This is a genomic window from Paenibacillus luteus, assembly GCF_006542765.1.
Taxonomy (GTDB): Bacteria; Bacillota; Bacilli; order Paenibacillales; family Paenibacillaceae; genus Pristimantibacillus; species Pristimantibacillus luteus.
Genome location: NZ_SKCD01000033.1, coordinates 346,029 through 403,699 on the forward strand (window position 1 = coordinate 346,029; position 57,671 = coordinate 403,699).

45 protein-coding genes (2 of these 45 cut by a window edge) are annotated in these 57,671 nt (G+C 47.0%); 32 read left to right on the top strand and 13 right to left on the bottom strand.

The window, feature by feature from the left end:
• The 3 genes in view from E0496_RS23740 to E0496_RS23750 are tightly spaced (at most 18 nt apart) and all read right to left on the bottom strand, a layout consistent with a single transcriptional unit that may run on beyond the window.
• Positions 1-241: the start of a CotH kinase family protein gene (locus tag E0496_RS23740; RefSeq protein WP_141504235.1), read on the bottom strand. It extends 1,715 nt beyond the left edge of the window; 241 of the gene's 1,956 nt are visible here — the first part of the coding sequence; it begins with the start codon at positions 239-241; the stop codon falls past the left edge of the window.
• Positions 242-259: 18 nt separating this feature from the next.
• Entirely contained in the window at positions 260-976 is a 717-nt protein-coding gene (locus E0496_RS23745; protein ID WP_141504236.1) for a DUF4956 domain-containing protein, read from the bottom strand.
• A gap of 2 nt (positions 977-978) precedes the next feature.
• Positions 979-1,692 (bottom strand): polyphosphate polymerase domain-containing protein, encoded by a 714-nt coding sequence (locus tag E0496_RS23750; RefSeq protein ID WP_141504237.1) that lies wholly within the window; start codon positions 1,690-1,692, stop codon positions 979-981.
• A 165-nt stretch (positions 1,693-1,857) separates the two neighbouring features.
• Here E0496_RS23750 and E0496_RS23755 point away from each other — a divergent pair, with 165 nt between their 5' ends.
• The 10 genes from E0496_RS23755 to E0496_RS23800 all read left to right on the top strand — a co-directional run bounded on the left by E0496_RS23755 (position 1,858) and on the right by E0496_RS23800 (position 13,455).
• On the top strand, positions 1,858-3,090 hold the full coding sequence (locus E0496_RS23755) for a purple acid phosphatase family protein (RefSeq protein ID WP_141504371.1): 1,233 nt from the start codon (positions 1,858-1,860) through the stop codon (positions 3,088-3,090).
• A 163-nt stretch (positions 3,091-3,253) separates the two neighbouring features.
• Complete coding sequence (locus E0496_RS23760) at positions 3,254-3,682, top strand: MarR family winged helix-turn-helix transcriptional regulator (RefSeq protein ID WP_161601535.1); 429 nt, start codon at positions 3,254-3,256, stop codon at positions 3,680-3,682.
• Between the two features lie 74 nt (positions 3,683-3,756).
• Positions 3,757-4,842, top strand: coding sequence for a YhgE/Pip domain-containing protein (locus E0496_RS23765; RefSeq protein ID WP_141504239.1), 1,086 nt, complete (start codon positions 3,757-3,759; stop codon positions 4,840-4,842).
• Positions 4,843-4,981: 139 nt separating this feature from the next.
• A complete protein-coding gene (locus tag E0496_RS23770) occupies positions 4,982-6,751 on the top strand; it encodes a cache domain-containing sensor histidine kinase (protein ID WP_161601536.1) in 1,770 nt (589 codons plus the stop codon).
• On the top strand, positions 6,720-7,577 hold the full coding sequence (locus E0496_RS23775; protein WP_161601537.1) for a response regulator transcription factor: 858 nt from the start codon (positions 6,720-6,722) through the stop codon (positions 7,575-7,577). The genes E0496_RS23770 and E0496_RS23775 overlap by 32 nt, the downstream gene beginning before the upstream one ends.
• A 125-nt stretch (positions 7,578-7,702) precedes the next feature.
• Positions 7,703-8,881: an acyl-CoA dehydrogenase family protein gene (locus E0496_RS23780; protein ID WP_141504242.1), complete on the top strand. Its 1,179-nt coding sequence runs from the start codon at positions 7,703-7,705 to the stop codon at positions 8,879-8,881.
• Between the two features lie 25 nt (positions 8,882-8,906).
• Positions 8,907-10,226 carry an ABC transporter substrate-binding protein gene (locus E0496_RS23785; RefSeq protein WP_141504243.1) on the top strand — a complete coding sequence of 440 codons (1,320 nt, stop codon included), beginning with the start codon at positions 8,907-8,909 and terminating at the stop codon, positions 10,224-10,226.
• 18 nt (positions 10,227-10,244) lie between these two features.
• Positions 10,245-11,591: an ABC transporter substrate-binding protein gene (locus E0496_RS23790; RefSeq protein ID WP_141504244.1), complete on the top strand. Its 1,347-nt coding sequence runs from the start codon at positions 10,245-10,247 to the stop codon at positions 11,589-11,591.
• A 98-nt stretch (positions 11,592-11,689) separates the two neighbouring features.
• Complete coding sequence (locus tag E0496_RS23795) at positions 11,690-12,610, top strand: carbohydrate ABC transporter permease (protein ID WP_141504245.1); 921 nt, start codon at positions 11,690-11,692, stop codon at positions 12,608-12,610.
• Positions 12,607-13,455, top strand: a complete 849-nt coding sequence (locus E0496_RS23800; protein WP_141504246.1) for a carbohydrate ABC transporter permease — start codon at positions 12,607-12,609, stop codon at positions 13,453-13,455. Before E0496_RS23795 ends, E0496_RS23800 begins: the two co-directional genes overlap by 4 nt.
• Positions 13,456-13,526: 71 nt before the next feature.
• Here the strand turns inward: E0496_RS23800 and E0496_RS23805 are convergent, their stop codons facing one another.
• Both E0496_RS23805 and E0496_RS23810 read right to left on the bottom strand, forming a co-directional pair.
• The gene (locus E0496_RS23805) at positions 13,527-15,080 is read right to left on the bottom strand and encodes a sensor histidine kinase (protein ID WP_141504247.1); all 1,554 of its coding nucleotides are present in this window, start codon (positions 15,078-15,080) and stop codon (positions 13,527-13,529) included.
• Complete coding sequence (locus E0496_RS23810) at positions 15,077-15,763, bottom strand: response regulator transcription factor (protein ID WP_175598112.1); 687 nt, start codon at positions 15,761-15,763, stop codon at positions 15,077-15,079. Before E0496_RS23810 ends, E0496_RS23805 begins: the two co-directional genes overlap by 4 nt.
• Before the next feature lie 216 nt (positions 15,764-15,979).
• On the opposite strand from E0496_RS23810, the gene E0496_RS23815 reads away from it, so the two are divergent.
• Positions 15,980-16,993, top strand: a complete 1,014-nt coding sequence (locus E0496_RS23815) for a peptidoglycan-binding domain-containing protein (RefSeq protein ID WP_141504249.1) — start codon at positions 15,980-15,982, stop codon at positions 16,991-16,993.
• A gap of 230 nt (positions 16,994-17,223) precedes the next feature.
• Here the strand turns inward: E0496_RS23815 and E0496_RS23820 are convergent, their stop codons facing one another.
• From E0496_RS23820 to E0496_RS23840, 5 genes are all read right to left on the bottom strand, one after another.
• Entirely contained in the window at positions 17,224-18,069 is an 846-nt protein-coding gene (locus E0496_RS23820) for a carbohydrate ABC transporter permease (RefSeq protein WP_141504250.1), read from the bottom strand.
• Position 18,070: 1 nt separating this feature from the next.
• Complete coding sequence (locus E0496_RS23825) at positions 18,071-18,976, bottom strand: carbohydrate ABC transporter permease (protein ID WP_141504251.1); 906 nt, start codon at positions 18,974-18,976, stop codon at positions 18,071-18,073.
• A 103-nt stretch (positions 18,977-19,079) separates the two neighbouring features.
• Positions 19,080-20,426, bottom strand: coding sequence for an ABC transporter substrate-binding protein (locus E0496_RS23830; RefSeq protein ID WP_141504252.1), 1,347 nt, complete (start codon positions 20,424-20,426; stop codon positions 19,080-19,082).
• Positions 20,427-20,547: 121 nt separating this feature from the next.
• Complete coding sequence (locus tag E0496_RS23835) at positions 20,548-22,092, bottom strand: response regulator (RefSeq protein ID WP_141504253.1); 1,545 nt, start codon at positions 22,090-22,092, stop codon at positions 20,548-20,550.
• Complete coding sequence (locus E0496_RS23840) at positions 22,067-23,848, bottom strand: cache domain-containing sensor histidine kinase (protein ID WP_141504254.1); 1,782 nt, start codon at positions 23,846-23,848, stop codon at positions 22,067-22,069. The genes E0496_RS23835 and E0496_RS23840 overlap by 26 nt, the downstream gene beginning before the upstream one ends.
• A gap of 261 nt (positions 23,849-24,109) precedes the next feature.
• Between E0496_RS23840 and E0496_RS23845 the strand changes: the two genes are divergently transcribed.
• From E0496_RS23845 to E0496_RS23910, 14 genes are all read left to right on the top strand, one after another.
• Positions 24,110-25,681, top strand: coding sequence for a glycoside hydrolase family 43 protein (locus E0496_RS23845; RefSeq protein WP_141504255.1), 1,572 nt, complete (start codon positions 24,110-24,112; stop codon positions 25,679-25,681).
• A gap of 88 nt (positions 25,682-25,769) precedes the next feature.
• Positions 25,770-26,924 (top strand): glycoside hydrolase family 88 protein, encoded by a 1,155-nt coding sequence (locus E0496_RS23850; RefSeq protein ID WP_141504256.1) that lies wholly within the window; start codon positions 25,770-25,772, stop codon positions 26,922-26,924.
• A gap of 363 nt (positions 26,925-27,287) precedes the next feature.
• Positions 27,288-28,634 (top strand): ABC transporter substrate-binding protein, encoded by a 1,347-nt coding sequence (locus tag E0496_RS23855; protein ID WP_141504257.1) that lies wholly within the window; start codon positions 27,288-27,290, stop codon positions 28,632-28,634.
• Positions 28,635-28,726: 92 nt separating this feature from the next.
• Complete coding sequence (locus E0496_RS23860; protein ID WP_141504258.1) at positions 28,727-29,620, top strand: carbohydrate ABC transporter permease; 894 nt, start codon at positions 28,727-28,729, stop codon at positions 29,618-29,620.
• Between the two features lies 1 nt (position 29,621).
• Complete coding sequence (locus E0496_RS23865; RefSeq protein ID WP_141504259.1) at positions 29,622-30,452, top strand: carbohydrate ABC transporter permease; 831 nt, start codon at positions 29,622-29,624, stop codon at positions 30,450-30,452.
• 162 nt (positions 30,453-30,614) lie between these two features.
• Positions 30,615-32,396 (top strand): cache domain-containing sensor histidine kinase, encoded by a 1,782-nt coding sequence (locus E0496_RS23870; protein ID WP_141504260.1) that lies wholly within the window; start codon positions 30,615-30,617, stop codon positions 32,394-32,396.
• A complete protein-coding gene (locus E0496_RS23875) occupies positions 32,371-33,963 on the top strand; it encodes a response regulator (RefSeq protein ID WP_141504261.1) in 1,593 nt (530 codons plus the stop codon). Before E0496_RS23870 ends, E0496_RS23875 begins: the two co-directional genes overlap by 26 nt.
• A gap of 187 nt (positions 33,964-34,150) precedes the next feature.
• Positions 34,151-36,325 (top strand): hypothetical protein, encoded by a 2,175-nt coding sequence (locus E0496_RS23880; RefSeq protein WP_141504262.1) that lies wholly within the window; start codon positions 34,151-34,153, stop codon positions 36,323-36,325.
• Between the two features lie 27 nt (positions 36,326-36,352).
• The gene (locus E0496_RS23885) at positions 36,353-37,651 is read left to right on the top strand and encodes an ABC transporter substrate-binding protein (protein ID WP_141504263.1); all 1,299 of its coding nucleotides are present in this window, start codon (positions 36,353-36,355) and stop codon (positions 37,649-37,651) included.
• 54 nt (positions 37,652-37,705) lie between these two features.
• Positions 37,706-38,575, top strand: a complete 870-nt coding sequence (locus E0496_RS23890) for a carbohydrate ABC transporter permease (RefSeq protein ID WP_141504264.1) — start codon at positions 37,706-37,708, stop codon at positions 38,573-38,575.
• Positions 38,572-39,375 carry a carbohydrate ABC transporter permease gene (locus tag E0496_RS23895; RefSeq protein WP_141504265.1) on the top strand — a complete coding sequence of 268 codons (804 nt, stop codon included), beginning with the start codon at positions 38,572-38,574 and terminating at the stop codon, positions 39,373-39,375. Before E0496_RS23890 ends, E0496_RS23895 begins: the two co-directional genes overlap by 4 nt.
• 36 nt (positions 39,376-39,411) lie before the next feature.
• Positions 39,412-40,998: a response regulator transcription factor gene (locus E0496_RS23900; RefSeq protein ID WP_141504266.1), complete on the top strand. Its 1,587-nt coding sequence runs from the start codon at positions 39,412-39,414 to the stop codon at positions 40,996-40,998.
• Positions 40,998-42,704, top strand: a complete 1,707-nt coding sequence (locus tag E0496_RS23905) for a sensor histidine kinase (RefSeq protein ID WP_141504267.1) — start codon at positions 40,998-41,000, stop codon at positions 42,702-42,704. The genes E0496_RS23900 and E0496_RS23905 overlap by 1 nt, the downstream gene beginning before the upstream one ends.
• A 277-nt stretch (positions 42,705-42,981) precedes the next feature.
• Positions 42,982-44,607, top strand: coding sequence for an S-layer homology domain-containing protein (locus E0496_RS23910; protein WP_161601538.1), 1,626 nt, complete (start codon positions 42,982-42,984; stop codon positions 44,605-44,607).
• 187 nt (positions 44,608-44,794) lie between these two features.
• On the opposite strand, the gene E0496_RS23915 is transcribed toward E0496_RS23910, so the two are convergent.
• Entirely contained in the window at positions 44,795-45,625 is an 831-nt protein-coding gene (locus E0496_RS23915) for an AraC family transcriptional regulator (RefSeq protein ID WP_141504269.1), read from the bottom strand.
• Positions 45,626-45,723: 98 nt separating this feature from the next.
• Here E0496_RS23915 and E0496_RS23920 point away from each other — a divergent pair, with 98 nt between their 5' ends.
• Positions 45,724-48,027, top strand: coding sequence for a glycoside hydrolase family 95 protein (locus tag E0496_RS23920; protein ID WP_141504270.1), 2,304 nt, complete (start codon positions 45,724-45,726; stop codon positions 48,025-48,027).
• Between the two features lie 102 nt (positions 48,028-48,129).
• On the opposite strand, the gene E0496_RS23925 is transcribed toward E0496_RS23920, so the two are convergent.
• Positions 48,130-48,744, bottom strand: coding sequence for a class I SAM-dependent methyltransferase (locus E0496_RS23925; protein ID WP_141504271.1), 615 nt, complete (start codon positions 48,742-48,744; stop codon positions 48,130-48,132).
• Positions 48,745-48,859: 115 nt separating this feature from the next.
• On the opposite strand from E0496_RS23925, the gene E0496_RS36255 reads away from it, so the two are divergent.
• The 5 genes from E0496_RS36255 to E0496_RS23945 all read left to right on the top strand — a co-directional run bounded on the left by E0496_RS36255 (position 48,860) and on the right by E0496_RS23945 (position 54,223).
• Positions 48,860-49,012, top strand: a complete 153-nt coding sequence (locus E0496_RS36255; protein ID WP_206669843.1) for a hypothetical protein — start codon at positions 48,860-48,862, stop codon at positions 49,010-49,012.
• A 199-nt stretch (positions 49,013-49,211) separates the two neighbouring features.
• Positions 49,212-49,685 carry a DinB family protein gene (locus E0496_RS23930; protein ID WP_141504272.1) on the top strand — a complete coding sequence of 158 codons (474 nt, stop codon included), beginning with the start codon at positions 49,212-49,214 and terminating at the stop codon, positions 49,683-49,685.
• Positions 49,686-49,793: 108 nt separating this feature from the next.
• Positions 49,794-51,074, top strand: coding sequence for a DUF445 domain-containing protein (locus E0496_RS23935; protein WP_141504273.1), 1,281 nt, complete (start codon positions 49,794-49,796; stop codon positions 51,072-51,074).
• The gene (locus E0496_RS23940; protein WP_141504274.1) at positions 51,075-52,409 is read left to right on the top strand and encodes a DUF445 domain-containing protein; all 1,335 of its coding nucleotides are present in this window, start codon (positions 51,075-51,077) and stop codon (positions 52,407-52,409) included. It abuts the gene before it with no gap.
• A 182-nt stretch (positions 52,410-52,591) separates the two neighbouring features.
• Positions 52,592-54,223 (top strand): response regulator, encoded by a 1,632-nt coding sequence (locus E0496_RS23945; protein ID WP_141504372.1) that lies wholly within the window; start codon positions 52,592-52,594, stop codon positions 54,221-54,223.
• Between the two features lie 137 nt (positions 54,224-54,360).
• Here the strand turns inward: E0496_RS23945 and E0496_RS23950 are convergent, their stop codons facing one another.
• Positions 54,361-57,087: an alpha-mannosidase gene (locus E0496_RS23950; protein ID WP_141504275.1), complete on the bottom strand. Its 2,727-nt coding sequence runs from the start codon at positions 57,085-57,087 to the stop codon at positions 54,361-54,363.
• Positions 57,088-57,343: 256 nt separating this feature from the next.
• Here E0496_RS23950 and E0496_RS23955 point away from each other — a divergent pair, with 256 nt between their 5' ends.
• A protein-coding gene (locus tag E0496_RS23955; RefSeq protein WP_141504276.1) for a sensor histidine kinase crosses the window boundary here: on the top strand, positions 57,344-57,671 show its 5' end (the start). The gene runs 1,478 nt beyond the window's last position; only the first 328 of its 1,806 coding nucleotides appear in the window; its start codon is at positions 57,344-57,346; the stop codon falls past the right edge of the window.

Consider the following 57,671-nt stretch of genomic DNA (forward strand, 5'->3'; position numbering starts at 1 on the left):
CATTGTCCAGCATATTCTGGAAATCATCCTTGGCAATCGTAATTTTGACGTCGATGACTTTATCCTTTGGGAACACTGTTTCATCAAGCTTCTGCTCATCTGCTGATTTCTCGCCTGCGCTCGCCGTTGTACCCGTGCTGGCGAGACCGAAGGATGTACCGCCAATGGTACACCCCGTCAGTCCGAATATCAGGAGGATGGAGCAAAAGCAAAGCAATACAACTTGAGCTTTCGCTTTCATTAGAGCACCTCCTGATTATTAAGACACATAATCCCCGCTGTAGCTGATCAGCACGGCATTGCGAACGCCAGCAAGCTCGGTTAATTGATTGACGAACCGGCCTGTCTCGTCGCGAAGACGGATTTCAAGCGTCATTTCAATGTTGCCTTGTGTCACTGTTTTTTGTTTCACATTGTAGCGTTTCACGAGTGTTCCAATTTGCTTGTGAACGAGCTGTTCGGTTGCATCGCTGTCACAGTTGACTACGAGCAGGTAAGGGGTTTCAACCGAACCGCCTTTGACGAAGAAGAAGAGGATAAGGCCGACAACGATCGAGCCGATAACTGCCAAAGTGTAAAATCCTGCGCCTGTTACGATGCCTGCAACCGCCGCCCAGAACAGGAAGATCAGATCGGTTGGGTCTTTAATCGGCGTTCTAAACCGGACGATAGACAATGCGCCAACCATACCGAGCGAGAGCACAAGGTTGGAGTTGATCGCGATAATAACCATTGCTGTAATCATCGTCATGCCAATCAGCGATACGTTGAAGCTCTTAGAGTAAAGCACGCCGCTGAAAATTCGTTTATAAAGCAAGTAGATGAAGAAGCCTAGCAGGAATGCGACGCCTAACGTGACCAATATTTTGGAGATGCTGATGCTCGAAGTGAAGTTATCCAGCACCGAGTTTTTTAATAGATCGGCGAAGCTTGACGTTGTTTCGGTAGTTGCGGCAGCTGTTGTAGTGGTTTCCATTTTTAATAATCCTCCCAAGTGTTAAATTTCAAATGTTTGCGGCAAATGACGTATTTCGAAGCGGATTGGCGATTTAAGCCTTCCAGCTGCAATGCGATTTTGATATAAGCGGGAATGTAGGCATCGTATTTGACCTCCAGAATGATCAGGTCGTTATCGAGCGCACGAATCGGCTCCAAGCTTTTGTCAAAAATATCGACGGCGTGCAGTCCCGTTCGGAGTTCCTTGTCAAAGGTGATCCGCACATTGCCGTTTTCGCAAACATAGGGTTCACGGACATAATCGACAATGACTTTCGGACGCAGCAGATTATTTTTTATTTCGTCATAAATCTCATCAAGAAGCGGTTTTTTTTGCTCTTTCAGCACTTCATAATCGCCGGCCATCAGCCTGTCGTACATTGCTCTGGTAAGCGGTTCCTTCAGCTTAGCGATGTAATCCCGAAACTTAATTTTTTTCTCAAAATGAATGATATTGTCCTGGCCGTTATAGATCCGAATCCGGTACTTGCTGCGGTCACGAATGCCGCCCAGTTTCTCATGCAGCGCCTTGTTGTTGATATCATCAAAGTACAAGCTTCGAATATGGTACTCGCCGGTAGGTCCCACATGCTTGTCCTGCTCCATCAGATCTTTTAGCCTCTGTCGTATAATGAAGTATTGATGATAATTAACGAAAAATTTCAATTCATTTCGGTAGGTTAGATTTGTATTCATTTCACACCTCTTTTCTAGTTCAACGCCCCTTGTTGCTTACAGATGTTATTCTACTGGCCTTTACTTATTCTTAACTTAAGGCTGGCTGAAAGATTGCTGAATGCGCCAACTGCGCGTTATTTGTTAAGATAGCATGAAGAGGAAGGGAGAGTGGCAAGCTTGAAAATGCGAAAAGACATGCTCGCACTGCTGGTGTGCTGTGCTTTATTAATTGTAGGAGCAGTGGGAATGGAGTGGCTGAAAGCGGAAAAGGAGAAGAAGCCGATAGCCATCGTAACGACTTTTAAAGATGATCCCAAGACAAGCCGCGCTTTCACTTGGCATAACCAAAATAGGCAGGCAGCGGCTATCTTACAGGTTATAGAAGGCGATGAAGCAGTAGACTGGGATTCGGCTAAGGTCATGACCTTTACAGGTACGACAGAGGCGTTTGACTTGGAAGCAGATGTTGTGCAAGCTGCGCATAAAGCAGAAGCCACCGGGCTTGAGCCGGGAACGACCTACACCTACCGCGTAGGCAGCGGAGAGGAAAAAGAGTGGAGCGACAAGGCAACGTTTAAGACGGAGGCAGCCCATACGGAGGCGTTTACGTTCATTAATGTGACGGATTCGCAGGGCGTCACCGAGCAGGATTTTGAGCTGTGGGGAAATACAATGAATCAGGCGTTTGCAACGTTTCCTGACTCGGCATTCATTGTTCATAACGGTGATTTGACAGAGGAGCCGACGGATGAACAGGCATGGACGAATTTGTTCGCCAATGCGAGCAAGTGGGTGACGCGGGTTCCGTTTATGCCCGTAACGGGCAATCATGACGAGGTAGACGGGGAGGCAAGCAACTTCGTTTCGCATTTCAATTTACCCGTGAACGGGGAAGCGGATTCGATTGCCGGAACCAATTATTCGTTTGATTATGGTACCGTTCATTTTGTGTTTTTGAATACGGAATCGAACATTAAGAAGCAGACGAAGTGGCTTAGAAGCGACCTTGAAAATACGAAGCAGCCGTGGACGGTCGTCGCTGTTCACCAAGGCCCTTACGGTGGCAACACGAATAAGAAAGTGAAGGATTGGACGGAGCTGTTCGATGAGTTCAAGGTGGACCTGGTGCTACAAGGGCATAACCATGAATATTCACGCTCGTATCCGCTGCGGGACGGCAAGATTGTTGGCGACGGAGAGGCAGCCGTTAACAATCGGGAAGGAACGGTTTATGTGGTGACGAATGCGTCAGGCCAAAAGTTTAATGAGAAGAAGGAAGATCAATTTTATCATAAGGTCCATTTTCAAAATGAGAAGCAAATGTTTGCCGGCATAACCGTTGGCGGAACAACGCTGACTTATCAGGCTTATGATGTGGATGGATTAATGCTGGATGAGTTTGTGCTGCAGCATTGATTGGAGTTGAAGCATGAGTTAGTTTAACCATTATGCCGGAAGGGGATTATTTTCATGGAGCATTATGCTAGAACAAGCCTTGCTTTTCTTCGGGGCAATGGCCTATAATGACGAAGGGAGATAATAGCATGTGCATGTATTTTTAATGAAGGGGGAGTTCACATTGGGTTTTGACATTGATCAGCGTTCGATTGGCTTTCTACTTACAAGAACCAGCATTGCCAATAAGAAAGTGTTAAGCCGGGCACTCCTACCATATGATATTACTCCAGAACAATATGGCGTTCTTAGCCGTTTATTCCGAAAAGACGGGATATCACAGAAACAGCTGTCGGAGCTGATTGTTCGCGATCAGACAAGCATTGGCAAAGTGCTGGACAAGCTGGAGCGGAAGGCGCTTATTGTTCGTCAAGATGATCCAACGGATCGTAGAGCTTTTTTGCTTTATTTGACGACTAAGGGAAGAGAGCTGGCTGAGCTGCTTGTTTCCCATGTAGAGGCCATTCATGCAAAGGCATCGGAAGGGATTGCGGAGGAAGACATTGATGTATTTGTGAAAGTCATCAATCAATTATATCGTAATTTGAAGTAATCTTTTTTTGATAAATAGATGCATATGCATATATGTCATATGATACTATATAATTGATTTTGGAGGTTGAAGAAGTGAAAGTATTTAAACGTTTTTTAAAGGCGCCTACTACGCCGGTGGGTTTGGTTTTTGGTTTGGTTGTGCCCCTCTTGTTTGTGATCGTTTGGATGACTGGGTACAATGGGGCGACCGACCGGATAGACCAATTGCATGTTGCTCTAGTTGCGGAAGCGAGTACACAAGGTGCGGACATTGCGGATCGCATCGCGTCCAATGCTCCTTTTTATGCGGAAAGGTTCTCATCGCTGGAGGAGGCACAGGCGAAAATGAACGAAGGTGCGCTTCATATGGTCATTAGCGTTCCTACAGAACTGGCAAAGGATGTGCGAGATGCTGGCAGCGGAAAGCTGGTCTATTATGTAAACCAAGCGAATTCCGATGTAGCCAAAAGCATGATGGAATCCGTTGCCGATCAGATTACCCGTGAAGTGAGTGGAAATTTGACCGGCGTAACCGAGCTTCCGGTGCAGGCCGAGATCATTAAGACGAATCCGGTCAGCAACTTCTCAACGTCAATGCTGCCGATGATTCTTGGATTTATCACCTATATTGCAGTAATGACGATGAACATTCAGTTAAATTTATCTTCTCTGAAGCTGCAAAGAGAATACGGCAAGTGGGAAATTTTCTTCGCAAGGCAAAAGCTTTATGCAATCATCGTTGTTCTGTTCCCGCTGCTAATTACCGGAGCGGCGATGCTGTTTGTAGAAGTCCATAGCTCGTTTCTTGCGATGTGGGCGTTTCATACGGTTGTTTATCTGACTTGCATTTGCGTGACACAAATGGGATTCGCCCTCTTCGGGCAAGCAGGGCCCTTATTCAACGTAGCGCTGGTTCCGCTGCAGCTGCTGACAGCTGGAAATATTATACCAGCGATTATGCTTACGGGGTTCTATCGCGAGCTCGGACATTTTCTGCCAGCGCCTAATGCTATCCAAGGATACACAAAATTGATTTATGGCAGCGGCGGCTCCATTTCCATCTATGTGATTAACATGCTGGTCATTTCGGCAGTATGCTGGGGAATAACGGTGCTGGTTCTGGCATTGAAAGGGCGGGCTGCCAAGGTGGAGCTGTCGCAAACAACACCTCTTATCTAATCAGTTCCATACAAAAGAAAGGTAAAGCAAGAAATCGGCAGCTGCTGATTTCTTGCTTTTTTTTGGTGTTTTTTAAATAGTGCTATTAAACCATTAATCACGTATGTATACTTGGGATTATGGAAGTGACGGTGATGAAATGAAAAAGCTAAAAATCAAACACAAGCTTTTTGTTTTTATTTTTCTCGGTGCGACGGTAACGAGCTTGCTTGGGTTATTGTTTGTCCATAAATCACAGATGCTGTATGAACAGCTTATTTATAAGGAAACCACAGATAAATTTTTCTTATTTTCACAGCGAATCGAAGAGAAGCTGAAGGCAATCGATAAACTGTCTTTGACGATTATGACGAACCCTGATGTACAGCAGCATCTTAAAACGATACAAGAAAATAACGGCAGCTTTGAATCGTTTGAGGCGGCGAGCAAGCTGAAGCAAATGTTGTTGAAGTATCAGCAGACGGATAGCTCAGCTGCTTCGATTCTAATTGTTGATGCTAACGGAGGCAAAAATAGCGTTGGCGTATTTCCTTCCCAGGTCGATGACAAGCAATTGCAAGAGCTAGTGCAACTGGCTGCCCGCAATGAAGGAGCGAGCTCATGGGTCGGAGGCAGTTCACAAGCGAATATGTTTATTGCCAATCGGGAGATTAGAGAGATAAACCAGCTCAGCTTGCAGCCGATTGGTACGCTTATCATTACCATTCCAGCAAGTGAGGTCGTTTATGCTTCGCCTGCCGAAAAGTTGAAATATGGATCGTCTCTGTTGATCCAGACGGGGGACGGGATTATTTATCAGGAGCTGAGCCCATCCGATTTACCTGCACTTCCGAATGATCGTAGTGAGGAATATAGTGTGGTCAGCTTGAAAGGGATAAAGTACCTAGCGGCATACTTCAAGCTTGAGTATACAGGGTGGACGTTCATTCATCTGATTCCGTATGGATCGATTTTCAAAAATGTCACGGTAATGAAGAGTATCTTAATCCTGCTGTACGTGCTGGTTTTATTTCAATTGCTATGGCTCGGCTGGATCTTCTCCCGCACCATTACAAAATCCATTGAACAGCTTTCTCTTAAAATGCTAAGCGTGGAAAAGGGGGATTTCGGGATTTCAGCAAGCGGAGCAGAGCTTCAGCAGGATGAAATCGGGCTGCTCAACCGCAATTTTGATAGGATGACGGATCGGCTGAACACGTTAATCAATGAAAATTATATTAAGCAAATCAAGCTCAATGAAGCGAAGTACGATATGTTGAAAGCAAAGCTGAACCCTCATTTTTTGTACAATACGCTGGATTCAATCAACTGGATGGCTCGGATGAATGGCCAAATGGCGATCTCGGGCATGGTTAAGGCGCTCGGCAATATGCTTCGCATTACCGTTAATACGAAAGAAATGGTTACATTGGGAGAAGAGCTTGGCCATTTGCAAAACTACATAGCGATACAGCAGTTCCGTTTTGAGGAGCGTTTGGTTTACGAAGTGAACCTGCCCCCTGATCTCCAGCATCTGTTAATGCCGAGCATGCTGCTCCAGCCGATTGTAGAAAACTGCGTGAAATATGGGACAGATGCTGAGACGGGTCATTGTATTATATCGATCCGAGCGGAAGTGAAAGATCGGAGACTTGAAATATCCGTACGTGATCAAGGCCCAGGCATTCCATTCGATAATCATTGGCAACCAGGAACAAAGGAGCAGCTTGCCGAGAGTACGGGGATCGGGCTGCGCAGCATAGACGAAAGGCTGAAGCTGCTTTATGGCGATAGCTTTGGTATTGTGCTGGAGGCAGCAGAAGACAGAGGAATGATGGTGAGACTTGCGGTTCCCGTCTTAAATCAGAAATATGCCAATCAAGGAGGAGAGACAGAAGATGAGCGAATTCAGCGTATATTTGGCCGATGATGAGCGAATGATCCGTGAGGGCATTAAGCAATTGGTGCCGTGGCATATGCTTAACCTGCGCTTTCTAGGAGCAGGCTCTGACGGAAAGGAAGCTTACCGCGATATTACGGAGCTTAAACCCGACATTGTGATTACGGATATCAAAATGCCTGGAATGGGCGGCATTGAGCTGATAAGAAGAACGAAGGAGGAGCTCGGCGAGATTCATTTCATCGTGCTATCCGGTTATGGAGAATTTGAGCTGGCTACACAAGCGATGAAGCATGGCGTAAAGCATTATTTGCTTAAACCTTGTGACGAGACCGAAATTATTACAGTGCTTAAGCAAGTCGTACACGATTTGCAAGAAGACAAGAGCAAGCGCCTACGTATCGAGGAAACGGACAAAATCCGTATTTTGAACATGCGTTCAATTGAGGAAATTCATCACTATCTTCAATACGAAGCCTTAGAGGATTCTACGCAGCATGGAGCTGCATTCGGGAATGCGGGCAGGATTCTTATCGACCGTATGATGCAGACGGTACAGGAAAACCTTGCAAATGAGGAGCTTTCTTTGTTATGGCTTGCTCAAAACCATTTTTTTATGAATGCCGAATATTTAGGAAAAATATTCCGCAAGCAGACGAATCTTAAATTTTCACAATTTGTCACGTCCTTACGAATGGAGTACGCCAAACGCTTGATTACTGGCTATCCGGATATGAAAATATATGAAGTGGCTGAGCAGGTGGGATTTGGCAAGGATCAACAATATTTTGGCAATGTATTTCGGAAAACGACGGGCCTAACACCGCTGGAATATCGAAAAACGAAACAAAGCTAACCCATATCGGTTTTTTACAAAAACGTATCGGCTATTTTTATTTTGCTTTTTAACAAATAAGAGTAAACTCAATTTAATTCCTACTATTCACATGTGAAAATAATATTTGGAGGTGCGGCAGTCGCATGTTATCGACAGGCCTGACAGATCGGTTCGTACGTAACGAACGGGAAGCGAGTATTATCGCGATAACAGACCAACTGGCGAGTATATTTGCCGAAAGATCGGCGAAACACGACCTCGAGGGCTCCTTTCCTCATGATAATTTTGCAGATATGCGGGAGCGCGGTTTCTTAAAGCTTACTGTTCCTAGGCAGTATGGCGGCGAAGAAGCTTCCTTATATGAGCTGATGCTCGCATTGGATCATTTAGCACGGGGGGACGGCTCGACGGCGCTTGCTACGGGCTGGCATCTCGGGCAAGTGATGCAGCTTCGCGTCAGTCGTTCCTGGCCGGAGTCCTTATTTTCCAGCTTCTGCAATGAAGTCGTAAGCAAAGGCGCTACGATCAACCATTTCGCTAGCGAGCGTGCGACGGGCAGTCCGAGTAGGGGAGGCAGGCCGGAAACGGCAGCCACAAGAACACCAGAGGGCTTCATGATTAGCGGGCGCAAGACGTACAGTACGCTCAGTCCGGATGTGTCGTACTTCACCTTGTCCGCATGGATGGAAGAAGAAAACAGGGTTGGCGAGTTTTTGATCCCAATGGGCCCAGGAATCCACATCGAGGAAACCTGGGATACGCTCGGCATGCGAGCAACAGGCAGTCATGATCTTGTGCTGAATGAGGTATTTGTGCCAGAGGGAGTATCATTGCAAGGGACTGAAATCAAGCCTAGGCCTGGAACCGCTTTTGATGGGGGGACACTGCTGCATATTCCAGCCTGCTATATCGGCATAGCACATGCTGCCCGAGATTTTGCGATTAGTTTTGCGAAGAATCACCGTCCAAACAGCTTGCCGGGGCCGATCTCCGAGCTGCCAGCGATTCAGCGCCAGATCGGCGAATTAGAGGCAGAGCTGATTACAGCCCGTACCCTTTTATATAGCGTCGCAGAGCGATGGGACCGGGAACCAGAGGGACGATCCGAGCTTAAGCCGGAGCTCGGACTGGTTAAATATGTGGTGACCAATGCAGCCGTGCGCATCGTTGATCTCGCGATGCGTATCGTCGGCGGGGCCAGCCTATCCCGCAAGCTGCCGCTTGAGCGAATGTACCGCGATGTAAGAGCCGGATTGCATAACCCTCCAATGGATGATATCGCGCTTAACGGACTAGCGCAACGAGCATTGCTGGAGCGGTAAGTCTATTGAAAAAGGATGGGAACCGATGCGGAGTATGAAGATGATTGGCTTTTCGGCGGGAATGCTGCTCATTTTCGTATTATCTTCTTATGCTTATTCACTTGATTTGAAAGGCCACAACAAGCCGCTTAATGGCCTAATTAACGAGCAGATCGTTACGTTAAGAATGACCTATTGGGCAGGATCGCAGCTTACGATCGACAAAAACAATGCTGTCATCGAGCGCTTCGAGAAGGCATATCCGTGGATAAAAGTTCAAGCCAGCTATTATTCGGGTGACGCCTATGACGAGCAATTAATGGTCATGGCAGCTGCGAATAACCTGCCTGATGTCGTTCGTATTGATTATGCCAACATGGCCAGGTACGCGAAGAAAAGCTTGTTGCTGCCTCTTGATGACTATATTTCTCGTCAAGTCATCGATCTCGAAGGCGTACATCCGGTGCATAATGCAGGAGCCATGCTAAATGGCAAGCAGTATGGCCTTAACATCGGCAACAATGCGCTAGTTTTATTTTATGACAAGGAACTGTTGAAGCAAGCAGGAGTAGAGCCTCCGAGTCGCAATTATACATGGGAGCAATACGAGAGTGATCTTCGCGCCATTCGAGATCGTACCGGCCATTATGGGGATACGCATCTGACGCAGCATCATTTTCGGGTGTGGCTGCGAGCCAATGCTGCAGCCTTTTACAATGAAGACCAGAATGGTCTAGGTTACTGGGATGACCAGCTGTTTATCGATTTTTTTAATAAACAGTTAAGTTGGCAGAAGGAAGGCTTACTTACGCCGCTTAGTACAGAGCTGGAAACTCGGAATTTGGAGGATGGTCCGTTTCCGAAGGGCCAGACAGCATTCGGAGGTTTTACCTATTGGAGCAACCAGATTGATATTGTAGAGAAGCAATTGGGCAAACAGGTTGGGCTTGCTGCATATCCCGGAGCGGGTATTCATGGCATGTATATCAAACCCTCCTTTTTCCACTCGATAGCCAAATCGTCAAAGCACCCGGATGAGGCTGCGTTATTCATTAATTATTATACGAATGATTTGGATGCAGCAATCGCTCTAAACGCTTATTTTGGCGTCCCTTACAACCCTAAGGTGATTGCTGGTTTGAAGGAGACTTTTACTGTCACACAGCAAAATGTGCTGAATTATTTATCGGATGTCGAGCGGTACGGAAGCCTAATTGACCCGCCTGATCCTATTGTAGGGCCAGAGGTTAATGAATTATTTAAATCCATTAGCAATGAAATTTTGTTCGAACGGATTACGTCTGAGGCTGGCGCAGCAAAGTTCCGTGCGGAGACCAATGCCATCTTAAGCCGTAATCCGTTATGAGAAGGAGAGAGAATTACGATGCGTTCAATTAAAAAACGGTATTCAGCTATTTTATTGCTCTTAGCTATTGGCTTAACCGCTTGCGGAGGCGGCAATACGAATAATGCCTCTACTAACGAAGCGAGCAACACCCCTAAAACGAGTGCGTCTGAAACAAAGGAAGCTTCATCCACTGAGCCAGTTACGATCCGCGTAAGCTACTGGGCCGGAACCCAACTGACGATTGACGCTCATGACAATGTCGTGAAGTTATTTGAAGCTGCGTATCCCAACATTAAAGTGCAATCTGAATATGCGACGGGAGCCGATTATACAGATAAAATTCTTGTGCAAGCGGCATCGAAGGATTTGGCAGATGTCGTACGCGTGGATTATTCGCAAATCAAAAACTATGTGAGCAAGGGATTGCTTAAGCCGTTGGATGAGTATGTAGTGGATAAAACCATCGATTTGGAGGGAATTAACCCACTGCATACCGATGTGGGCAAAGTGGACGACAAGCTCTACGGCGTTAATATCGGCAACAATGCGCTCGTCCTATTTTATGATCCGGATAAGCTGAAGGAAGCAGGCGTAGAGCCGCCTTCCACATCAGATTATACGTGGGAGCAATATGAGAAGGACTTGCAGACGGTTAAAGATAAGCTGGGCATTTATGGCGATACGCATTTTGGCCAATCCCAATATGAAATCTGGCTTCGTCAGCATGACGCTAAGCTGTATAATGATGCGCAGGATGGCCTTGGCTATGAGGATGACGGCTTGTTTACGGAGTTTTTTGAAACGCAGCTGAGGCTTCAAAAGAAAGAACTGCTTACGCCCGTAGCTGTTGAGTCGGAGATTAAGGCACTTGAGGACGGACCGTTCCCGAAAGGCAACTCTGCCTATGGCGGCTGGGGTTACTGGAGCGGGAGCCACAGTGCCGTCGTTGAGAAGCAGTTAAATAAGGTAGTTGGCTTCTCGTTGTTCCCAGGTCCAAGCAAAGGTGCTTACATTAAGCCATCCTTCTTCCATGGCATTTCAAGCAACTCGAAGCATCCTAAGGAAGCAGCTCAGTTTATCGAGTTTTACACAAACAATATTGAGGCAGCCAAATCGCTAGATGGTTATTTCGGATTTCCTTATAATCCAAAAGTGCTTGCAGGCGTAGAATCAGAATTTACAGATACGCAGAAGAGAGTACGCGCGTATTTGGATTTGGTTGAATCGCAAGGCAGTCCGATTGATCCGCCTGCTCCTGCAGCCGGAAGCGAAGTGAGCACCTCATTCAAAAACATCGCGTCGGAAATTTTCTATGAGAAACTGACGCCAGCTGAAGGCGCAAAGCGTTTCCGCCAGGAAGCAAATAAAGCATTGAAAAAGTAACCATGTATTCGCTATATGCGGGTGTCAGCGGCCTTCTCATCCATGGGAGAGAAGGCCGCGTTTATGAAGTATGCAAATGGATGAAAGGGAGTTAACCTGTGAAACGCACCTCTAAACAATGGCTGCGTAATCCCGACTTGTATGCCGGATACGCATTTATTTTTCCATGGCTGCTTGGCCTATTTGTTTTTTCGTTATTTCCTATTTTTTTTTCGTTGTATTTATCGTTTACGGATTATGACATTTTATCCGCACCACAATGGATCGGATTTGAAAATTTCAAGGAAATGTTTACGGATGACCCGCGTTTCGTGAAATCAGTGAAGGTGACGCTGCTTTACGTTGCGGTGTCTGTTCCGCTCCGCCTTTGCTTTGCACTGGCTGTTGCCGCTTTGCTTAATATGAAAATAAAAGGGGCTCGCGCACTTCGTTCTCTTTATTATTTGCCAACGCTGATGGGCGGGAGTGTAGCCGTTATTGTGATGTGGGGGCAGCTCTTTGGCATAAATGGAGCGTTCAATTCGTTCATGCGCTCGATTTTTGGAATTGAAATATCGATTTCTTGGATTACCGACCCTTCAACGGCGCTGGGCTCTCTGATTGCATTGTCCGTATGGCAATTCGGATCGGCGATGCTGATCTTTCTTGCGGGTCTAAAGCAAATCCCAGCGAGTTTGCTGGAAGCCGCATTGGTAGACGGCGCTTCAGCTGCCTATAGATTCCGCCGGATTACACTGCCTTTGCTTAGTCCGGTAATCTTTTTCAACCTAGTGATGGGAATCATCGGCGGTTTTAAAGTTTTCTCGGAGGGCATGATTTTAACCGGCGGCGGACCGCATGACCAGACACTATTCTATGTTATTTATTTATATGAGAACTCATTCCGTTTTCTGCATATGGGCTACGGCTCTGCTATGGCGTGGGTGCTGTTGCTTGCAGTCAGCATACTGACGGCGCTCGTCTTCCGCTCGTCTTCGCTCTGGGTGCATTACGAATCGAAAGGAGAGAGAGGAGCATGAGTGCGATATCAAAAAAGCGATGGGGCAACCTTTCGCTTAGCGCGGCTGTGTGGGGATTTGCTATCGTTATGATTTATCCGCTGCTTTGGCTGCTATCGAGCTCACTAAAGCATACGACAGAGGTGTACTCGCAAGCGCATAAGCTTATCCCTGCTCATTTTTACTGGGAAAACTATGTGTCCGGTTTTAAAGGTTTTGCAGGTCATTCTTTTTTCTTGTTTTTTCAGAATTCACTATATGTGACTATATTTTCTGTGGTTGGCACCGTTATTGCTTCCACCATGGCGGCGTATGCATTTGCAAGAATACGCTTCCCAGGTTCTACTTTCTGGTTCGCCTGCATGATGCTGACGTTAATGCTGCCAAGCGAGGTACTTATTATTCCTCAGTATATGCTGTTTAACAAATTGAATTGGATTAACACGTTTTGGCCTTTAATTGTCCCATCTTTTGCAGGCGGAGCATTCTTTATATTTTTGCTTGTACAGTTTATGCGAGGCATTCCTGTAGAACTCGATGAATCGGCACGAATCGATGGGTGCGGCCGTATCTTGTTTTTTGCTAAAATCATGCTGCCATTAATCGTTCCTGCGATCGTAACAACGGCTGTTTTCAAATTTATTTGGACCTGGGATGATTATTTTGCTCCGCTTCTATATCTCAATTCAGCGGAAATGGCCACCGTATCGTTAGCCATTAAAAGCATGGCTGATCCGACGATGGAAACGGATTGGGGGGCGCTGTTCGCGATGTCCGTATTGTCGCTCGTACCGGTTATGGCTGTGTTTATCGCTTTTCAGAGATATATTGTTGAAGGGATAAGCACGACAGGACTGAAGGGATAGACTAAAATGCCCAGTACGAAGTGCTACTGGGCTTAGATAGACGCATATGGTTATGGTGCGTGATATTTGTTTTAATGCGATGGATTGCGCTCATTGTTCCTAGCTGGATGAATAGGCAGCAAAATGCGAAAGCTCGTTCCAGAACCAGGCTCGCTGCTAACGTCAATGGTTCCTTCATGTGCATCTATGATAGATTTAGTAATTGCAAGACCTAGCCCTGCGCCTCCGCTTTTACGTGTTCTGGAGGACTCGCTCCGATAAAATCTTTCGAACAGATGCGGCAAGTGGGCCGCTTCAATGCCATTTCCATTATCGGTCACGATCAGCTCTGCAAGGTTGTGCTCCTTCGCTATTGTAATCGCGATGATACCAGTCTCAGAGTCGGTATGCTGCACGGCGTTAAGAAATAAATTAAGCAGCACCTGCTTCAGTTTGTCGGCATGGAAGAAGCCGGTAACCGGAGACGCAATGGTTATCTCAACTTTACGATGCCCGGCAAGCAGCTGCAGCTGAGGCTCCATTTCGTGCAGCAGTTCGTCCAGACGGGTATCAGCCAGCTGCAGCTGTGGGTCTTGATCCAGCTTAGCTAGTGACAATAAATCCTCGACGAGCTTATTGATTCGCCTCGATTCCAGCTGCATGCTGTTTAGTGCACGATTGAGCTGCTCGGGATTGGCAGCAGCGCCGCGCAGCAAAACTTCCAGAAAACCATGAATGGAAGTGAGCGGCGTACGGAGCTCATGGGAGGCATCGGCTACGAACCGGCGCATTTTCTCAGTTGTTTTGCGCTCACTCTCGAAAGACACATCGAGTCGCTCAAGCATGCCGTTAAAAGCATCTGACAAGCGATCGATTTCTTCTTGGCCTTGACTTGCCGGGATGCGTTTAGTCAGATTTCCTGCATCCGTCTGCTGTGCGGCCAGCACGACGCGGGACAAGGGCCTCAACGTTCGGCGGAGCAGCGGCAAATACAGGGCGAGACCGGCAGCTAGCGCCAGTACGGATAACCCGGCAAAAATGGCTAGCTGTGTCAGAAGAAGCTGCTTTAGTGAATTTGTTTCGGTACTCGCTTGAATGATGCCTTGTGAACTGCCTAGCGGGCCAGCTAGCCTAAAAACAACAAGCTGCTCGATTCCTTGCGTGTTATTGATGATTTTGTAATCGGTTTTCTTATGTCTACGAAGCTGCGCTTGAAGCTGTTCATATTCCTCCGTGGTGAGGATCGGGGCATTGGTCCCGTTATCCTTCGATACCTCGGATATGGTTCCACTCGAATCAATATAAAGGACAGATAATCCCGGCTGATAAAAGATGGGAGAATCCCGGCGGCCTTTTTGCGGCCAGTCGGAAGGTGCGGAATCGTCGGAATCCATAGAACTATTATGATTTGCCGGCGGCTCCGGGACTTCTCCATTCGGAAACCAGTCCATCGGCATGGACATGATTTGAGCATTTAACGATTCGGCTTTATTTTGAAAGACAAAATCCTTCATGATGATGTATTGCAGTACGCCGATGAGCAAGAATAATGCGGCTAAGATTAGTAAAGAGCGATTCAATAGCTGGTATCGAAGCGATCGAGGGGCAAAAAGTCGGGCTGGTGAACCTAATTTCCATCTGCTCATGGAAAATCCATCCGATAACCCGAGCCTCGAAGTGTTCGAATTAAACGATGCTCCTTGTCATTCAATTTATCTCTAAGAGAGCGAATGTACACCTCCACGATGTTTTCTTCTCCTCCAAAATTGTATCCCCAAACCTTGTCCAAAATAAGTGATTTACTGAGCACGACACCATTGTTCATAATAATGAACCTTAGCAGCTCGTATTCGGTTGGCGACAATTCAAGCACTTGGTCTAAATAGAGAAGCTCCTTGCGCCGGTCATCCAGCCGGAACGGTCCATAGCTTGCCTCGCCAAGCAAATGGGGGAACTGGTTGCGTAGCCTTGCTCCAATGCGCGCAAGAAGCTCACTGAAGCTGAAGGGCTTGACCAAATAGTCGTCGGCACCAAGCGTTAGGCCTTTGACGCGATCTTCAATCTCATCCTTGGCTGTCAGCATGATGACGGCGATGTTGTTTCCCGTTGCTCTTAGTGCTGCACATACCTCAAAACCGTTCAATCCCGGCATCATGACATCTAAAATGACAACTTGAGGCTCGAAGGAAGCTGCCTCAACGAGTGCTGCTTCTCCGTCATAAGCGACTCGGATATCAAAGCCTTCATTGATAAGCCCTAGTTCAAGAAACTGTACAATATTCGGTTCATCATCAACAAGTAATATTTTAATCCCTTTAAAGGATGTCAATTTCATTCCTCCTTCACGTCTGTCATTCTATTATCGGCCTTTTGAACAAAAGATGCACCTTGTTACATTACAATTCAGCAAACATTCAGCAGGGACTTGCATGGCTCATAGGAAATAGGCTGTCCGTTTTTTGTTGTTTTTTTGGAATGAATTTTGAAAGTTGGGGATAGTAAAGGGGGAGCTTAAAACTTAAACCAAAAGGATGGTGTATTTTGCATGCAACAGGACAAAGAAGTTTTAGCATCAAATGGAAAAAGCAATAAGATAGGAAAATTTGCTGCAAGGTACATAGGCGTAGCGTTACTTGCTATTGCGCTCATGTTCAGCTTGCCTAACACAGGGCATGCGATTGGAAAAAATGCTAAGGGGCCCGATGTTTATGTTATTCAAGGAATGCTTAAATCGTTAGGCAGCTATTCTGGCCCAATTGACGGTTATTACGGTGCTTCAACCGTTCGTGGAGTGAAATATTATCAGAAAAAACATGGTCTAAAAGCAACGGGTGCCGTGGATGCTAAAACGCTACAATCCATTTCATACTCGTATTCTGATCTGAAGGCATCTGCGAAGTCACGCAGTCAAGCCAAAGCGAAGGGCAATGCGAAGAGCTTGGGCAAAGGCGCTGGTAATGGCGCAGGCGGCGGCGCAGGCGGCGGTGCAGGCGGCGGAGCTGGAGGCGGCGCAGGCGGCGGAGCTGGTGGTGGCGCAGGCGGCGGAGCTGGTGGCGGAGCAGGTGGCGGTGCAGGCGGCGGAGCTGGTGGCGGTGCAGGTGGCGGTGCAGGCGGCGGAGCTGGTGGCGGTGCAGGCGGCGGAGCAGGTGGCGGTGCAGGCGGCGGAGCTGGTGGTGGCGCAGGTGGCGGTGCAGGCGGCGGTGCAGGCGGCGGAGCTGGTGGCGGTGCAGGCGGCGGAGCTGGTGGTGGCGCAGGCGGCGGAGCTGGTGGCGGCGCAGGCGAGAACCAAGGCAAAGGCGGAGGATTTGGCGGAGGCCAAGGCGGGAACCAAAGCAAAGGCGGAGGAATCGGCGGAGGCCAAGGCGGGAACCAAAGCAAAGGCGGAGGAATCGGTGGTGGCCAAGGCGGGAACCAAAGCAAAGGCGGAGGAAATGGCGGCAATGGTAACATTGGCGGCGGACAATCCGGCAATCAGGCTCCAAACGGTGGACCGTCTGGCAATCAAAGCAAAGGCGGAAATTCTTCCGAGAATCAAGCTCCGAACAGCAGCCAGCAATAGGCTTCTGCAAGGATGACAAAACAGCCGAACAGGGTCAATATCCCGCTCGGCTGTTTTTCTGTTTACATGTATATACATCTATAATCACTTTCATAATTAATGGTAAAAAAGGAATGTGCAGTAATTATCCTTTGGTAGGATTTAGCGATAATTAATCTAATGATGTGGGGAATGTCTATTGATCAAAAAAATAATGCCTATCCTTTTGTTGCTAGCAACGCTATTCTAAGTTACCCTTTCAAGCCGCTCGTGCTGATGCCTTCAACAATATAGCGCTGGAAAACAAAAAAGACAATAAAAACAGGCACGAGTGATAAGGTTGACATGGCGAACATGCCGCCCCAGTTGTTCAACGATTCTCCATCAAGAAACAGCTTGAGCGCAAGGGACACGGGGTAAAGATCAGGCTCATTCAAATAGAGCAGCGGATGAATGAAATCCTCCCAAGTCCAATAAAAGGAAAAAATAGCGGCGGTCATGAGGGCCGGGACGATGAGCGGCACCATGATACGGAAGAAGATGCCATATTTACTGCAGCCATCGATTTTGGCGGCTTCATCGAGATCAGCAGGGATGGTCCGAATAAACTGCATGATCAGGAAGATGAAGAAGGGAATGCCGAAAAATTGCGGTACCACGAGCGGCTTGAACGTTTGGAGCCAGTTGAATTCCGAGAACATAATGTACTGCGGAATGATCGTTACGTCGCGCGGCAGCATGAGCGTCATCATCATGCAGCCGAACCAGAAGCCTCGTCCCAAATAAGGAATACGGGCAAAGCCATAAGCAACAAGCGCCGAGCTGCAGACTGCGCCAATGGTCGAGAGAATAACGATGATGAATGAGTTTTTAAAAAAGGTACCAAAGGTGTTGCCGGCGAAGCCCTTCCAGCCCGTCACGTAGTTGTTCCACTCGAGCGTGCTTGGAATAAGGCTGTACGCCGTCGAGAAAATTTCATCATTTGGCTTAAGTGAGCTGACGATCAGCCATAAGATCGGATAAATCATAAGGAGAGCGAGGCCGCCGATAAAGATGTGGTAGCCATATCTGCTCCACCATTTAGGTGATAATGCCATATCAGCGTTCTCCTTTCGATTCGTAATGCACCCATAGCTTGGAGGTTTGGAAGATCACGAGCGTGATGATGCCGACAACAATGAGCATGACCCAGGCCATAGCTGCGGCATAGCCCATTTCGTAAAACTGGAAAGCCCGTTTGTAAAGGTAAAGCGAATAGAGCAGGGTAGAATCAAGCGGTCCGCCCTCACCGCGAGATACGATGTAAGCTGGCGTAAAGGTTAGAAACGCGGAAATCGTCTGTAGGATCAAATTAAATAAAATGATCGGGCTGAGCAGCGGGAGCGTTATTTTGAAAAAGCGACGAACAGCATTGGCACCATCTACGCTGGCCGCTTCGTAATAATCCTTCGGAATGTTTTTGAGGCCTGCCAAAAAGATAAGCATCGAAGAGCCGAACTGCCAAACTGACAAGGTGATCAGCGTCCATAGTGCGGTATCCGGATTTCCGATCCAAGATGTATCGGTATCAATGCCGAACACTCCCAGAGCGGAGTTCACAAGCCCTTGATCGCCAAACACCTGCGTCCATAAAATAGATACAGCAACGCTGCCGCCAATGAGGGACGGTAGGTAATAGGCGGAGCGGTACAGGCCGATGCCGCCGATGGTTTTGTTCAGCAGGAGAGCGACCATTAATGCGAAAGCAAGTCGCAGAGGCACGCTGGCGATGACGTAGTTTAACGTAACAAAGACCGATTTCCAGTACTTTTCATCGTCCGTAAACATTTTTTCATAGTTGGCCATACCGACCCAGCTTGGAGACTGGAACAGATTATAATCGGTAAATGAGTAATAAAGCGATGAGAGAATCGGATACAGGATGAAGACTAGAAATCCTATAATGAACGGGGCGGAGAACACATAACCGACCACGTGGTTGTTATCCTTTAATTTCGATAGCATGGCTTCCACCTTCCACTCCAAATGGTTTGCAAGCCGGCCTCTCGGCGGCTGCAGTTAAACAGGAAACGGGCCCACTCGCGCGGACCCGTTATTCATGGGGCTGCTATTTCTTGTTTGCTGCTAAAATTTTATTCGCATCGAGGCGGAACTTGGCAGCGCCATCCGCAACGGAGAGCTTGTTGTACAAAATTTGCTCAGCGGTATCCTTCAGCAATTTATCAACCTCAACTGCGCCAATCGGGTTCGGTGGATTCATTTGACTGCTGTTTTGCTCAGCCCATGCCACGTAGTCAAATACTTTGGTTTGCTCAGGTGTTAATAGCGGTTTGAGTGCTTCTTTAACAGCTGACGATACCGGTACGCCGCGCTCACCCATAATAATTTTGTTGGCTTCCACATCGTTTACCCAGAAGCTAATAAATTTTGCTGCTTCATCTTTTACTTTCGAGTTTTTGGAGATGGAGAAGTACATGCTTGGTTTAAGGAACAAGGCTTTGTTCTCGTTCCAGCCCGGTACCGGCAAAATTTCGAACGGACGCTTCGCAACCGTGCTGGAGAGAATATATTGGTTCGACCAGCCCCATGTGCTGACAGCGTTCCCAAGTTCAAGCTCGCCATCTTCCGGTGTGCCTTTCTTCTGGGCCAGTTTATCGAGCGACAATAGATTGCCATTATCGTACCAGCCTTTGTACATATTGTAGAAATCGATAAAATATTTGTCATCGTCATAACCTAGGCTTGTGCCATCGGCTGCATACATTAGCTGGTTCTTGCCACGCAGATAGAAGGGAAAGAATACGTCATGGCGCAAATCCTGCGTCAAAATTTTTCCCTGCGCTTTCAGAACAGGGCCAAGGGCGGTAAAGTCATCCCATGTCCAGTCCTGTGTCGGCATGGTGCCGCCTGCTTTTTCCAGCATATCCTTGTCGATAACGGAGAGCAGGGCGTTGGAGCCGAGGTTGAAGGCAAATAGTTCGTTGCCGATTTTACCGCCGGAAATTGCAGCTTCACTGATGTTGGAGATGTCGATTGCACCGTTTTGTGTGTATGGAGTCAGATCCTCCAGCTGCCCAAGCGAGCCGTACTGCGAGAGGTAGGAAATATCCATTTGAATAATGTCAGGAAGATTGTTTGCCGCAACCTTTGGAGCAAGCTTCTTCCAATGATCGTCAAAGGATGCATACTCCGGCTCGATGGTTACATGTGGATTAAGTGATTCATAAAGCTCGATGACCTTTAGCGTGTAGTCATGCCGCGATTGACCGCCCCACCAGGCAATCTTCAGGGTAACCGGCTCTTTTTTGTCATCTGTGGTTGGCGTCTCTGTTTTGACAGGCTCGCTCGGAGCATTTGTAGCATTGCCTGCTCCTTTATTCCCATTACCCCCGGCACATGCTGCGAGACTAACGGATAAAGCAAGCGTGAGCAGAATCGTTAAAACTCTTTTCATCGTTTTTATTCCTCCCCTTAGTACGTTGAATGTTATGGCTGCTCTCTCAGTATGCGTCTGCCAAGGAGAAAGGTTAAGACAAAAAACAGGAAGGAATGTTCAAAAAATAGAAAAGTTTAGGTTAGTACTTCATATACTCAGAAGGCGTGCAGCCCATATATTTTTTGAATACCTGACTAAAATATTGCGGATTATCACCATATCCGAGCCGTTCGGCCAGCTCGAATATTTTAATGTCGGGATCAGTGGCGATCCATTCGGTTGCTTGCTTGATACGCAGCTTAAGAACATAGGTCGTGAATTTTTCGCCCGTTTCTTTCTTGAACAGCTTGCCAAGATATTCGGGATTAATGAATAGCAGTTTGCTAGCGACAAAGGTTAAGGATAGATCCGCATTGCCTAGATACTGTTCGATAATATCAATGGTTTGGCGCACGAACGCAATATATTTGACCTTATTCTGCTCGTAGCGGGCATTCGTTATGGCACGAACAGCATTTTCAAGCACGGCTTGAATAGCATGAAGAGCATTCATCTCGATAATCGAAGGGATATTGCGGTAATAGTCCTCGACTGCGCGGGAATCGGCAAGGCGAATTAAAGAGACATATTGCCCGATCACATAAGATTTAGTTTTGACGATGTCAAGCTGGGCCTCCTTCAGCCTGTTGAAAAATTCGGAAAGCGCATTCTCGGCATCCTTCAAATGGCCAGAGCGGACAGGCATAAGAAGGCGGTCCTCGTCAAAGTGGAACTGGTCAAGTCGTCCATCGGCCATAATCGCCGTGTCCTGACGTGTAATAAGCCCTCCTTCATCCAAGTAAAAGCGATAGTTTAAACATTGCAGCGTCTCCTGGTAGAGGCTTCTCGCCTCGAAGATCGGTGCGGGCTCGCTTAACGCGATAGATGCGTCCATCTTGTAGTAGCTGCGGAAGGTTTGTCTGATGTCGTTAATTTTCCGGTTCAGCTCAATGATGTCAGTCGGATCTTCCACGAGAACCAGTACATGATCACCTAGGGTTGTGGCAAGCAAGGTCGTGCCGATTATTTCCTGAGCAATATTTTTGATTGCGAACAGCTGCTCAAATTGTGCGTCTCCTTCAAGCTGGAAGAGGAGCAGGCGGACAGGCTTATCTGCCGAATATTGGAAGAGGCTGCGGTAGTAATCCCAGTCGCGTCGGCCATACATTTTGTTTGTCACAAATTCCTTCAGCACCTGCTCCTTGACATGGGGCATAACCTTCTCAAGGCGTTCCTTCACGCCACTGACAAAAGCCTCGCGTTTCGCATCCGCTTCAAGCTCATCTACAATCTCGGCAAGCGGACCGCCGATCTTGATCTCATTCGTAGGCTTGAGCAAGTAATGCTTGACGCCATACTGCATCGCTTTGCTGGCATATTCGAATTCCCGAAAACCTGATAATACGATAAACCTGACATGAGGATGAGTCTGATGTGTTTTGGCAACTAGCTCTAGCCCATCCATACCCGGCATCCGAATGTCGGTGATGACGATATCTGGTTCTTCAGCCATGATGCTTTCATAGGCTTCCAAGCCGTTTCTGGCCGTCGCGGTGAGCGAAGTCCTATAATAGCTCCAATCCACCATTTGCGAAATTCCGTCCAAAATAATTCGTTCATCATCCACTAGCAGCACTTTGTACATGGTTTAATTCCTCCGTTTCTCCTGGCAGCATCAATGTGATTTTTGTACCATGGCCAATCTTGCTGTCAATGCGAAGGCCGCAGGACTCGCCGAACGCGATTTTTATCCGTTCGTCAATGTTCAAGAGACCTATGCCTTTGCCGTTCGTTTTCAGTCCGCCCTTGCGGAGCTGCTCCAGCGTATTCGCTGCCATGCCCGGACCGTTATCTTCCACAGTCAGGAAGAAGCCTTCGTTGGTTTCTCGCGCACGAATCGATATCGTACACGCGCCGATGCCTGGCTCCAACGCGTATTGAATGGCATTTTCGAGCAGTGGCTGAAGGGACAGCTTCGGCACTCGCCGATTTAAATATCGATCAGGAACGTCAAGCTGAAAGATTAACCGCTCCTCGAACCGATATTTTTGGATGGTGACATAGCTTTTAATAATTTCAAGCTCCTCGGACAAAGGCAGGATCGGTTCCTTTAATTCAATGGAATGGCTTAACAGAAAGCCAAGTGATTCCACCATATGCGAAATTTGCGTTTGTTTATTCACCCTGGCCAGCCAGTTGATCGATTCCAGCGTATTGTAGAGAAAATGTGGATTGATTTGTGCTTGCAGCGCTTTGAATTCGGTCTCTTTGAGCAGCAAACGGTTGGCATAGCTTTCGGTGATAAGCGAATTGATTCGTTCAACCATGATCCGAAATGTGCGATGAAGGAGGCCAATTTCGTTCATTGCCATCGATTGCTGCTCCGGAAGATGCAGATTCGCTTCTGCGAAATTCCCTTTCTCAGCCATCTTCATGCGCGCCATTAAATCCTCGATCGGCTTCGTCAAGCTGCGCGAGAATCGAATGCCGAGAAACACAACGAGCACAAAGATGAAAGCAAACACCGCAATCACAAGCTCACGAATGAACAAGATATGCTTGAAGATTTTGTTGTACTCCGTAATGTTGATGTACGTCCAACCGGTCTTGGAGGACTGGTTATACGATACAAACTGTGATTTGTCATCTAGCGTTTTTGTGAAATAGCCGGTTGATTGACTTGTGGAATGAATAATTTCAGTAGGGTCGAACATGGCATTGCTTGGGAATACGAGCTCGGAGCCTGCTACGATCATAAGATTACCCTCGGCGCTGTCTAAAGCCATTTTCCGCACAACCTCATTCATATTGATACGTGCTACGATGGTTCCTAAATATTGCAGGTCAAAGTTGGTATTGCGAAAAGAGCGGATTTCCCGTGTCAAAATTAAAGCGTTGTCCTCCTCGTCCGGAAAAATCCATGATGTATCGCCTTCTCTCTCACGAGCTAGCTGCATCATACGTGCCTTCTTGATTGGGCTGAACGTTATGAGATTACCGGCGTCATGCTCGGTGCCGCGCGAGTCGAACAGCTGCATCGAAATGATGGAGGATTCAGGACCTGCGAAATAAAAGAGCCGATCAAGCACAAGCTGCCTGAGAATAAGGCGGTCATAGTCGGTTTCGCTATTTTTGATAGACAACAACAAATTTTGAAATTGAATGTCGGTAATCATGTTGTAGGAAATTTGCTCAAGCCGATTGAGCTCAGTTTCGATCGCAGAGGAGGAGAGATTGAGCACTTGCGAGGATTTCTCGTAAAGCTGCTCTTCATAGAGGTAGAATGCGTATTGCTGCACGATCGTCGTAAACGCAAAGGTCAGTGCGATAATGAAGGTAATGAGGAAGGTTAGCTTGGTTTTGATCTTCATATGCTTATAAGCATTAAACCATGCCTGCATAAGCTGTATTCTCCTTTCTGGCAAGGAATGTCTGTAGTATGTCACCGCAAGAAAGCGCTGTCAACAAAAATGAGCTTGAAATAGCAGCTCATTGCTTCCCATTTTGACAAAAATCACAAAATAAATGCACTTCATTCTAAAAAAACCTACATACGCTATTTTTTTTCGTATGCTACGATAATTCATATTTGAAGACATCGCTAATTTTCAAATAGGAGAAATCAGGTATCCACCAAGACAGAGAGAGGCTGATCTAAGCGTATGATAAACAATCCGATATTAACCGGCTTTAATCCGGATGCATCATTTCTGAGGGTAGGCGAGGAATATTATATGGCGACCTCCACCTTTGAATGGTTTCCGGGCGTTCAACTTTATCATTCCATGGATCTGGCGAATTGGGAGTTGATTCCTCATGCGCTTCAGCGTACCTCTCAGCTAGATCTTAGAGGAAATCCGAGCTCAGGCGGCATTTGGGCGCCAGCGCTTTCTTACGATAACGGCATTTACTATTTGCTCTATACCGATGTTAAGGCGCGCAAAGGCGTTTTCAAAGATTTGCATAATTATCTTGTTACATCGGAGAGTATGAACGGCCCTTGGTCCGAGCCCCTCTATATGAACGGCAGCGGCTTCGACCCTTATTTGTTCCACGACGAGGACGGCACCAAATGGCTTCTCAACATGCAATGGGATTTTAGAGATAGCCACAGCAGGTTTGGGGGGATCGTGCTTCAACAATATGATCCCACTGAGCAGCGGCTAATCGGTCCGGCCAAAAAGATTTACGAAGGCACGGACATCGGCGTCACGGAAGGGCCTCAGCTGTTCAAGCGAGGCGGCTACTATTATTTGCTTGTTGCCGAAGGTGGTACGGGCATTAATCATGCGGCTACGTTAGCACGCTCCAAGCATATTGACGGTCCATACGAAACGGATCCTTCTTATCCGATCATGACGACGCGCGGGGCTCCTGAGTACCCCCTGCAAAATGCAGGGCACGGGATGATCGTTGAAACACAAAGAGGCGAGTGGTACATGTCCCATATCTGCAGCCGCCCGTTTTCTGGCACGAAGCTGAATCCGCTCGGCCGCGAAACTTCGCTTCAGCGACTCCGCTGGACAGAGGATGGCTGGCTGCGCCTCGACCATGAAGGAAGACTGCCAGCTTTGGCCGCTCCAGCTCCGGATCTTGCGCCGCATCCATATCCGGAACTGCCAGCCAAGGATGATTTTGAAGCGTCAGTGCTTGGTCTACAATACCAGACGCTTCGCGTCCCTGCGGAAGATATATGGCTCAGCTTAAGCGAACGTCCCGGTTATTTGCGTCTTCGCGGACGGGAATCGCTTCATTCCTGGCATCATCAAAGCATGGTAGCGCGCCGGCTTCAGCATTTCAACTGTACAGTTGAGACACATATGGAATATGAACCGGAGCATTTTATGCAAATGGCGGGACTCGTCTTTTATTATGATGAGCAGGATTATTTTTATTTGCGAGTTACGCGTGACGGAGACAACGGGCGCAAGCTCGGCGTTGTGTCCTCGAACAGCGGCAAATACTGCGAAGACAGAACGAGCGAGCTTAGCGTCGATGACTGGGACACTTATTATTTACGGGCGGAGGTTAATGGACGGGGACTACAGTTTTTTGCTTCGCCTGACGGCATGGGGTGGCAGAAAGTTGGCGGCGAACGAGACATGGGCGTGCTTTCCGACGAATACGGCGGCAAGCTAGGCTTCACGGGGGCCATGATTGGTTTATGTGCACAGGATATCAACGGTTCAAAAAAACATGCGGATTTTGATTATTTTTTATATCAGATTGGTTAGTCATACCAGCTTATTTACGTTGTTTGCTATGGATAGACAACAAGGATACGCAAAGCAAAATAAATGAAAAAGAAAGTGGGATCAAACCATGCTGCAGGCTAACGATCAACTATGGTTAAGCAATGTTATTGATAAAATAACAACGAAGATGGACTGGGTAAGCGAGAAGTCCAGAAATAAAATACCGTACACAACGGTTAACGGAGTGCACGATGATCGTAATGTTGATAATCCTTCAGACAATATTACGGATGGCATCAATTGGTGGACGAATGGGTTCTGGGGCGGCATGATGTGGCTGATGCACCATGAAACCGGCAATGAAAAGTATAAAGCTATTGCCAATATTTCAGAAGATATGCTGGATGAATGTTTTCAGCAATATGACGGACTGCACCACGATGTGGGATTTATGTGGCTCCCGACGAGCGTAGCCAATTATAAAGTAACAGGCAAAGCGGAATCCAAAAAAAGAGCGATGCACGCTGCCAACCTGCTGGCAGGCCGCTTTAATCTGGCGGGCGGTTTTATCCGCGCATGGAATGATCTTGGGGAGCAGGATACTCGGGGATGGGCGATCATCGATTGTATGTTTAATATTCCACTTCTTTATTGGGCAACGGAGGAGTCAGGGGATCCCCGGTTTATGCAAATTGCGATGAAGCATGCGGATACCGCTATGTCTGCTTTTGTAAGGCCGGATGGTTCCGTTAATCATATCGTTGAATTCGATCCTTTTAATGGCGGCGTGGTCAAAACGTATGGCGGTCAAGGCTATGAAGAAGGCTCTTCGTGGACAAGAGGACAAACTTGGGCATTGTATGGCTTTATGATGAGCTATATTCATACGGGAAAAGAAGAATACTTGAATACGGCGAAACGGATTGCACATTATTTTATAGCTAATATCCCTGAAAGCGGCATTATTCCGATTGATTTCAGACAACCGAAGGAGCCCGCCTACGAAGATTCGACGGCCGCGGCTATTGCGGCATGTGGATTGATTGAAATCGCCAAGGTGGTAGGCCCGCATGAGAAAGACGTTTATGTTCAAGCGGCGCTGAAGCTGTTGAAAACATTGGATGAATCCCGCAGCGACTGGACCAAAGATTCCGACTGTATTTTAATTAACGGTTCGTCAGCGTACCATAATAAGGATCATCATACCGCGATAATTTATGGCGATTATTATTTCATAGAAGCTATTTTTAAGCTTAAAGGCAATGATTTATACCTTTGGTAGGTGATGAAAACAGAGGCAGCCCGGAACATGTGTTGTATGTTCCAGGCTGCCTCTGTTTTTTTTGAATTAGAGTAAGAAATATAGCTGTAATAACGGTCATAACAAGCTTAAACAGTTATAGGTAAAAGCGGCTGGGGCATCCTATTTTAAGGGGAAAAGATACCATCAGCCAAACCGAGATCAAGTAGACGGTTCATCGTTAACTTCTTAAATAAGCCGCATATCCGCCTTAAAAAACTTCATTTCACGTGTCGACTTTTGATGATAATCTTAGAACATGGAACGGGGTTGAACAAGGGTGGTGCGCACATCTTGCAGGTAGTTCCTCTAAAAAACGCAGATACTAAAGGGAGGTCCAAGTAAATGGCTAATCAACCATTACTGAAATTCGCTTCAATTATTATGGCTTTATCCCTAGTTCTTACGGCATGTGGTGGAAACAACTCTAACAACGGCAATGCGGGAGCAGGCAACAGCCCGGACAACACGGGTACGGCTACAGATGCTCCGAAGGAAGTCAACTTTACAATTGCTTATGCAACAGGAGATCCGTCAACGAAAAAAGCAATTGAAGCTACCATCGATGCTTTCACTGCAAAAAATCCGAATATCAAAATTACGAATTATAGTGAAACAACATCCGCTGCATACTTAGATTGGCTGAAAACAAAAGATGCTGTCGGCCAATTCCCTGATCTGGTCGAAATGCGCGACACGAAAGTGTTCGCAGATGCCGGCAAAATCGTGGAGCTGCCTGAGGATCTTCGCAGCTTGTTCAAAACGTTGCCGGAATATAACGGAAAAATATATAACGCTCCAATATCCGGCGGCACTCCTCAAGGGATCATCTACAGCAAGAAAGCGTATGCTGACGCTGGAATTACCGAGTTGCCAAAAACCTATGACGAGTTCCTTGCTATCCAGGAAAAATTGGCAGCTACCGGCATTTCACCGATTGTAGTCGGAGGAAAAGATATTTTCCATATGGGCTTCTGGACTAATTTCTTTATCATGAACGAAGTGTACTCAAAAGATCCGGATTGGAACTCGAAGCGTACAGCGAAAACAGCAAGCTTCACGGATGCAGGCATGGTACAAGCGATGACCGATTACAAAGATTTATTTAGCAAATATGTAGATAAAGGCTGGCTCTCTACGGCAGACAATCAAACGGCTTCCATTCTAGTATCGGGCAAAGCAGCGCAGCTGTTCTCCGGTCCATGGATGTTTGGTCAAATTGCGGAAGCGGACCCGAACTTTGAATTTGGTTTCTATGCAATACCGAACCGAGAAGGAAAAACGGTTGTTCTAGGCCTTCCAGGATTGGCAGGTTGGTCATTGTCAGCAGAAGCGGCAAAAGACGCAGATAAAGTAGAAGCGATGAAAGCGTTCATTAAATTCTTCTTTGATCCAGAGCAATACGCTCCATACCTAGCGACTGTTAATGGACTTCCATCCACAGCGATAGAAGTATCCTATGAAACAGGCGAGCAAATGAAAGAAGTGCTCCGATTGATTAATGACGAGACGGTCATCAAGTCGCTCGCGATTAATAACTGGTACGGCGAAAATGCCATTCCACCGCAATTCCGTAACTGGTTCTATAAGCTTCTTCAAGAGCTGGTGCTGAAAAACGGCGATGTAACGGATTATATGAAGCAGGCTGACACCGAGTATGACAGTAATGTCAAAGCCAATTTGCAGCAATAAGCGGCTTTAGACCGGATGACAATCAAAGAGCGACCTCTGCCAACGCGGAGGTTCTCTTTTTATCAAACCTTAGCAGGAAGTAGGAGAGAGCCATGATTGCCAAGTCAAAGAAAAAGAAATGGACGAATTATGCAATTTGGTTTATATTGCCAGCGTTTATCGTATATACGGCTTTTGTCATCGTACCTACTCTCAGCAGCGTGTATCTGAGCTTTACGGCTTGGAACGGAGTAAGCGAAAAGATTCCATATATCGGGCTCGATAACTTTGTTGAAATTTTTAAAAGTCCACGGGTCCACAATGCTTTAAAAAATACGTTGATTCTAGCGGTTTCATTAGTTCTCTTAGAAAATATTGTCGCTTTGGGGCTAGCTATATTGGTAGATCAGGTTCGCTGGTTCCGTAATTTGTTCCGCAGTATCTTCTATTTTCCGGTATTAATGTCGGGTATTATTATGGGTTTTATATGGATGATTATTCTGAATTATAACTTTGGCGTTTTGAATCAATTGTTGGAAATGACAGGTCTCGGTTTCCTGAAGACAGATTGGTTAGGCAATCCGGATTTTGCATTAATCTCGATTATTCTATCCACCGTCTGGAAGGCAGCTGGTTACTATATGGTGATTTACCTGGCAGGACTTCAAGGCATTCCGCAGGAATTAAATGAAGCGGCCAGCATTGACGGTGCCAATCGCCTGCAGCAGTTCCGCCATATTACGTTTCCTTTACTCGCTGGTGCTACGACCGTTTGCGTTATGTTATCAATGATCGGGTCACTCAAAGTATTCGACCAAATCGCGGTTATGACAGATGGCGGTCCGGGCTTTGCTACAGAAACGTTGACCTATATTATCTATAAGGTCGGTTTTGGCGAATTGAGACAAGGCTTTGGTACGGCGCTTGCCCTTGTTCTGTTCATCCTCACTTTGGTCATCTCCTTGGTTCAAATTAAAGTGCTCCGCAAAAGAGAGGTGCAGATGTAAGATGAAAAAAGAAGTCAAGCCGATTGATGTTATTACATTTGTTATTACGCTGCTTATAGCGGTCGTGTTCGCCTTCCCGATTTATTTCAACATCATGTCCGCATTCAAAAGCAATGCAGAAATCATGAAGGATGCGATCTCTTTTCCGAAGGAGCTTTACTTAGAAAGCTTTAAATATTTGCTGACGGAAACAAAATATCCGGAAGCGATGCTGAACAGCACCATTCTTACAGTAAGTTCAATCGCTGTGATGGTGCTCGTCATTCCAATGGCCGCTTATGCCATCGAGCGAACAAACTCGAAATGGACAAACGCCGCGTTTACTTATTTTCTCTTTGGAATGATGATTCCGTTTCAAGTTTACATGATTCCATTGTTTAAGCAGCTCAAAATGATCGGACTTTTCGGCACGCTTACGGGACCCGTTCTGCTTTATATTTCCGGATCGATTGGATTTGGAGTCTTGCTCTATACAAGCTTCCTGAAAGGTATTCCCCGTGAGATCGAGGAGTCGGCAGAGATTGATGGCTGCTCAAGAACCGGGATCTTCTGGAAAATCGTATTTCCGCTGCTCGGACCGGTTACCGCTAGTATGGTAGTGCTTCAAGGACTCGGCATTTGGAATGACTTTCTGATGCCTATGATGGTTCTGCCAGCAGGCCAAGCCAAAACGATGATCGTAGAGCTGTTCTACTACGTCGGCGAGTTTTCATCACGCTGGGATATGATCTTCGCCGGTACGACGATGTCGTTGATTCCGGTGTTGATTGCCTTTCTTTCCCTGCAGAAGTATTTCGTCAAAGGCGTTTCGTCTGGCGCAATTAAAGGATAAGATCGGAATCATACTAAACGTAATAACCGAACAGCCGGAAGCTCCTTTTGAGGAATTTCCGGCTGTATCTTTTGCAGCGCATTCGTCATGCTTGAGTTATCGCCATCGGAAGTTATGATAAGATAAGTACGGGATAGCGTTTGTTTAGGGGGGAGCTTGCAGATGAAGATATGGCGGCTTAGATGGAACAGCGTATTTGTAAAATTTTCGGTAGCCTTTATTTTAGTGGGGCTCATTCCTTTATTCGCGCTCAGCTACTTTTCCGTTCAAACGTTTACAGGGCATGTTGAGAGGTATACGAATGATAATTTGCGGCAGATGGTTCTCTACATTAGCTATAATCTTAATTCAGCTTTTAATAATTACAATGAGATCTCCATGCTGATGTACACGGGACGCTATGATGGCATGCAGGACAGCTTCGCTGACAATCAGACCCGTAACGTCAATGAACTGGAGCAAATCAACACCGTACCGATCGATGCTTTTCTTAAAATGATCATGTACAGCGACCGTTATATAACAAGCGCTTATTTTGTCCGGACGAAGGACAACAAACTGTTCTATCAAACGAAGGAAAATAAAGTAGTCATTCCTGAGAAGCTTCCCGTGGAGGATTGGCTAGGCACGATGAAGGATGCTCCTACGGACTTGATGATTTATCCGACACATGAGGATTTTTATATATTCAATTCGCAGGACAATGTCATTACAATTGGCCGTAACTTAATTGATACTTCAGGCACCTTGTTAAAGGAGCCCAAAATCGTAGGCACCTTGTTTTTTGATGTCGATGCCAAAGTTGCCGACCAGTTTCTGCGAGAACTGAATTTAGGGGAGCAGGATGAGCTTTACGTACTCGACAACAACGAACGAACCTACTTCAGCAACAAAGAACTAACATCTATTCAAACGCCGATCTCTACCGAAGCAGATAAGGGCAAGCTTATTTTGAGCGAGGAAATTCCTTTCTTAAAAGGACAATTGCTGGTTAAATTTGAGAACGAAGAAATTTATAAGCAGCTTGGGACGACCAGCACAGCCGTATATATAGCGATCGGCATTTGCTCGCTTGTTCTTATCATCATGGGTACCTGGTTTTCAAGACGACTTGCAGCGCCGATTCGAGGGCTGATTAAACAGATGACCAAGGTAGAATCCGGCAATTTGGAAATTCAGATCGAAGTGAAAAGCAATGATGAAATGGGCAGGCTCGCTCATGGCTTCAATCGGATGGTAGATCGGCTGAAAGCATTTATTAATGAGGCGTACGTCGCTGAGATCAAGCAAAAGCAAACCGAGCTTAATGCGCTGAAGAGTCAAATCAGGCCCCATTATTTGTATAATACGCTGGAGGTTATTCGGATGAATGCCGTTCACAGTGATGCGGATGAGGTGGCGGATATGATACTCTCGTTATCGAATCAGTTGAAGTACGTCATTGATTACGGCGAGGATTGGGTTACGATTCAGCGTGAGCTAGATCATCTGAAAGATTATTTCTATATCATTCAGGTTAGGTTTGAGAATCGATTCGAACTCCGCTGCGATATTTCAGACCGTATCAACAGGGATTGGTCAATCTTAAAGCTTTCCCTGCAGCCGATTGTCGAGAACGCTATTCAACATGGTCTTCGCCCAAAAGGGAAAGGCACCGTTCAAATTTCTATCGAGCGTATCGAGGATAAGCTGGCCGTTACGGTCTATGATGACGGGATTGGCATGGATACGGAAGAGCTTGATCGTTTGAATGCCATGCTGGAGGACGCGGTGGCTCCTTCCAAAAATGTCGGTATCAAAAACGTACATGAACGAATCAAATCGGTTTGCGGGGAAGGCTACGGCATTTCGATAAGCAGCCGCAGGCATGTAAGCACTTCGGTGCTGATGCTATTTCCGGTAAAGGAGGGGATAATGCATGATACGGCTCATACTGGCAGATGATGAACCGATTATTATTAAAGGACTGCGAAAGCTAATCGACTGGGAATCTTTCGGGATGGAAATTATTGGACATGCGTATGACGGGAATGAGCTGATGGAGCTAATCGAGGAGCTGAGCCCCGACTTAGTCATTAGTGACATTAGCATGCCTCACCGAACGGGCATCGACATTATTAAAGAAATTAAACAGCGCGGATTGCCGGTTAACGTTATTTTTATAAGCGCTTATCAGGAGTTCTCATATGCTAGGGACGCGGTAGCATTTGGCGCTATCGATTATTTAGTGAAGCCTGTCGTCAAGCAGCAGCTCGAGAGTGTGCTGGACAAAGCTATTTCCCTTATTACCGAGCATAATGAGGAGCAGAAGCGCAAAGGGAAGCTGCAGCTCCTGGAACGAAAGAGCCGGCATGAGGAGATGCAGGAAGCGCTAATCAGGCTAACGGAAGGGAGCTTGTCTCCGGGGACAAAATCGTTTCAAGAAACGGAAGCGCAGCTTCTGGGGCCTCTCTATACCGCAATGATCGTGGAGGTTGAGCGGCAGAAGGAAAATTCAAACCGCTGGACGGACAAAGAAAACAAGCTGATCGAGTTTGCCATTGGAAACGTGCTGCAGGAAACGATAACGGAAACGGACATCGGGTATGCGTTCATGAAGGGGAAGCAGCATGTGATTATAGCCAGCCACAAGGAGAAGGACGAGACGATTATGCTGGCCGAGGATACGCAAAGCAAAATCGAAACTTTTCTAAAGTTAAAGGTTTCCGTTGCTCTGAGCCGGCCGGTAAGTGATTTGATGAAGCTTGCAGAGGCTTTCCGTGAAGCGGAGCATGCGATGGAGATGAAATATTTTGTAGGATTAAACCGCGTGTTGCGTTACGTGCCGCCAGCGCAGCCGCATTCCTTTGACAAGGAGCTTTATGATTTGCAGTGGGACGTTATCCGCAGGATGACGGGCAAGCCTTGGCTGGAGGTTGAAGTTGCGCTGGGCGTCTGGCTTGCTACGATTAAGAGAGAAACGTACGGCAATCGGCCGCTTGCAGTATCCACCTGCTTCTCATCGGTATCTTTTATTATCCAAGAGCTCGCCAAATCAGGCGTGCGTCTATCTGAACGTGCCTTGGATAAGGGGGAGCTGCAGCAGCGGTTGGATTCCTTCGAGACCTTTGACACGATGGGTACGGAAATTACAGGCGTATTCGAGAAAACGTATTTGGAAATGGACGGTGACTCCGGTAATAAGGAGAAAATCGTATTGGCTAAAATCAAGCAATTTATCGATGAGCACTACAGCGAGGAAATTACACTGGAGTCGATGGCGAGCATGGCGTTCATGAATCCATACTACTTCAGCAGCTTCTTCAAGAAGCATACCAAGCAAAATTTCAAACAATATGTGACCGAAGTCCGGATGAAGCATGCCACAGATATGCTGAGTCTGACGGACTTAATGGTCTACGAGATTGCAGAGAAGGTGGGTTATAATAATGCCCGCCATTTCAGCGATATGTTCAAAAAGACATACGGCAAGCTGCCTAACGATTATCGGCAGGATGCGAAAAAAATATAGCGAAAATGTTTGTTATTATTATCTTGATTTTCCTATAAGTGCTGTTCCTGAAGGCTATATCCTGGGATCAGTGCTTTTTTTTGTATTAAATTGTATAGATTTTTGTATGAAAATGGGAAGTTTATTGCATCGACCCCAATGCTACACTTCGTTACATTTGAATTAATCTATGAAGTGGGGTGAGTACATGATTACAATTTGTTTTCTAGAAGACCAAGGACTTTTCCCACAATTGCATTGGGAAGCTGCGGGTGGACAGCAAGAGATTACGGTTAAACTGCCGATAACGGCTCATTATTTAGATCAGACGACAGTCACGATGAACTATCACCATGTTCGTCAGCTTTCAGCAGGGGAATGGCAGGCTGAAGCTGAATGGACTCACGCAGGATACGCCTTTACCGTCAGCGACCGTTGGGCAGCAGTAGCTAATCGCGTTACACTGCATCGAAGTCTCAAAGCCGTTGAAACAGAGGCAGAAGCAAAGCCAAATGGATTGCAGCTTCAGCTTCGGGCAGGATTGGTAGATACAGGAGAATGGCGGTTTTGTGCGCCTGCAACCCATTATTCGGAGCCCGGAACGTTGGCTTCGTTCACCGAGGCCAAATCCTATATGGATGACCGCTTGACGTATCCGGTTATGATTGGCTACCGCCCAGAAAGACTGGAATCCGTTTCGCTTGGCCGGATTAAGCTGCCAGAGGTGACGAATAAGCCACGACGGACGGCTGCAAAGGAGAATCGTTATTTGCAGGAAACGGAAGTGGGATCACTTGGTTATGCGGTGGAAGGAGGAAAGGAGCTGTTTCTGGAAGCTTATTGGCCCTATCATGAAGGCGACCGCAGCGTTGCGCTGAATGCGAATCGAACGCCTGTATCCGCGTTTTATCCGCTCGAAGGGGACACGCTGGAAATGGAGCTGGCTTATGACCTGCGGATAGGCAGTGCAGAACATTTCGCAGACGCGGTGTATTCCACTTTCAAAACGTATGCCGAGCTGCAACAGACCAAGCCGGCAAGGCTTCCTTTCACCCTTGTAAAATCAATGGAATACCGTAATGTTTCCTTGCGCAGCAGCTACCGAGAGCTTGCGAATGGAGTGGCAGGATTCTTTTTCCACTTTGATCCTAGACATGGTTACTTATCCGAACCTTCAGGCTTTGGTACATCGTTTAATAATATTCCGCATGAATCTTACACGCGCATTTTGGAATATGGTTTTACAGGGCGGCAAATTAATACGGCATACTTGCTTGCCAAGTCCGATGGCGGCGAATGGTTGGAGAATGGAAGAAAGGTTACCCAGTTTTTCGTTGACCGGCTGGCTACCTCTTCAGGTTTCCTCTATTCCTTATTCGATATCGAGAAGGACAAGCCGTTTGCTTCCTTCGGTGAACCGGGCGCTCCTAAGCTTCATTATATTTCTCATGGTGATATTCCGGGAAACTATCTGCGTACGATGGTAGAGCCAGCGTTCGACCTGCTGTTAAACTATCAGCTTTACTCATCGCAAAACTGGGAACAACCTTCATGGTGGGAAACAACTGAACGGTTTGCACGCTTCCTGCTGGACCATCAGAACGATGATGGCTCATGGTACCGTGCGTATGAGCCGAATGGCAAACCGCTTAAAAATGCAGAAGGATTTGGCCTTAACGAGTTTTCATCGAAATCGGCGAGCTCGATTCCTATTTTATATCTAATTGCTATGGGGAATGCTTCAGGTGAGCTGGGGCGGCCATACTATGATGCCGCAAGAAGAGCAGGAGATTATGTTCTAACGACCTACGTGCCACAGGATTTCTACGTGGGGGGCACACTGGACAATCCGAACGTGATTGATAAAGAAGCTGCACAATATACAATGGCGGCTTTATACGGCTTGTATAAACTGACGGGGGAAAAAAGATATTTGCAAGGTGCGGTCAGAGCAGGTAAAATATTCATCTCTTGGAATTATATTTGGAATGCTCCTCATTTTTCGGGCACAGAGCTTGCTAGAGTACAGTTTCAAACGGTTGGCATGGGCGGCATCAATTCTATATGGGGGGGCGGCGTTGTCGATATTTACTCGCTGTTTCACTTAGAAGAGCTGGACGGCTTAGGCGCTGAAGCAGGAGAGCCGTTTTTCCGCTCCATGGCACAATGGATTGCGATTGGTACGCAGCAGCTGCTGTCCCACCCGGGAGACTTAATGGGCTTTACTGATTTAGGCATGCAGCCGGAAGGCTTTGGCATTTGCAACCAAGGCATTGATGAGGGGATGATTGGCAAAGGTGATATTTGGGGGACTTTAGGCTGGATTTATTCTGCGGGAATCTATGGATTAGGCAAATATTTGGACAATAGAAACGAAAACTGATTTGAATAGAAGGGGAGGAATTTTTGCATGAAGAAAAAATGGATAGGCGGAGCTGTATCATTATTGCTTGTACTGTGTCTTGTCATTTCAGGCTGTTCAAGCAAGAATAGCGAAACGGCAGGGGGCGAGGCGGCATCCGATGAGAAACAAGTGGATCTGACACTGCTCAGCAGCTGGAGCACGGATACAGAGCGAGGTAAAGCGCTGCAAACGGTAGTCGAGAATTTCAACAAGAAAAATGAGAACAAGATTAAAGTTAATGTGGATATTAACCCGGATTGGCCTGCGCTGCAGCAGAAAGTCAAAACGATGATTGCTGCGGGCCAGACGCCAGACATCTTCAACTATAACTTTAACCCTAACGATCTCTCCCGCCAAAAGTCAGGCAAATTGCTGAATTTGACGGAATATATGGATGACGCATGGAAGTCGCGTTTTACGGAGCAGGATTTGCAAGCGATGACTGTGGACGGGGAATTGACATCGATTCCGTTTGAGAAAGCGGGCATTCTGTTTTACTACAACAAGGATTTGTTTGCCAAAGCGGGCATAGAAGCATTCCCGACGACATGGGATGAATTTTTTGATGTTTGTGAGAAGCTGAAGGATGCGGGCATTACGCCAATCTCGCTCATGACAGCCGATGATGCATGGCATGCGACTAACGCCTTTTCGTACTTAGCAGCAAGCTTGGGAGGTACAAGCGTATTTGATGCAGGCAAGTCTCTCGATACGCCTGAAGTAGTGAAAGCAGCTGAATATATGAAGAAACTCTTCGGATACACGACAGCTGATGCGCTAGGCGGCAACTATTCGGTCAGCAGCAATAACTTCCTTACTGGCAGCACGGCTATGATTATCGATGGTCCATGGCTGATTGGATCCATTAGTGAAGAACTTTCTCCTTCCATTGCAGTTGCAGCTAGCCCAACGTTTGGCGATGGCAAGGTACAGCCAGGTTTTACCGTGACGGACACTTACACCCCTTGGTCATTGGGCAAGACGAACTCCAAGGAAAAAGAGGAGGCTGCGGTTGACTTTCTCAAATACATGACTTCGGAAGAAAGCTCCAAAATCTTTACATTAGAAGGCAGTATTCTGCTCTCCACTAAGCTTACTTTAACGGAAGAAGAAACAACGCAAGCCGGACCTATTTTAGGTGAATACATCAAGACAAACAGCGAAGCACCAGAAAGCATTGTCAATCTGGTCCGCAACCTTAAGCCAGCAGCAGCATCCAAGCTGCCAGCGCTTATTGAAGGCATGATGTTTGACCGCTATACACCAGAACAATTTGTTAAACAGCTGCAAGCGGCTAACCAATAAGATGATGGAGGGGAGGGAAACCTCTCCTCTGTTTTTGAAAGGGGCATGTGAACGATGACATCTAGGCAAATCTACCTCTATCTGGTTCCGGCCTTGCTGTTTACGGTTGTTTTTTTTATCTTTCCTCTTGCGTATGTATTATTCGTGAGCTTGCAGGAGTGGGATGGACTTAGCGGCATGAATTTTGTCGGCCTTGATAATTTTCGATACCTCTTCGAAGATGCTGCCTTCAAAACAGCAATGGTGAATACGATGTATTGGATTTTAGCGGGAACTTTGCTGCATACTCCGCTAGGTCTGCTGCTTGCACTCCTATTATTTAGTAAACCGAAAGGCTGGAAATGGTTGCGGACTTTGTTTTTTTTGCCGAATGTCATCTCCACGACAGCACTTGCCTTTCTATGGTACTTTGTTCTGCATGTCAGTCTGGGATTAGTCAACAACTCGCTCAAGGGTGTCGGTCTGGAATCCTGGGCACGCCCGTGGCTGAGCGACCCCAGCATGTCAGTCTTCGCAAGCATGATTCCTTTTGTCTTATATATAGGTTTCACTATGGTTATTTTCTTAACGCAGATGTCGACGATTTCACAAGAGTTTTACGAGGCTGCTGAAATCGACGGTGCGACGAGAGCGCAGATGGATTGGCATATCACCGTGCCGCTGGTGAAAAGCGCAATTGGCATCAATATTATTTTCAATACGGCATATTGTTTGCGCATGTTTGAGTACCCGCTCTTAATGACGGGCGGCGGTCCAGCCGATTCCTCTATTAATATGTCTCTATTCATCTATCGTGAGATGATCTCGGCTAATCGCTATGGCATTTCCATGGCTGCCGGCTTAATGACGATAGTGATGGGGACGATTATGATGGGCATCGTTTTTGGCAGCTTGCGCTTGTCGGAGAGGAGGAGACCACGGTGAAAGTGTTGCGCTGGATATGTATACTATTGTTTATGATGGTTACGTTAGTCCCTTTTGTATGGCTCATTCTGTCATCCTTCAAAACGAATCAGGAATTATTTTCGGCACCGTTTGCGCTGCCGGATAAATGGATGATTGAAAATTATGAAAAAGTACTGACGAGTCATCCGATCCCGCATTATTTTCTGAATTCCACCTTTATTGCAATTGTTTCAACCTTAATTGGTGTTGTGCTAGCCACTTTAGTTTCGTATGCTTTTATGTATTCTTTCAAATTTAAGGCAGGCTGGTTGCTGATCATTACCTTTGGAATATTCATTCCCACCAATGCGTTCATCGTTCCATATTATTTTATTGTGAACTGGTTGGGATTTTACGATACGCTGTTTGGTGTAGCTCTTGTTTATGCCGGAGTTTCTCTGCCGCTATGCATATTAATAGTCAAAACCTATATGGACTCGATTCAGAAAGAACTGCTGGAAGCTTCCTTTATAGATGGAGCAGGCGTGCATCGCTCCTTTATTAGCGTCATCCTGCCGATTTCTTATCCCGGAATGACAACAGCAAGCATTTTTCTAATAATAACGGCATGGAACGAGCTGCTATTTGCATCTCTACTTACGCAAAGCGAGGGAACGCGTACTCTCCAAGTGGCCATTCGCTTCTTCTTATCGACATTTTCTGCTAATTATCCGGTTGCTTTTGCGGCGATGGTGATAGCAGTCATTCCAACTATTGTCATCTATTCGCTGCTAAGCGAGAAAATAATAAGTGGACTAACGGCAGGTGCCGTGAAATAATCGATCTGAAAAGATAGCTTGAGGAGGATTTGCAGCATGAGGGTATTGATAGTCGATGATGAGGTTGTTATCCGAGACGGACTTCGTACATTAATAGACTGGAGAGAATCTGGTTTTAATGAAGTACTGGATGCCAAAAATGCATCGGACGCAATTAAAATCATTGAATATAAGAAGCCCGATGTGGTACTGACGGACATTTTTATGCCGGGCATGTCGGGCCTCGATTTTGCCAAAATGATTCGGGATCAATATCCGGACATTCGTTTTGTCATTTTGAGCGGGTATGAGAAATTCGAATATGCGAAGAGAGCGGTAGAAATAGGTGTCGCAAAATATTTGGTTAAGCCTATATTTCCAGAAGAATTAAAGGAAACCATGGAAGAGCTAAGGGATGAAATACTAGTAGAGCATCAAGCAAAAAATTGGAATGAGATGGCCCAAATTCGCTTGGATGAATATAAGCCTATCATTGCGGAAAAGTTTTGGAGCGACTTGCTCTCTGGCACATTGTCATCTGCTGGAATGATTCAGGGGCGAGCGGAGACTGCGGATATTTCACTTGTTTATTCTTCTTATACTTGTCTCGCAATCGAGATTTGCAATGTGGAGAGTCTCATGGAAAATGAGGGAGAGCGGGAGCTTTGGCTGAACCGATTCTCTATTCGTAAGGTTATTGAGGAGTTGAATACGGATAGCGTCGTTTATATTTACGATCATTCCGAAGCGGTATTGCTTTGTGTGATGGCAGGTTCCGCCAGTACGGAAGTTTGGAAAAAAACAGCAGATACGATCAGACGCACGCTTAAAATCGAGATCAATATTGGCGTAGGCAGCTGCTGCCATGATATTTCCGAGGTCTGGGCTTCTTCGCTGGAAGCTCTTGATAGTGTGAAATATTTGGCTATTTTGGAGCAGACAGGTTTCATTCGGTTCGAGGATATCCCCGCTTGGAAGAAGGATCATGTGGAATATCCTTATGATGAAGAGAAGCAATTGCTTGAAATTTTGCGTTACCGTGATCAGATTAATGAACAGGCGATGGACACTTTCATAGATATGGTCATGCAGCAAAATCCGTCGCCGCAAATGCTGCGGCTGACTTGTGTGCAGCTGCTTGGAGCGGTCTATCGGCTGGTTGACGAATATGGCATTGATTCGGTTCCAACCTTCAATCAAAGCGTATCCCGCCTAAACGCTCTGTCTTCCTATACGCGGATTCAAAAGGAATTTATTGCGCTATTTACGGATATTATCGCTTGGAGAAAAACGCATCACGCCAGCTTTGTGAGCCAGTTGGTTGATGGAGCTGTGCAAATTATTATGAACCGTTATCATGATGCGAATCTAAGCGTGGCTTCTATCGCGCAAACGGTTTGCATTTCGCCTAACTATCTATCGCGCATTTTTCATCAACAGATGGGCAAGACCTGCGTGGAATTCATGACAGAATGTCGTTTGGAAGAAGCGAAGAGGCTACTTCAGTTAACTAACCATAAAAACTATGAAATTGCGGAGAAGGTTGGTTATGCCAACGCTCATTATTTTAGCTCCATGTTCAAAAAGAATGTCGGCTTGTCTCCAAGCGGATATCGCGATTACCATCAGGAGACAGAAAGCTGATGCGGACGATCCGCTCGCAGATGATGCTGTTTTTTTCCCTGCTTATTCTCATTCCAATCATCATAAGCTGCACTAACTTGTATTACTCGCTGCAAAGCTATTTAAAGGAAAGTTATATGAGGCAGCAGGATCAATCGATTAACAATTTAGCTTCCGAACTCAACGATTGGCGATTTCAGCTGGAGGAGCTTTCTTTGCTGTTATTTGGCGATAAGCGAATTCAACAATTTCTAATTCACCCCAATTTGGAACGGTCAAGAGAGCAGCTTCAGAGAGCCATCGAATTTAGGCAGGCTTTGCAGACCTATGGAGGAACGCGCAAGGTTGAATACTCCATTTATATTGCCCGTATGAATGGTACGATCTATGGGGATGGGCTCGTTTCAAAATACGACAGTTATATCAATTCCCGAAAGGCTGAAGCAGCGAAATACAGAGGAAAAGCTGTATGGGAATACGTGGACGAACTGGATACCGTCGTATTGTATCGGCAAATTAACAATAATGAAGTAGATTTGCAAAAGCCAATCGGTTATCTGTTTCTGTTCATCGACACTAGCGATCTAGAAAAAACGATAGCCAGATACAAGGTAGATAATTATCAACAGTATGCGGTTTACAATAACGATAGAACATTTGAAATTCGAACGGATACGAAGAAGGGTCGCGAGTTGGTTCATGATTTTAAAAACCAAGGCAACGTGCTCTTGCACAAGGCGTTTGAAGACAGCGAAGATTATATCACGTTTGTAGAGCCGCGTTCCGATTGGACTATCGTATCCTGGATCTCGAAAAAAGATATTTTGCGGCCTGCACGCGATTTGTTTTTTGGCATTCTATTTATCGCCTGTGTGCTAATTTTGTTTTGCGTGTTTATGGTTCTATTTTTATCCCATCGCATGACTAAGCCATTACATAAGGTCCAACAACAAATGAAGCTGATAGGGGAAGGAATCTTTTTATTTAAAATGCCTGTGGTGCGAAATGACGAAGTAGGCGAGCTGGCGACGGCCATGAATAGAATGTCCGATGAGATATTAAGTCTTATTCAGAAGAACCGGGAAGAGGAAGCTAAGCGCAGACTTCTTCAATTGCAGACGCTGGAATATCAGATTAACCCGCATTTCCTCTACAATACGCTTGATTCCGTTAACATGCTGGCACGCAAGCACAAGGACCCCATTATCGCCGATATCGTCACATATCTCTCTCGTTTGTTCCGGATTGGCCTGAACCAGGGACGCGAATTAATTACGGTGAAGGAAGAGGTCCGTCATGTCACCTACTATCTGAAAATACAGGAAATCCGATTTGCCGGCCAACTATTCTGGGATGTGGATATGGATGATCAGCTAGCAGAGGTCAAAATGATTAAATTTATTTTGCAGCCGCTTGTCGAGAATAGTATCAATCACGGCATACGTAGACGTGAGACGCCTGGACATATTCATATCCGCGTATCAAAGGATGAAGAGTTCTTTATGCTCGAAGTGGAGGATGACGGCATTGGAATCGCACCCGAGCATCTGGAGCGCATTCGGCAATCGCTTGAGGAGGATGATAGCAACGAGGAGCGGGATCATGGTTTTGGCCTGCGCAATGTTCATCAACGGCTGAAGCTGCATTACGGTCTTCCTTGCGGGCTTCAATTCAAGAGCGTAGAAGGAAAAGGAACGACAGTAAGCGTAAAATTACCGATAAAATAGGAAAAATGAAGACACCATCCTGCTGACAGCTACTTATACAAAGCTCAGAGAACAAAAGGAGGCTCAATATCATTTTTAAAGCCTACTAAAAAGTTTTCTGTCAGAAAAAAAGTACGGCCTCTCAAGAAAAGTTGAGGAGGCCGTACTTTTTTTATTTTCATACAGATCAAGAACTACCACAAGCTGGGCTTATTGGACTTTTACTGGAAAATACGATATGATTCTATCGATTCGTCTGTTAGATTACTAGTTTAGGCTCGAAAGGATGAGGGATAACGTGAGATTAAAGGCAAAAACAGCAATGCTTATTGGAATTCTAATGATGTTTGTGATCGGAACGTCTATGCAGGCGTTTGCCTATGACGCGCAATTAAAACCATATCGTGATGTGCCTGCGACAGATTGGGCAGCAGAATCGATTTACCGGTTAGTCGCTTTAGGCGTCGTATCCGGATATGAAGATGGCACTTATCGCCCTAATACAGAGCTTACTAGAGAAGCGTTCGTCAAGTTGCTGGTCGAATCGGTGAAGCCGGTCATTAGTGAAGAGAAGAAGACGGTATTGGCAGATGTGTCGAAGGATCGCTGGTCCTATAGCTTCATTAAGCAAGCCTATGATGCCGGATGGCTGGACTTGCTCATAAAGGATGGTAAGTTTGCTCCTAGCACAAGCATTAAGCGTGAGGAAGTAGCGGCTTTGACGGCATTCGCGCTGCTGCAGGACAAATCGGCCGAAGAGAAGCAGCAGTGGCTGGCTGCGGGCTGGCTGGATGCACACAAGGCAGTAGCCTTTGGTGATGCGGATCAAATCGACAAAGCGCTTGCTCCATATGTCTTGAGGACGTATTCGGATGCCATTATGCAAGGGGACAATAAAGGCCTTTTTCTACCGAAAAAGCCATTAACGAGACGCGAGGCAGCGGCCATTGTGGATCGGATGATCGGCTTCCGCAGCAGCGCCCATTCGCTAGAAATTTCAGCCTTTTATGCCGCTGGCAGACCGTATAAGAAAAACGAGCGTTTCGCTTCCGCTGACGAGGTGATCTTCGACTGGGCCAAGCTCGATTATCAAGGCGAAGGCCAGGCAGCGGTCGCTCTAGCGCTGCCTAGCGACTGGAAGCAGACGCTTTCTGCCGCAGAGGCTAGCGGATCGACCAAGACGCTAATGATATTTGCAAATACGACGCTTCAGAAGCTGGGGCCGTTTCTACTGGATGCTGAAGCACGTCAGGCATTCGCCACGTCGCTTGGCGAAGTTTATGCCGATCCTTCCTACGACTTCGACCGTGTTGCTATAGATTTTGAAGGGCTTGTGCCTGCAACGTACAAAGAGCCTTTGATAGAGCTGCTTCTTGCTGTGAAGGATAAGCTGGGCAGCGAGGCGGAAATGACCGTTGCTGTACCGCCTTCCTATTATTATGCTGGTTACGACTACAAGCGGATTGGCGAGCTGGCTGACCGCGTAGTAATGATGGCTTATGAATTTACGCATGAAGAAAGTGGGCTGCCGTCTGCGCCATTGACGCTGGTAGGCGATTCCGTGCGCGATGCGCTTGCTTATATTCCGGCTGATAAGCTGCTGCTAGGGATATCGAAGCAGGCGAATCAATGGACGACGAAAGAGGATGGGACCAAAGAGTTTTTTCGCTCACCTGCAATTGCAGCAGTGGAAGAGCGGATTGCTCAGCCTGACACGACGTCAGTCATGCAGCTGCCTTATTTTTTAAATCAAATTACTTTTAAAGATACGAGAGGCTCGCATCTGCTTTGGTACGAGAATACGGACAGTATCCAAGCGAAGATGCGTTTGGCAAAGGAGCTAGGCCTGCGGGGCGTAGCCGTCTGGCAAATGAATCAGCTTACGGACAAAGACTGGTCTATGATCTCTACGTTTAATCAGTAAGGCTTGCCCATTACGAAATCGTTTCTATTCGTAAGAAATGATGTTGTGCATATCTTTTTAAGAGAATCCGGCACTTGAGCCTCGCAGCAGCTGCGAGGCTCTTAGTTTTATACCCACATATCTTAGTTTCGTCCATCGTCAATCGGTGAATGCGCTTTTATAATGAAATTGACGTTAGACGAATGCGCTATCCGGAATAAGCAGCGCGGTATTCGGTAGGGGAAAGACTGGTTTCTTTGCGGAAAAATTTCGTGAAATGATTCGTTTCTTTAAAGCCGGTTTGATCGGCGATTTCCTTGATACTGAAAGAGGTTGTCGTTAATAGCTGCTTGGCGCGTTCGGTTCGTTTGCGGCTGACATATTTTAGCGGCGGAATACCGAAATGTTTTTTGAAATAGGCGCTAAAATAATTCGGGTGCAAATGGAGGGCTTCTGCCATTTGATCGATGCTAATGCTTGTATGAAGACGACTGTCCACATACTGTTGGATGACGTTCAAGCGATTAATTTCCTCGGTGCGGTGTTGAAGCACTTGAATAGGCACCGCTTCGAGAAAACGGCTAACGATCTCTAGCAGCGCCGACTTCTCGCGAAGCCGCGCTACAATGGTATTTTGCTCATGCCAACCAATCATTTCTCGAAACAAATCAATGAGCCTATCAGGATCTTCAACGTCTAGGCAAAGAGGAACGCCAATCCACTGAAACAGGTCGAAGGGGCCGGCCATAATGTTGAAGTGGCACCAATATTTTAAATAGGGACGATTGTTTAAGGTGGAGAAGGATACCCTCGTATGTGCGGGAACGAGAAATAATTGTCCAGGCTTCGGATAATAATCTTTGTCACCGATTTGAATCCAGCCTTCTCCCTCACAAATGTAATACAGCTTATTGAATTCGGGAACGGTATTGCTCTCGCTCCAATCGTGGGAGACTTGCGTTTTATGCGTAATCAGCAGTTGTAGCTGCAGCGATTGCAGCAAATCAGATAATGCGTGTTGTTCGCTTTTTTGAATCACCTGCGGGCACCGCCGTCCAAGTTTTTAGTAGCAATAATACTATAGTAATGGATTGACTGCGCAAATAAAAGATCAGTAATCGAAAAGGAGATTCGTATATGAAGCTGCAAACGGAAAACCGCTTATGGTACAAGCAGCCTGCACGCATTTGGGAGGAAGCTCTTCCAGTAGGCAACGGCAAGCTCGGAGGCATGATATTCGGAAATCCTGTGCACGAGAGAATTGCGTTGAATGAAGATAGCGTATGGTATGGCGGTCCGCGTGACCGAAATAATCCGGATGCTTTGCCGCATTTGGAGGAAATTCGAAGTCTGCTCAAAGAAGGACGCTTGCAAGAAGCGCATTCGTTATCCGCTATGGCTCTCTCGGGTGTTCCGGAGACCCAGCGTCATTATATGCCGCTTGGCGATTTACAATTGTCTTTCCGTTACAAAGACAATAGTGAAGTACATGCGTACTCGCGGGAACTGAATTTAAAAAATGGAATTGCAGCAGTGGCCTACAGTAAAGGGGGCACGACCTATCAACGTGAAACCTTTGCAAGCTTTCCTGATGAGGCGCTTATTAGCAGATTCACAGCAGATCAGCCGGGAAGTATCAGCTTCACTGCTCGACTAGTGCGCGGACGGAACCGTTATTATGATGAACTAGTCAAAGCAGATGAGAACACGATCGTTATGCGTGGGATGTGCGGAGGGTCAGGAGGCTCAGACTTCCGAACGGCCTTGCGAGCGGCAGCTGTTGGAGGGACGGTTACAATTATCGGCGAGCATCTTGTTGTTGAAGGCGCAGACAGCGTAACACTCATACTGACAGCCGCGACGACGTTCCGTCAAATCGATCCTGAAGCCTATGCCGTGAATACGGGAGCAAATGCAGCGTTAAAGGAATATGAAATATTAAAGATTCGCCATATCAAAGATTTTTGCGTGCTTTCGGAGCGGGTGAATATTCAATTATCAGCCGCTAGCTCTGATAATGACGGATTGCCAACGGATGAACGGCTGAGGCTTGTTCAAGAAGGCAAGGAAGACATTGGTCTGATGGCACTGTACTATGAGTTTGGCCGATATTTGCTTATTTCGAGCAGTCGGCCGGGGTCGTTGCCAGCTAACCTGCAGGGTATCTGGAATGAACAGATGCTGCCGCCTTGGGATAGTAAATATACGATTAATATCAATGCGCAAATGAATTACTGGCATGCAGAATCCGGCAATTTGGCAGAATGCCATGAGCCGTTGTTTGAACTGATTGAGCGTATGCGTGAACCGGGCAGGGTAACGGCCAAGGCGATGTACGATTGTGGAGGATTTGTAGCCCATCATAATACAGATATTTGGGGAGATACAGCTCCGCAGGATATTTATTTGCCAGCCTCCTATTGGACAATGGGTGCTGCTTGGCTTTGCTTGCACCTATGGGAGCATTACGAGTATGGGTTAGACCATGTATTCCTTGCGCGGATCTATCCGACCCTGAAGGAGTCGGCGCAATTTTTTGTTGATTTCCTCACGGAAACGGATGAGGGCCTTCTTGTAGGGAATCCTTCCGTATCGCCGGAAAATACGTATATTTTGCCAAATGGCGAATCCGGAACGCTTTGTATTGGGGCGTCCATGGACAGCCAAATTTTATATGAATTGTTTACGGCCTGCGCCGAAGCCGCAAAAGTTCTGAACATTGACTCTGTAGAACAGCTGCAATGGGAGCAGTTGAGAGCACGATTGCCAGAGCCTGCAATAGGCAAGCATGGTCAAATTCAAGAATGGATGGAGGATTACGAGGAGGCAGAGCCTGGTCATCGCCATATCTCTCATCTGTTCGCGCTTCATCCCGGCAAGCGATTCACGGTAAGAGGAACGCCGGAGTGGGCAGCTGCATCAAGAGTTACGCTTGAGCGCAGGCTGGCGAATGGCGGCGGTCACACGGGCTGGAGCCGAGCTTGGATTATAAACTTCTGGGCAAGACTAGAGGATGGCGAGAAGGCGTACGAGAATGTGCAAGCGCTGCTTGGACACTCTACGCTTCCGAATTTATTCGATAACCATCCGCCTTTCCAAATTGACGGCAACTTCGGCGGAGCGGCCGGCATGACGGAAATGCTGCTTCAAAGCCATGCTGGGAGCATTCATTTATTGCCCGCTTTGCCTGCGGCATGGACAGCTGGCGAAATCACAGGTTTGCGAGCGAGAGGCGGCTTTGAGGTTGATATCCGCTGGGCTGCCGGGAAGCTGGTTGAGGCGCATATTCGTTCAAATGCAGCGAATAACTGCGTTTTACAAGCCGAGGGTTCGTTTGTTGTGACGAATAATGGTCTGGAAATAACGGATTTGATTCAACAAGATGGGCTTCTAAGCTGGACGGCGATGGCTGGCAGTGAATATGTGATTTCCGCAAAATAATAATGGTAACAACGTATGAGCAACAGGGATTCTATCCAGTTAAGTGGATAGAATCCCTGTTTTTTTTTCGAGTTTGTTGCTACTGAAAGAAGCAAGCTTCTTTCAGTAGCTTTTTTTCAATATAATAAAGCTCGCGGATGACAGTTCTTTATGTTTTTGCTCAAGAATGCTCAACATTTGGTAATCGGTATAAGCCTCTAGATGCTGCATAATATCCCGATCCTGGATCGTCGGAACGACATTTGGCTCGTTGGCGCCTGTAATTCGCGTATACAAAATGACGTAGCTCGCTTGGCACGAGAAAATGTCGTCTAGTGTTTTGCGAAAATCGTTATTGTCAGTAATATGATAAAGGACATCCAGACAAACGACGAGTTCGCTCGATAAAAAACCATGGTTTACGAAATGCCGAGGATTGTAGGGGAGAAAGCTTTTGGTGAGATCTCCGGCAAATCTTTGCGCACAGATGTCGATGGAGGAATTGGCGACGTCCAAGCCTAAATATTGCCCGTATTTCATGAGGGAGATTTGATTCCCATCTCCGCATCCGAATTCAATGACTTTCTGGATGCTATGTTCTTCTATAAAGTCATTAATGATCTCTGCTTTAAAGTCAGCCAGCACACCGTACGAGCCGCTGCCTGATGTACCGCCTTTGGCGTAATTGTTTTCCCAATAGGACTTATAGTCAAATATATTGTTATTTTCTTCGGACATATCGATCGTCTGCCTCCTCTAAGTCACATTTTTCGTATCAACCACCAGTATATGTCCATCGGCTTCCGTCAGAACCAGGAAAATGCAGGAAGGATAATAACGTACATTTGAAGAAATGGAGTATGAATCGATTGCTGTAGCGCTGTTTCAATGGACGTTAACCGAGTGGGTCACGTTTATCTTTATGTCCTTCATGTGGCTTGCTGTATTCGTTTTTTTTCTAGGTGCGATGATTTTGTCTCTATTGGCCCTAGTACTCAAACGATGAATGAAGCCATTAGCTATTCAGTTGATAGCTTTGCTTCTTTTTTTCTTTTTTCCATTCAATGAGGTCGTTATTAACTATGACTTTTCTAAGCATTTGAAAGATAGAGAATTAGTCATCCAGATGATCGATTAACGGCCGCCTAAGGAATGGCCTATAACAGTAACTGACTGTCCCCATAAGTATGTAGGAGGCGAATAGTATGAACTATGAATTTAACAAAGAATGGTTAATTCTTAAATTTGAAGAAATCCGTAAACGGATCCTTAAAGCGGTTGACCAGTTGGATGAAGAACAGTTGAACTGGAGTCCGGATGAAACGAGCCACAGCATCGCAGTATTAATTTTTCATTTAAATGGTAATATTCAAGAAAGAATCGTGAAAGGTATTTTGCTGCAGAAATCGGATCATAACCGCGCGGATGAGCTGGTGAGCAATTATGTTCAGAAGAAGATGCTGGAACAAACGGTACAAGACGGATTTCAGCTTGTCATCGATACGATTCGTAGTCTTTCTGATGAGAGGCTTATGCAGACGCAGCAGGTGAGAAGCAGGAAGAGAACGAACCTCGATATGCTGCATCAGTGCGCTGCCCATTATTCCGAGCACATGGGACAAATTTTTTATATCGCCAAGCAATGTTTGAAGGGAAACTACAAATCCACCTCGATATAACGGGGGAAAAAGAGCGGCTGCGCATCAGAAACAATGCTCCATTGTTTCATACCCTGTAGTTATGGGATAATTACTTAGGTAAAGATCACCAGGAATGGAGCCCTAGCTATGAATAAATTCAGCATTAAGAAAAAGGCGGATCTTGCGCTGCTTTTTTCGGCTATCGGAATACTTGTCGCTTTTCCCTTTCATGATTCGTTTGTCGGAGGACTGCTGTTCTCGTTGTTCAGCGCCGCCACGATTGGCGGTTTGGCCGATTCCTTTGCCGTGAGCGCTTTATTCGGCAACCCTTTGAAGATCAAATGGCCGTTCTGGATGGGGACGAATATCATTTCCCGCAACCGCGAGCGCTTGATCGGCGAGCTTGTGAAGATGGTACAAAATGAGTTGCTGACCATTCCGAATATTCGGGAGCGGCTTGATGAATACAATATTGCGGACGTTCTCGTCACCTATTTGAAGCAGCATGGCGGCGAAGCGGGGATAAATGATATTTTGCAGCAGGTGGCCGATGATGTCATTACGACGATTAATTTGCAGGAGTTGGCTAAAATTGTACAAACCTTCCTGCTTGAGCATGCTGACTCGATTCCGGTTGCGGATATTGCAGCGGATGTTGGCGATTGGACGATTAAGAACGGCTATGATGACCGAATCATCGAATTTATTATCCCGGAGCTGATCAAGATCGTAAAGTCGGCTCCCTTTGGCTCCGTCATCAGTCAGATCGTCAACTCAGCCATCAAATCCTATGAAGGTGACCAATTTAGACGCAAGCTGATTGATGCAACTGCCGGGCTGGAAGCTGCCAATATTAGCGGCAGGCTGCAGGAGTGGCTTGTCTCTTTTTTGGAGAAATTCCATTCCGAAGAACATCCGCAGCGCCAGCAAATGAAGGCCTATATCATCCAGTTTGTTACTAGGCTGCGTACAGATGAGTTGCTGCGTAGCCAAATTGAAACGGGTAAGACCAAGCTTTTGGCTTCCGTGAAAGCGGATATTAAGCTGGATGTGTATATTCAGAAAGGACTCGAATCGCTGCGTCAGGCTGCAGCCGCCAATGCGGAAGGAGAGCTCGCAAGGTATCCATGGATCAAGGAGAAAATAAGCGAAGGCATCCGTTATGTGGAAGGAAATAACGAGCTGCTCTCACGCCTAGATCAATACGTGAAGACCACTGTACTGAAGTGGATGGAGCAGAAGCATTCCTATATCGGTAAAATGGTAAGCGACAAGCTCAGCAGCTTCTCCGAGCAGGAACTGATAGCGCTTGTGAAAGAGAAAGCCGGGCGCGATCTGCAATATATTCGCATTAACGGGATCGGCATCGGCGCTCTTATCGGCGTAGTGCTGCATTTGTTGACCTACTGGATTGGAGGGCAAGCTTAAATGGCAATGAGAAAAAAAGCAAACCGCAGCTTGATTTTGTTGGCCGTCTTGTTCATTATTGCCGCTTGCTGCTTATATGTTTTTCCAGAGCAATGGTGGACGCGCATGCTGCTGTATACGACAGAGGCGGGCCTAGTGGGCGCTTTAGCTGATTTGTTTGCCGTTACCGTGTTGTTCAGGCATCCGTTTGGCTGGAAGTGGATTCCCCATACCGCGATTATTCCCAAAAACCGCGATAAGCTGATTGAAGGCGTGGCCAATATGGTGGAGCAGCAGCTGTTAAGCAAGGATTTGCTGCAGGAGAAGGTCAAACAAATCTCGCTCGTTCAGATCGCGATTGCCTGGATCGACCGCCGGCCAAGCGGCATGCTTGCCGAGCAGGGCTGGACGTTAGTCTCGGGGCTGCTCGCCAAGCTGGACATGAAAGGGCTAGCCGTTGTGTTAGATGATAAAGCCCGCCAAAGCCTCGGAAAAATGAATTTATCCCCCTACGCGGGCAAAGGTCTGAAGTGGGTGATGGATCAAGGGAAATTCCAGAGCTGGGTCAGTCAGATCGTAGAGCTTGCGGCTGAGCGGGCAGCGGACGAGGATATGAAAATTGTAATTCGCGAGCTGCTTGGCAAGGAAAAGGAAAAGTTTGTTAACCAGGGAAGCATTTTTTCCAAATGGCTCAAAAAAATGGCAGTCGAAATTGCCGAATCGACAAATGCGCTAAATCTTGACGATGCAACGAATGTGCTGTTTAACGATCTGCAGCTCTTAATTCAAGATTTGCGCAATCCGCAGCACGAGCTTCGCGTTTTGCTTGAACAAATGGTGTACCAGCTGGCTGACAGCTTGCAAAGCCGCGAGGATGTCTCAGCCGCCGTGAATGAGTGGAGGGATGAGGTAATAGATAAGGTTTCACTTCTGCCTTCCATTGAAGCCTTGCTCGGAAATTTCAGGCAGCTGCTGATTCAGGAGCCAGAACTGAAGCTTGCTGTGCGGGAGAAGCATTCCGTTCATCAGGCCGACATCAAAGAGTTGATCAATCAATTCATCGCTTCCTACTGGGAGTGGTTCAAGGCGAGCGAGGAGACGAAGGGCTGGCTGGAGCAATACGCCCAGAAGTTCGTCCATAAGATGATCGATACCGAGCATGCCATCATCGGCGTTATCGTTCGCAAGACGCTGGACAGCTTTACCGAGCAGAAGCTGGTGCACTTTATCGAAAGCAAAGTAGAGACCGATTTGCAGCGCATTCGGTTGAACGGCGCGTATATCGGAGCCGCGCTTGGCGCAGCCTTCTACCTGCTTCTGTACGGCATCTACGAGCCTTTGCTGAAAATGCTATAGCCTATATAAATTAAAGCCTTCATCATTAGCGTGCCTAATGATGAAGGTTTTGTTTATTTATAAATAGCCCATAAAGTTTGCTTTTACCCCCGTGCAATCCAAAATAGACTCAGGTAGTATGAAGATAAGCTAAGGATAAAATCTAAGCATTCTATGATTATGCAAGAGGGGAAGATGTGAGGATGCTGCGTGCTCTGATTGTGGACGATGAATTCGAAATCCGCGAAGGTTTGCGTAACCGCTTTCCTTGGGAAAGTTATGGAATTAATGAGGTGCTTGTGGCCGATGATGGGGATACGGCGCTTATGCTGGCGCTTGATATGCGGCCCGATCTGATTGTCACGGATATTAAAATGAACCGGATGTCAGGACTCGAATTTTTACGAGGTTTAGTAGCTGTGCAGGATTACAAGCCGGAGGCCATCGTTGTCAGTGGTTATGATGATTTTGAACTGGTCAAGCAAGCGATGCAAATCGGTGTGCTGGATTATATTTTGAAGCCGATCAACCTGGATGAGCTTGATCAAATCGTCCGTAAGATGACGGATAATATTCACAAGAAGCGAATGGATCAGCACAATGAGCAACAGCTGCTTAACCAGGTGAAGTTCGCTATTCCAAAAATGCGAGAGGAACTGCTTCGGGAGATCGTGGAGCAGGAGTATGATCCGTCCCGGATAGCCAGAAGGCGCCATCGCTTGCAGACGCTGGATTTGGAGTGGATGGACTGTCAGCCGATGACGCTGGTTGTCGTGGAAGCCGATGATTTGAAGGCTATTGAGAACAAGCATACGAATGAAAAGGATTTGGTGCTGTTCGGCATTGGCAATGTCGTGAGCCAGACGCTGGAGGAGGAGTATCCGCATCCTTTCGCGCTGTGCATGGATAGCTGCTGCCGCTGGATCGTTATTTTCAGCTGCACCCGGCCGGAGCATGCGGAGCTGAGCCGCAGCATGGCACAGCTGTGCATTCAGCGCATTAATGATTTTGTTAAGGTGAAGGCAAGCGCCGGCATGCGCACGACACCGTGCACATTCGAGCATCTACATGAAATGTTCTCGGAAGCTACGACCGTTCTGGAACAGAAGGCAGTTTATGGCGGCAACCGTTTATTTACGGAGCAAGGACTATTCTATGAAGGGGACGGGGCGGAGTTGTCGCTTAGCGAGCCCGAGGAGGTGCTGGATCTCGTTAAATATGGAACGGACGAAGAGATTACCGCTGCGATGGACAGGTTTGTGGAAATGGTACAGGGCTGGCGCATGAGCCAGCTGCGGGACATTCAGCAAAAAATATTCGAATGGCTGTTCGAAGTATTTCGAAGGGCCGCGGCTGCGGGCATTCCGAACAAGCACTGGGGCAACAACCCAATTGCGGTATGGGAACAGTTGGAACAATACGATACGCTGCAATCGCTGCGCGTCCAGACGGAAATATTTCTTCATGCGATAGCTGCCGATTTCCGCAAATTATCTGCATCGCCAAGTCAAATCGTATCGGAAGCAGAGAAAATATTGCATCGTGATTATGCAGAAAGTTTGACGCTTCAGAGTGTAGCGATGGCGGTGCATGTTACGCCCGTATGGCTGAGCAAGCTGTTTAAGAAAGAGAAGCGCAAAACCTTTTTGGAATATTTGACGGAAATTCGCATCGAGAAAGCCAAGGAAATGCTGGGGGACATTAAATACAAGGTATATCAGATTTCATTTCAAGTGGGCTACAAGGACCCCGTCCATTTCTCGAAGCTATTTAAGAAGCAAGTAGGCTGCACGCCGAAGGAATACCGCAGGCAAAGAGGCATCGCGGAGGAGTAAGAGCTAACAAGGCATAACCGACATACGAACTTCCCTCTGCACAGGAAGAGGCAGTCTCCAAGGTGATTATTGAACCCCCTTTGGCAGCTGCCTCTTTTTCGCTAAATATGGAAAATGAATTTCAATTGTGGTTCACGTCAGCCAGATAATCCGACGGTTACAATTTTGCAGCCTTCTACCTGCAGCGTATGTTTGATTGGTTCGGAGCCTTCATCCTCCATGATATTGCTTACATACGTTTTGGAGGCGGTGTCTGGGTGAATGGCTAGGCTGGTTCCCGTAGCAGCGAGATTGTACCAGCGGGCCATCCGGTCGCCCCGTTCCTCATTGATCTTTAAGCTGGAGAACGCAAGCTGGTCGCCGCTCCATTTCAGGAATTCCTTTGTAAGAGGGAGTTCGCCTTCGTGCAGGCCCGTGCCAACGGTTGTATGCGGAATAGGAAAACGATAGGCTTCACGGTAGGCATCGAAGCGCTCGGTGGAGCCATCATAAGGAATCAGCATCCATTCGGCCTCGTTGGCGCCGAGGCACTGGGCTTCAGGTGTATGGAACACGCCCCAATCTCCAAGCTCACCGACAGAGCGAAGCAATGTGACGGCAATGGTGTTTCTGCCATCCTGAAGCACCTCATATTCGTTTAATCCTTTGCCTGCGACGGTTAAACCTCTTTGCCCGTCGTGGAGGTCGATGAAGGACTGCATATGCTGGCAGTTGCTCGGATTTTCCCATTCCTTGGACGGTACATTTTGACGTTCGGCCACTTCAAAGATGGAGTCTGCAAAATGGGAGTCCGCTGCAGTATCCGTTGGGAGCAAGACGCGCACGCGATGATCCTTGGACTGGTTTTCTATGCGGGCATGCACATGAACGCCCTTGCCTTCGCGCTCTAGACTGAGGCGAGTAACGATGACCAGCGGTACAAGCGTGTCGGATCTGCCGGCTTTCCGCTGCCGGAATTCCAGCATCGTCCTAACTTCCTCGGCGAGCAGCTCATCGGCGCTTTCGGGAATCATAAGGCGATGAACGATTTCAATGGCAGCGCGGTAAGGTGTATCCTCAAGGATGCGAATGTCCGCGCGTGATCCTGAAGTGGTTAATGCGGCGTCCTCGACAGGCTGTTTGAAAATATATTCATTTCCAATATCGCCGACGTTTTCGTAATGCCCGAGATTGGCGAAGAGCTGGTTGCTTCTTTTATCATATAGCGCATAGCTTCCGTCCTCGGCCACCGTTAGCTTGAGATATCGGTTCTCCATCGTATGATGGGCGGTCAGCAAGGAAGCTGCGCTTGCAGACGGCGCATGCTCTTCCACCTTACTTGGAATCCACGCGAAGCTGCCATAGCCCATGGCAGGCAGGAGTCCGGTTTCGAAGGTCAACTGAATAACGCGCGCCATGTAAGGCTGACGGAACCTGTCATTAGGGAGCTCATAGCCGAAGCGAACGCCAAGATCCTTGGCGGTGCAGTCAAGCCTCACTCCTTCTGCATTGGCCAAATAACCATGCGCATGCGTCCGATCCTGAACCAGTCCGGCGATGGCTACCGGATCTTCGCTTTGATCGAAGAAGCGATGCGACCATTCGACTTCAACGGAAATGACCGAAGAACCCTCATAGCCGCTCGTATTGAAGACGATGAAGGGAGCAGCTGTCTCGCTAAGGGAAGAGAAGCTGCTGGTATTGACTTTGGCGCTTATGAATTTGGCGCTTTCCGAAGTTAGCGCCTTGCCGACCTCCATGCTCTTGGCAAAACGTGTTTTCATTTCCTGGTACACCTCGTCGACGCTGCAGCCGCAAATGCTGTCATGGGGGTGATTTTGCATAAGCGTTTTCCAAGCATACTGCATAAGGCCATGCGGGTAAGGCTTGCCCAATTGATGAGCGAGCGTCGAGATCGGCTCGGCCACCTTCTCCAGCAGCGTTTGGTTCTGCTGGTTCAGCTGCTTGATATAGACGCGGGCAGAAGCGGTATTGACGAGCGAGTACCATCCGTCGGTTTGTTGGCCGCGCAGCTCTCCCTTTGTATGGCTAAGCCTCGAAGATTGCTCTGCCTGCAGGGCGGATACGTAATCATCAAAGTTGGAATGAACGAACTCATAATCGGGATATAGCTCCCGCGCAACGCGAACCGCTTCGGACAGATTCGTCTGAATGGGCTGGTGATCGCAGCCGTTCATGAGCAGAAGCTGCGAGGTGGAGGCGTATTGTTCTACCCTTGCCAGCCGGTGGTCCCAGTATGCCTTCGCTTTCCCGGGATCAACCGGAATTTCCATCCCGTTGTTGTACCAGTTGGCGAACAGGATGCCGAGAACGCTCGAGCCGTCCGGCGCTTCCCAAATGAGCTCGGAGTAGGGCGATTCAAGGCCAGAGGAATCCTCCACCCGGTTGTTAAATCCGGTTGCCTTCACGCCTCTTCCGAATACGGCGGTATCAATGCCCGCTTGCCTGAGCAGCTGCGCGGCCTGGCCCATATTGCCGAAGGAGTCCGGGAAATAGCCAAGCTTTGAGATCGGCCCGAATTTCTTGGCATCCCGATGCCCGATTTGCAAATTTCGGACATTAGCCTCGCTGCTAGTCAGAAATTCGTCCTGCAAAATATACCAAGGTCCCAAAGAGAGCTTGCCTTCATCGCATAGCCGCTGAATTTGGTCGCGCTTCTCCGGGTAAACCTGCAAATAATCGTCCAAAATAATCGTTTGTCCATCGAGATAAAAGCTTCGGAAATCCGGATCGGCTTCGAACGTAGCAAGCAGCGTGTCCATCGTTTCGATTAGCTTAACATGGTGGGCTTCGTAAGGCATATACCATTCTCTATCCCAATGGGTGTGGGAAATGACATGTACCACCCGTTTCGATGCAGTCATCGTGGTTCCTCTTTTCCTTGATAAGGTTTAGGTATTACGAGACTAGTTTATGGAATCTGCATCCTTCTCGCAATGAGAGAAAGATAAACTTTAAGGGGAATTATTGTCCCATTGCAGCGGAGAAAGCCAAACCCGTAGCAATGCTAAAGCTATGACTTGGAAATACCTATTGCAAGATGGAGGGATACAGCGTTAAAATCGAGGACAAGATTACTTTGCGGAGAGACTGTCCTAGTGGAGGGAAGGTGCATTTACGATGAATAAAGTATCCCTGCGGCTCGCCTCATCCTTCCGCAACCGGATGATTCTCATTTTTTTTATGATTATTATCGTTCCGTTTCTGTTGTTCGCCTATTACGCTCATATCAAATCGATTGAAGGCATTTCGAATACGAATACGAAGATGTCCATGAGCTATCTGCTCCAAGCGAGAAAAAACTTTGAGATTTACTTGAACAAGCTGAATGAATCGGTGAATGAGGTCATCGGAAACAAGAGCCTTCAGGATTTGCTCGCGAAGGAGCCTTTGGACCGGGCAGAAGAGGAAGCGTTTACAGTGAATTTGCTGACGGTGCTTTACCACG

Bases quoted from the DNA above. Each gene is read 5' to 3' on its own strand.
- E0496_RS23745 (WP_141504236.1), bottom strand. From the start codon at position 976: ATGGAAACCACTACAACAGCTGCCGCAACTACCGAAACAACGTCAAGC.
- E0496_RS23750 (WP_141504237.1), bottom strand. From the start codon at position 1,692: ATGAATACAAATCTAACCTACCGAAATGAATTGAAATTTTTCGTTAAT.
- E0496_RS23755 (WP_141504371.1), top strand. From the start codon at position 1,858: ATGCGAAAAGACATGCTCGCACTGCTGGTGTGCTGTGCTTTATTAATT.
- E0496_RS23770 (WP_161601536.1), top strand. From the start codon at position 4,982: ATGAAAAAGCTAAAAATCAAACACAAGCTTTTTGTTTTTATTTTTCTC.
- E0496_RS23775 (WP_161601537.1), top strand. From the start codon at position 6,720: ATGAGCGAATTCAGCGTATATTTGGCCGATGATGAGCGAATGATCCGT.
- E0496_RS23780 (WP_141504242.1), top strand. From the start codon at position 7,703: ATGTTATCGACAGGCCTGACAGATCGGTTCGTACGTAACGAACGGGAA.
- E0496_RS23785 (WP_141504243.1), top strand. From the start codon at position 8,907: ATGCGGAGTATGAAGATGATTGGCTTTTCGGCGGGAATGCTGCTCATT.
- E0496_RS23790 (WP_141504244.1), top strand. From the start codon at position 10,245: ATGCGTTCAATTAAAAAACGGTATTCAGCTATTTTATTGCTCTTAGCT.
- E0496_RS23800 (WP_141504246.1), top strand. From the start codon at position 12,607: ATGAGTGCGATATCAAAAAAGCGATGGGGCAACCTTTCGCTTAGCGCG.
- E0496_RS23805 (WP_141504247.1), bottom strand. From the start codon at position 15,080: ATGAGCAGATGGAAATTAGGTTCACCAGCCCGACTTTTTGCCCCTCGA.
- E0496_RS23815 (WP_141504249.1), top strand. From the start codon at position 15,980: ATGCAACAGGACAAAGAAGTTTTAGCATCAAATGGAAAAAGCAATAAG.
- E0496_RS23820 (WP_141504250.1), bottom strand. From the start codon at position 18,069: ATGGCATTATCACCTAAATGGTGGAGCAGATATGGCTACCACATCTTT.
- E0496_RS23825 (WP_141504251.1), bottom strand. From the start codon at position 18,976: ATGCTATCGAAATTAAAGGATAACAACCACGTGGTCGGTTATGTGTTC.
- E0496_RS23830 (WP_141504252.1), bottom strand. From the start codon at position 20,426: ATGAAAAGAGTTTTAACGATTCTGCTCACGCTTGCTTTATCCGTTAGT.
- E0496_RS23835 (WP_141504253.1), bottom strand. From the start codon at position 22,092: ATGTACAAAGTGCTGCTAGTGGATGATGAACGAATTATTTTGGACGGA.
- E0496_RS23840 (WP_141504254.1), bottom strand. From the start codon at position 23,848: ATGCAGGCATGGTTTAATGCTTATAAGCATATGAAGATCAAAACCAAG.
- E0496_RS23845 (WP_141504255.1), top strand. From the start codon at position 24,110: ATGATAAACAATCCGATATTAACCGGCTTTAATCCGGATGCATCATTT.
- E0496_RS23850 (WP_141504256.1), top strand. From the start codon at position 25,770: ATGCTGCAGGCTAACGATCAACTATGGTTAAGCAATGTTATTGATAAA.
- E0496_RS23855 (WP_141504257.1), top strand. From the start codon at position 27,288: ATGGCTAATCAACCATTACTGAAATTCGCTTCAATTATTATGGCTTTA.
- E0496_RS23860 (WP_141504258.1), top strand. From the start codon at position 28,727: ATGATTGCCAAGTCAAAGAAAAAGAAATGGACGAATTATGCAATTTGG.
- E0496_RS23865 (WP_141504259.1), top strand. From the start codon at position 29,622: ATGAAAAAAGAAGTCAAGCCGATTGATGTTATTACATTTGTTATTACG.
- E0496_RS23870 (WP_141504260.1), top strand. From the start codon at position 30,615: ATGAAGATATGGCGGCTTAGATGGAACAGCGTATTTGTAAAATTTTCG.
- E0496_RS23875 (WP_141504261.1), top strand. From the start codon at position 32,371: ATGATACGGCTCATACTGGCAGATGATGAACCGATTATTATTAAAGGA.
- E0496_RS23880 (WP_141504262.1), top strand. From the start codon at position 34,151: ATGATTACAATTTGTTTTCTAGAAGACCAAGGACTTTTCCCACAATTG.
- E0496_RS23885 (WP_141504263.1), top strand. From the start codon at position 36,353: ATGAAGAAAAAATGGATAGGCGGAGCTGTATCATTATTGCTTGTACTG.
- E0496_RS23890 (WP_141504264.1), top strand. From the start codon at position 37,706: ATGACATCTAGGCAAATCTACCTCTATCTGGTTCCGGCCTTGCTGTTT.
- E0496_RS23900 (WP_141504266.1), top strand. From the start codon at position 39,412: ATGAGGGTATTGATAGTCGATGATGAGGTTGTTATCCGAGACGGACTT.
- E0496_RS23905 (WP_141504267.1), top strand. From the start codon at position 40,998: ATGCGGACGATCCGCTCGCAGATGATGCTGTTTTTTTCCCTGCTTATT.
- E0496_RS23920 (WP_141504270.1), top strand. From the start codon at position 45,724: ATGAAGCTGCAAACGGAAAACCGCTTATGGTACAAGCAGCCTGCACGC.
- E0496_RS23925 (WP_141504271.1), bottom strand. From the start codon at position 48,744: ATGTCCGAAGAAAATAACAATATATTTGACTATAAGTCCTATTGGGAA.
- E0496_RS36255 (WP_206669843.1), top strand. From the start codon at position 48,860: ATGGAGTATGAATCGATTGCTGTAGCGCTGTTTCAATGGACGTTAACC.
- E0496_RS23930 (WP_141504272.1), top strand. From the start codon at position 49,212: ATGAACTATGAATTTAACAAAGAATGGTTAATTCTTAAATTTGAAGAA.
- E0496_RS23935 (WP_141504273.1), top strand. From the start codon at position 49,794: ATGAATAAATTCAGCATTAAGAAAAAGGCGGATCTTGCGCTGCTTTTT.
- E0496_RS23940 (WP_141504274.1), top strand. From the start codon at position 51,075: ATGGCAATGAGAAAAAAAGCAAACCGCAGCTTGATTTTGTTGGCCGTC.
- E0496_RS23945 (WP_141504372.1), top strand. From the start codon at position 52,592: ATGCTGCGTGCTCTGATTGTGGACGATGAATTCGAAATCCGCGAAGGT.
- E0496_RS23950 (WP_141504275.1), bottom strand. From the start codon at position 57,087: ATGACTGCATCGAAACGGGTGGTACATGTCATTTCCCACACCCATTGG.